Annotated in this window: 53 protein-coding genes (2 of these 53 running past the window's edge); 25 read left to right on the forward strand and 28 right to left on the reverse strand. The window is 42.2% G+C overall.

The annotated features are described in order from the left end of the window. The 3 genes from rpoB to rpsT form a co-directional block, all read right to left on the reverse strand. A protein-coding gene (gene rpoB, locus NIES1031_RS13565; protein ID WP_073549966.1) for a DNA-directed RNA polymerase subunit beta crosses the window boundary here: on the reverse strand, positions 1-1,418 show its start. The gene continues 1,882 nt to the left of window position 1, outside the view; 1,418 of the gene's 3,300 nt are visible here — the first part of the coding sequence; its start codon is at positions 1,416-1,418; the stop codon falls past the left edge of the window. Positions 1,419-2,124: 706 nt separating this feature from the next. After that, complete coding sequence (locus NIES1031_RS13570; RefSeq protein ID WP_073549968.1) at positions 2,125-2,907, reverse strand: TatD family hydrolase; 783 nt, start codon at positions 2,905-2,907, stop codon at positions 2,125-2,127. Between the two features lie 60 nt (positions 2,908-2,967). Continuing rightward, positions 2,968-3,273, reverse strand: a complete 306-nt coding sequence (gene rpsT, locus NIES1031_RS13575) for a 30S ribosomal protein S20 (protein WP_015189889.1) — start codon at positions 3,271-3,273, stop codon at positions 2,968-2,970. A gap of 210 nt (positions 3,274-3,483) precedes the next feature. On the opposite strand from rpsT, the gene hisD reads away from it, so the two are divergent. Both hisD and NIES1031_RS13585 read left to right on the forward strand, forming a co-directional pair. Next, positions 3,484-4,824 (forward strand): histidinol dehydrogenase, encoded by a 1,341-nt coding sequence (gene hisD / locus NIES1031_RS13580; protein WP_073549969.1) that lies wholly within the window; start codon positions 3,484-3,486, stop codon positions 4,822-4,824. A 29-nt stretch (positions 4,825-4,853) separates the two neighbouring features. Beyond that, on the forward strand, positions 4,854-5,282 hold the full coding sequence (locus tag NIES1031_RS13585) for a universal stress protein (protein WP_073549970.1): 429 nt from the start codon (positions 4,854-4,856) through the stop codon (positions 5,280-5,282). Positions 5,283-5,445: 163 nt separating this feature from the next. Here NIES1031_RS13585 and NIES1031_RS13590 read toward each other — a convergent pair whose 3' ends face one another. Further along, complete coding sequence (locus tag NIES1031_RS13590) at positions 5,446-5,829, reverse strand: hypothetical protein (protein WP_073549972.1); 384 nt, start codon at positions 5,827-5,829, stop codon at positions 5,446-5,448. A gap of 151 nt (positions 5,830-5,980) precedes the next feature. Between NIES1031_RS13590 and hslO the strand changes: the two genes are divergently transcribed. From hslO to NIES1031_RS13605, 3 genes are all read left to right on the forward strand, one after another. Further along, complete coding sequence (gene hslO / locus NIES1031_RS13595) at positions 5,981-6,886, forward strand: Hsp33 family molecular chaperone HslO (RefSeq protein WP_073549973.1); 906 nt, start codon at positions 5,981-5,983, stop codon at positions 6,884-6,886. 175 nt (positions 6,887-7,061) lie between these two features. Then, complete coding sequence (locus NIES1031_RS13600; RefSeq protein ID WP_073549975.1) at positions 7,062-9,083, forward strand: ATP-binding protein; 2,022 nt, start codon at positions 7,062-7,064, stop codon at positions 9,081-9,083. Between the two features lie 104 nt (positions 9,084-9,187). Next, positions 9,188-10,963, forward strand: a complete 1,776-nt coding sequence (locus tag NIES1031_RS13605; protein WP_073549976.1) for an ABC transporter ATP-binding protein — start codon at positions 9,188-9,190, stop codon at positions 10,961-10,963. Here NIES1031_RS13605 and NIES1031_RS13610 read toward each other — a convergent pair. Next, positions 10,960-11,556, reverse strand: a complete 597-nt coding sequence (locus tag NIES1031_RS13610; protein ID WP_073549977.1) for a nucleotidyltransferase family protein — start codon at positions 11,554-11,556, stop codon at positions 10,960-10,962. The genes NIES1031_RS13605 and NIES1031_RS13610 overlap by 4 nt on opposite strands. A gap of 35 nt (positions 11,557-11,591) precedes the next feature. Here NIES1031_RS13610 and NIES1031_RS13615 point away from each other — a divergent pair, with 35 nt between their 5' ends. The 3 genes from NIES1031_RS13615 (at position 11,592) to hisC (ending at position 14,828) form a co-directional block, all read left to right on the forward strand. Then, complete coding sequence (locus NIES1031_RS13615) at positions 11,592-12,311, forward strand: Uma2 family endonuclease (protein WP_073549979.1); 720 nt, start codon at positions 11,592-11,594, stop codon at positions 12,309-12,311. A 133-nt stretch (positions 12,312-12,444) separates the two neighbouring features. Then, the gene (locus tag NIES1031_RS13620) at positions 12,445-13,710 is read left to right on the forward strand and encodes a bifunctional sterol desaturase/short chain dehydrogenase (protein ID WP_073549980.1); all 1,266 of its coding nucleotides are present in this window, start codon (positions 12,445-12,447) and stop codon (positions 13,708-13,710) included. Between the two features lie 68 nt (positions 13,711-13,778). Beyond that, the gene (gene hisC / locus NIES1031_RS13625; protein WP_073549981.1) at positions 13,779-14,828 is read left to right on the forward strand and encodes a histidinol-phosphate transaminase; all 1,050 of its coding nucleotides are present in this window, start codon (positions 13,779-13,781) and stop codon (positions 14,826-14,828) included. A 100-nt stretch (positions 14,829-14,928) separates the two neighbouring features. Here hisC and NIES1031_RS13630 read toward each other — a convergent pair whose 3' ends face one another. The 7 genes from NIES1031_RS13630 to NIES1031_RS25710 form a co-directional block, all read right to left on the reverse strand. Continuing rightward, positions 14,929-15,942, reverse strand: a complete 1,014-nt coding sequence (locus tag NIES1031_RS13630) for an XdhC family protein (protein ID WP_073549982.1) — start codon at positions 15,940-15,942, stop codon at positions 14,929-14,931. Beyond that, the gene (locus NIES1031_RS13635) at positions 15,935-18,670 is read right to left on the reverse strand and encodes a molybdopterin-dependent oxidoreductase (RefSeq protein WP_073549983.1); all 2,736 of its coding nucleotides are present in this window, start codon (positions 18,668-18,670) and stop codon (positions 15,935-15,937) included. Before NIES1031_RS13635 ends, NIES1031_RS13630 begins: the two co-directional genes overlap by 8 nt. Positions 18,671-18,674: 4 nt before the next feature. Further along, positions 18,675-19,484 carry an FAD binding domain-containing protein gene (locus tag NIES1031_RS13640; protein WP_073549984.1) on the reverse strand — a complete coding sequence of 270 codons (810 nt, stop codon included), beginning with the start codon at positions 19,482-19,484 and terminating at the stop codon, positions 18,675-18,677. Positions 19,485-19,488: 4 nt separating this feature from the next. Next, positions 19,489-19,962 carry a 2-oxo-4-hydroxy-4-carboxy-5-ureidoimidazoline decarboxylase gene (gene uraD, locus NIES1031_RS13645; RefSeq protein ID WP_236738835.1) on the reverse strand — a complete coding sequence of 158 codons (474 nt, stop codon included), beginning with the start codon at positions 19,960-19,962 and terminating at the stop codon, positions 19,489-19,491. Positions 19,963-20,175: 213 nt separating this feature from the next. Beyond that, positions 20,176-20,307 carry a hypothetical protein gene (locus NIES1031_RS26060; RefSeq protein ID WP_269086014.1) on the reverse strand — a complete coding sequence of 44 codons (132 nt, stop codon included), beginning with the start codon at positions 20,305-20,307 and terminating at the stop codon, positions 20,176-20,178. Next, positions 20,276-20,518, reverse strand: a complete 243-nt coding sequence (locus NIES1031_RS25705) for a PDDEXK family nuclease (protein WP_236738836.1) — start codon at positions 20,516-20,518, stop codon at positions 20,276-20,278. The genes NIES1031_RS26060 and NIES1031_RS25705 overlap by 32 nt, the downstream gene beginning before the upstream one ends. Before the next feature lie 51 nt (positions 20,519-20,569). Continuing rightward, positions 20,570-20,800, reverse strand: a complete 231-nt coding sequence (locus tag NIES1031_RS25710; RefSeq protein ID WP_236738837.1) for a hypothetical protein — start codon at positions 20,798-20,800, stop codon at positions 20,570-20,572. A 149-nt stretch (positions 20,801-20,949) separates the two neighbouring features. Between NIES1031_RS25710 and NIES1031_RS23380 the strand changes: the two genes are divergently transcribed. Further along, positions 20,950-21,210: a hypothetical protein gene (locus NIES1031_RS23380; RefSeq protein WP_178378140.1), complete on the forward strand. Its 261-nt coding sequence runs from the start codon at positions 20,950-20,952 to the stop codon at positions 21,208-21,210. Positions 21,211-21,582: 372 nt separating this feature from the next. Here the strand turns inward: NIES1031_RS23380 and NIES1031_RS13660 are convergent, their stop codons facing one another. Together NIES1031_RS13660 and NIES1031_RS13665 are read right to left on the reverse strand one after the other, a co-directional pair. Continuing rightward, entirely contained in the window at positions 21,583-21,918 is a 336-nt protein-coding gene (locus NIES1031_RS13660) for a four-helix bundle copper-binding protein (protein ID WP_073549987.1), read from the reverse strand. Positions 21,919-22,079: 161 nt separating this feature from the next. Beyond that, positions 22,080-23,501 carry an NADP-dependent isocitrate dehydrogenase gene (locus tag NIES1031_RS13665; RefSeq protein WP_073549988.1) on the reverse strand — a complete coding sequence of 474 codons (1,422 nt, stop codon included), beginning with the start codon at positions 23,499-23,501 and terminating at the stop codon, positions 22,080-22,082. 305 nt (positions 23,502-23,806) lie between these two features. Between NIES1031_RS13665 and NIES1031_RS13670 the strand changes: the two genes are divergently transcribed. From NIES1031_RS13670 to NIES1031_RS13680, 3 genes are all read left to right on the forward strand, one after another. Then, on the forward strand, positions 23,807-24,523 hold the full coding sequence (locus NIES1031_RS13670; RefSeq protein ID WP_073549990.1) for a GUN4 domain-containing protein: 717 nt from the start codon (positions 23,807-23,809) through the stop codon (positions 24,521-24,523). 186 nt (positions 24,524-24,709) lie between these two features. After that, complete coding sequence (locus NIES1031_RS13675) at positions 24,710-26,278, forward strand: GAF domain-containing sensor histidine kinase (protein WP_084544354.1); 1,569 nt, start codon at positions 24,710-24,712, stop codon at positions 26,276-26,278. Positions 26,279-26,554: 276 nt separating this feature from the next. Beyond that, the gene (locus tag NIES1031_RS13680) at positions 26,555-27,967 is read left to right on the forward strand and encodes an IctB family putative bicarbonate transporter (RefSeq protein WP_073549993.1); all 1,413 of its coding nucleotides are present in this window, start codon (positions 26,555-26,557) and stop codon (positions 27,965-27,967) included. Positions 27,968-28,139: 172 nt separating this feature from the next. Here the strand turns inward: NIES1031_RS13680 and NIES1031_RS13685 are convergent, their stop codons facing one another. Beyond that, complete coding sequence (locus NIES1031_RS13685) at positions 28,140-28,454, reverse strand: WGxxGxxG family protein (RefSeq protein WP_073549994.1); 315 nt, start codon at positions 28,452-28,454, stop codon at positions 28,140-28,142. A 161-nt stretch (positions 28,455-28,615) separates the two neighbouring features. Further along, on the reverse strand, positions 28,616-29,080 hold the full coding sequence (smpB, locus tag NIES1031_RS13690; protein ID WP_041918683.1) for an SsrA-binding protein SmpB: 465 nt from the start codon (positions 29,078-29,080) through the stop codon (positions 28,616-28,618). Positions 29,081-29,651: 571 nt separating this feature from the next. On the opposite strand from smpB, the gene NIES1031_RS13695 reads away from it, so the two are divergent. From NIES1031_RS13695 to thiL, 3 genes are all read left to right on the forward strand, one after another. Further along, positions 29,652-31,169: an AGE family epimerase/isomerase gene (locus tag NIES1031_RS13695; protein ID WP_073549996.1), complete on the forward strand. Its 1,518-nt coding sequence runs from the start codon at positions 29,652-29,654 to the stop codon at positions 31,167-31,169. A gap of 231 nt (positions 31,170-31,400) precedes the next feature. Further along, the gene (gene ispD / locus NIES1031_RS13700) at positions 31,401-32,099 is read left to right on the forward strand and encodes a 2-C-methyl-D-erythritol 4-phosphate cytidylyltransferase (protein WP_073549998.1); all 699 of its coding nucleotides are present in this window, start codon (positions 31,401-31,403) and stop codon (positions 32,097-32,099) included. Continuing rightward, positions 32,083-33,093 (forward strand): thiamine-phosphate kinase, encoded by a 1,011-nt coding sequence (thiL, locus tag NIES1031_RS13705; RefSeq protein ID WP_073549999.1) that lies wholly within the window; start codon positions 32,083-32,085, stop codon positions 33,091-33,093. Before ispD ends, thiL begins: the two co-directional genes overlap by 17 nt. Before the next feature lie 51 nt (positions 33,094-33,144). On the opposite strand, the gene NIES1031_RS13710 is transcribed toward thiL, so the two are convergent. Beyond that, entirely contained in the window at positions 33,145-34,158 is a 1,014-nt protein-coding gene (locus tag NIES1031_RS13710; RefSeq protein ID WP_015189930.1) for a type I glyceraldehyde-3-phosphate dehydrogenase, read from the reverse strand. Positions 34,159-34,285: 127 nt separating this feature from the next. Further along, entirely contained in the window at positions 34,286-34,936 is a 651-nt protein-coding gene (gene nadD, locus NIES1031_RS13715) for a nicotinate (nicotinamide) nucleotide adenylyltransferase (RefSeq protein WP_073550001.1), read from the reverse strand. A gap of 291 nt (positions 34,937-35,227) precedes the next feature. Between nadD and murC the strand changes: the two genes are divergently transcribed. The 4 genes from murC to NIES1031_RS13735 all read left to right on the forward strand — a co-directional run bounded on the left by murC (position 35,228) and on the right by NIES1031_RS13735 (position 39,072). Continuing rightward, the gene (gene murC / locus NIES1031_RS13720; RefSeq protein ID WP_073550090.1) at positions 35,228-36,748 is read left to right on the forward strand and encodes a UDP-N-acetylmuramate--L-alanine ligase; all 1,521 of its coding nucleotides are present in this window, start codon (positions 35,228-35,230) and stop codon (positions 36,746-36,748) included. An 88-nt stretch (positions 36,749-36,836) separates the two neighbouring features. After that, positions 36,837-37,856 (forward strand): UDP-N-acetylmuramate dehydrogenase, encoded by a 1,020-nt coding sequence (gene murB, locus NIES1031_RS13725; RefSeq protein WP_084544349.1) that lies wholly within the window; start codon positions 36,837-36,839, stop codon positions 37,854-37,856. Between the two features lie 155 nt (positions 37,857-38,011). Next, on the forward strand, positions 38,012-38,362 hold the full coding sequence (locus tag NIES1031_RS13730) for a YbaB/EbfC family nucleoid-associated protein (protein WP_073550002.1): 351 nt from the start codon (positions 38,012-38,014) through the stop codon (positions 38,360-38,362). Between the two features lie 218 nt (positions 38,363-38,580). Next, a complete protein-coding gene (locus NIES1031_RS13735) occupies positions 38,581-39,072 on the forward strand; it encodes a low molecular weight protein-tyrosine-phosphatase (protein WP_073550004.1) in 492 nt (163 codons plus the stop codon). 164 nt (positions 39,073-39,236) lie between these two features. Here NIES1031_RS13735 and NIES1031_RS13740 read toward each other — a convergent pair whose 3' ends face one another. The 4 genes from NIES1031_RS13740 to NIES1031_RS13755 form a co-directional block, all read right to left on the reverse strand. Continuing rightward, positions 39,237-39,899: a response regulator transcription factor gene (locus NIES1031_RS13740; protein WP_073550005.1), complete on the reverse strand. Its 663-nt coding sequence runs from the start codon at positions 39,897-39,899 to the stop codon at positions 39,237-39,239. Positions 39,900-40,201: 302 nt separating this feature from the next. After that, on the reverse strand, positions 40,202-40,513 hold the full coding sequence (locus NIES1031_RS13745) for an urease subunit beta (protein WP_073550006.1): 312 nt from the start codon (positions 40,511-40,513) through the stop codon (positions 40,202-40,204). A 327-nt stretch (positions 40,514-40,840) separates the two neighbouring features. Continuing rightward, positions 40,841-41,143: an urease subunit gamma gene (gene ureA, locus NIES1031_RS13750; protein ID WP_073550007.1), complete on the reverse strand. Its 303-nt coding sequence runs from the start codon at positions 41,141-41,143 to the stop codon at positions 40,841-40,843. Between the two features lie 5 nt (positions 41,144-41,148). Further along, positions 41,149-42,015, reverse strand: coding sequence for an urease accessory protein UreD (locus NIES1031_RS13755; RefSeq protein WP_073550008.1), 867 nt, complete (start codon positions 42,013-42,015; stop codon positions 41,149-41,151). A 595-nt stretch (positions 42,016-42,610) separates the two neighbouring features. Between NIES1031_RS13755 and NIES1031_RS23820 the strand changes: the two genes are divergently transcribed. The 3 genes from NIES1031_RS23820 to NIES1031_RS13765 all read left to right on the forward strand — a co-directional run bounded on the left by NIES1031_RS23820 (position 42,611) and on the right by NIES1031_RS13765 (position 44,051). Beyond that, on the forward strand, positions 42,611-43,075 hold the full coding sequence (locus tag NIES1031_RS23820) for a hypothetical protein (protein WP_143167775.1): 465 nt from the start codon (positions 42,611-42,613) through the stop codon (positions 43,073-43,075). Further along, complete coding sequence (locus NIES1031_RS23825) at positions 43,018-43,437, forward strand: hypothetical protein (protein ID WP_143167776.1); 420 nt, start codon at positions 43,018-43,020, stop codon at positions 43,435-43,437. The genes NIES1031_RS23820 and NIES1031_RS23825 overlap by 58 nt, the downstream gene beginning before the upstream one ends. Positions 43,438-43,712: 275 nt before the next feature. Then, on the forward strand, positions 43,713-44,051 hold the full coding sequence (locus NIES1031_RS13765; protein ID WP_269086015.1) for an STAS domain-containing protein: 339 nt from the start codon (positions 43,713-43,715) through the stop codon (positions 44,049-44,051). A gap of 220 nt (positions 44,052-44,271) precedes the next feature. Here NIES1031_RS13765 and NIES1031_RS13770 read toward each other — a convergent pair whose 3' ends face one another. Then, entirely contained in the window at positions 44,272-45,444 is a 1,173-nt protein-coding gene (locus tag NIES1031_RS13770) for a PP2C family protein-serine/threonine phosphatase (protein ID WP_073550010.1), read from the reverse strand. A 102-nt stretch (positions 45,445-45,546) separates the two neighbouring features. Between NIES1031_RS13770 and NIES1031_RS13775 the strand changes: the two genes are divergently transcribed. Beyond that, positions 45,547-45,987 (forward strand): ATP-binding protein, encoded by a 441-nt coding sequence (locus tag NIES1031_RS13775; RefSeq protein ID WP_073550011.1) that lies wholly within the window; start codon positions 45,547-45,549, stop codon positions 45,985-45,987. Here the strand turns inward: NIES1031_RS13775 and NIES1031_RS13780 are convergent. Further along, entirely contained in the window at positions 45,967-51,585 is a 5,619-nt protein-coding gene (locus tag NIES1031_RS13780; protein ID WP_073550012.1) for a PAS domain S-box protein, read from the reverse strand. The genes NIES1031_RS13775 and NIES1031_RS13780 overlap by 21 nt on opposite strands. A gap of 333 nt (positions 51,586-51,918) precedes the next feature. On the opposite strand from NIES1031_RS13780, the gene fmdA reads away from it, so the two are divergent. Both fmdA and NIES1031_RS13790 read left to right on the forward strand, forming a co-directional pair. Continuing rightward, complete coding sequence (gene fmdA / locus NIES1031_RS13785) at positions 51,919-53,094, forward strand: formamidase (RefSeq protein ID WP_073550013.1); 1,176 nt, start codon at positions 51,919-51,921, stop codon at positions 53,092-53,094. 30 nt (positions 53,095-53,124) lie between these two features. Then, positions 53,125-53,394, forward strand: a complete 270-nt coding sequence (locus NIES1031_RS13790) for an FmdB family zinc ribbon protein (protein WP_073550015.1) — start codon at positions 53,125-53,127, stop codon at positions 53,392-53,394. Positions 53,395-53,494: 100 nt separating this feature from the next. Here NIES1031_RS13790 and NIES1031_RS13795 read toward each other — a convergent pair whose 3' ends face one another. The 4 genes from NIES1031_RS13795 to NIES1031_RS13810 form a co-directional block, all read right to left on the reverse strand. Then, positions 53,495-54,526 (reverse strand): ABC transporter ATP-binding protein, encoded by a 1,032-nt coding sequence (locus tag NIES1031_RS13795; RefSeq protein WP_073550017.1) that lies wholly within the window; start codon positions 54,524-54,526, stop codon positions 53,495-53,497. After that, positions 54,523-55,521: an iron ABC transporter permease gene (locus tag NIES1031_RS13800; protein WP_236738838.1), complete on the reverse strand. Its 999-nt coding sequence runs from the start codon at positions 55,519-55,521 to the stop codon at positions 54,523-54,525. The genes NIES1031_RS13795 and NIES1031_RS13800 overlap by 4 nt, the downstream gene beginning before the upstream one ends. An 86-nt stretch (positions 55,522-55,607) precedes the next feature. Further along, positions 55,608-56,894 carry an ABC transporter substrate-binding protein gene (locus NIES1031_RS13805; protein ID WP_084544351.1) on the reverse strand — a complete coding sequence of 429 codons (1,287 nt, stop codon included), beginning with the start codon at positions 56,892-56,894 and terminating at the stop codon, positions 55,608-55,610. Positions 56,895-57,013: 119 nt separating this feature from the next. Further along, positions 57,014-57,671: the 3' portion of a (2Fe-2S) ferredoxin domain-containing protein gene (locus NIES1031_RS13810; RefSeq protein WP_073550019.1), read on the reverse strand. It continues 224 nt past the right edge of the window; only the last 658 of its 882 coding nucleotides appear in the window; the start codon falls outside the window, past its right edge — the gene reads right to left on this strand; it ends in the stop codon at positions 57,014-57,016.

Here is a 57,671-nt window from a genome sequence, read left to right on the forward strand (position 1 = left end):
TCGTCTTCTTCGTCTGCTGTCATATAAACTGGCGATTGATCGAAGCGGACGCGTCCGTTTTCTACGGCTCGAAATGGCGTTTCTAAAAACCCGTATTGGTTAACACGGGCGTGGGTTGCCAAAGAACCAATCAAACCCGCGTTGGGACCTTCTGGGGTTTCGATCGGGCAGATTCGCCCGTAGTGCGAGGGATGAATATCGCGTACAGCAAAGCCTGCACGTTCGCGGGTTAATCCTCCAGGACCTAACGCACTCAAGCGGCGTTTATGTGTCAGTTCAGCTAACGGATTTGTCTGATCCATAAACTGACTTAATTGGCTTGAACCGAAGAATTCTTTAATTGCGGCAACGAGTGGTTTAGGGTTAACTAAAGACGCAGGCGTCAAAGCGTCGGCATCCGATACAGTCATACGCTCGCGAATAATTCGCTCTAAGCGGTTTAAACCAACGCGTACCTGATTCTGAAGTAATTCCCCAACACTGCGGACTCGGCGATTACCCAGGTGGTCAATATCATCGGTATTGCCAATGTCAAACTCTAGGTTGATCAAATAGTCAACTGCTGCGAGAATATCATTAGACGTGAGAACTCGCGTCGTTTCAGGAATACTCAAGCGGAGTTTCTTGTTGAGCTTGTAGCGTCCGACACGACCAAGGTCATACCGTTTGGGATCAAAAAAGCGCGAGTCTAATAGCTGTTGACCGCCCAGTACAGTTGGTGGTTCACCAGGACGTAGCTTGCGGTATAACTCCATTAAGGCTTCTTCTTCCGAAAACTGCCCTTCCTTTTCAATTGTCTTTTGGAAATACTCTGGATGGCGCAGCGCATCGAAAATTTCATTATCTGATAGTCCGAGTGCTTTAAGTAATACTTGTGCGGACAGCTTGCGCGTTTTGTCGATGCGTACCCAGACTAAATCATTACGGTCAGTTTCAAATTTGAGCCACGCACCTCGGTTCGGAATCAAACTCGCTGAGTAGGTACGACGACCATTTTTATCAACTTCGGATTTGTAGTAAACTCCTGGCGAGCGGACAATCTGATTGACAATGACGCGTTCCGCACCATTAATAATAAAGGTACCGCGATCCGTCATTAAGGGGAGATCGCCAATAAAGACTTCTTGTTCTTTGATTTCACCTGTTTCTTTGTTAATCAATCGGGTAGGCACGTACATTTGTACCGCGTAGGTGCTATCGCGGCGCTTTGCTTCATCTACATCGTACTTAGGTCTTTTAAGTTTGTAGTTTTGACCGATAAAATGTAGTTCTAATTTGCCTGTGTAATCTGTGATCGGAGAAAAGCTGTTAAGTTCTTCAATCAGACCGTCTTCTAAAAACCAACGGAAGCTAGAACGCTGAATTTCGATTAAGTCGGGCAATAGAAAAGTGGGTTCTATATAGGTTTCGTTCGTCATGCTTCTTATACGTACTTACTTTATGTGGTTAAGCTTGTCGATTTTGGGCAAAGATCCTCATACACTACCTGTTGTGGTCAACAGCTAAGGGACAAGCACTGTAGAAGAAATTGTGCCCTTTTGATTGCATTGTTTGTACAATAAACACAAAGGTATAAGCTTAAGCTCGGTAGCAGGGCTGCATCACTCTTGAAGCAACAAGGCTCTGATTTAGAGCTATGGTTGATATTGCCATAACAGCTTGAGGTCTCCGTTCAGTGGTTGGTTACTTACAACATCAATAGGCTTGAACATTCTAAGCCTGATCGCTAGTATTTGTTCTTAGGCATCAAGTTTTGGGTATTTCGTTTTGGTCTGTCGCATGACACTCCTTTCGTTAGGAAAGTGGGTCTTGACCCACAAAAGAAATCAATTTTCCTGATTTGCTGTATGCTTTTGAAGAGTGATGTATCAAAGTCGAACGAGTCTAACGATTAGACTCTGCCGCCATAAAGTCACACCTTAGCAGCAATTGCGTGCAACTTCAGTTAATCTTATCTTTAGATGAGCGCTCACTAAGGTATTTAAATGTCCAGACTCGTGAATAATGCGCAACTGCCTGAAAAATAAATTCATATTTGCTTCATTAAATATTATTATGGCGTTTTTCTGACAGCTTTTGCCAACTTCAACTGAAATGTGCTAGCTTTAGCCGTTGACATGAAATCTAGACAGAAAGTCCAAATAACTTGCAAGCGTTTGTTGTTGTTTGCGTAGCTATCTCTTCTAAGGTCACGCCGCGTAAACTTGCTACGGCTTCAGCTACGTAACGGACAAACGCTGGTTCATTACGCTTTTGACTTCTTTTAGGAACCGGAGATAAAAACGGGCAGTCAGTTTCGATTAACAGGCGATCACTCCAGACCATTTTTGCTGACTCTTGAATTTGCTTAGCATTTTTAAATGTGACTATACCACTGAAACTCACATACAATCCTAAATCGAGAAACCACTGTGTTTCCTCTGGGTTCCCCGTCCAGCAATGCATAACTCCTTTGATTTGACGACCCTGTTGCCGAAAATCTTGTAAGATATCGCGCATCACGTTTGCTGCGTCGCGGCAGTGGATAATTACAGGTAAGTCTAACTCGTCTGCGATCATCAACTGTTGCGCTAACACTTCTTTTTGTTGTGCTTGGTTCTCTGCTTTGTAGAAATCTAGCCCAATTTCACCAATTGCCACAACTCGACGCTCTAAACGAGCGTAGGAGGCAATTTGAGAGGCTGTGTCTGCTGTCCACTTATCCACATCGAGGGGATGTAAGCCGACCGCAAAACTCAACTCAGGAATTTTTTCTGCTAGTAATTGAATACTAGCAAATTCTGCTGGTTCTACGCATGAGTGTACCAAATGCACCACGTCAGAAGCCTGCCAGCGCGCTCGCACGGCTGGCAAGTCTGGTTCAAACACATCAAAGTTGAGATGAACGTGAGAATCTATGAGTTGCATTTTTAAAGAGACTAGGGGGTGGGGGTTAGAGAAGAGAAACTTTCTACTGTTCCCGATCGCTTAGTTCCCTGTTGCTTCTGCTTGTTCGTGCTGTCTCAACCGTTTAACCAAACGCGATTTTTTTCTAGCTCCATTGTTGGGATGTAATACGCCACGTTTTACAGCTTTATCAATCTTGCTGTAAGCTGCTGCCATATGCGAAAGCACTTCCTGCTTTGCTTCTGGAGTAGGATTGGCAGCATAGATATCGACAGCGGTTAAGTATTTTTTCATCAAAGTTCTCACCGCCGATTTGTAAGCTTTGTTACGGAGTCGGTTTCGTTCTGCAATTTTGATACGCTTGATAGCAGATTTTGTATTCGCCACAGTTAAACCCAGGAAAACAATAAAGTTATAAAGACAAAATCCTAGATGTACTAATATAGCATTCAATTTAGCAATATTGCGATTATCCGGAAAATCCAGGTTAAGCTAGAGAAACGAGTATAGCTTAGCTTTGCCTTCTAATTGGGGTTAAGCGATATAAATAATCTGTACTCGATTTGGTAATTCCTAGAAAGCCACAGTCCGAACTTCATGCTGCGAATTATTACTCAGCAAGCCGAGGTACGAGCAGAGCTACAACGCATCTGCGATCGCACCCACGATGACCAAGTGGTTCACAAAGAAGCGACGGTGCGGGAAGTGCTTCAAGCAGTGAAGCGCCAAGGCGACCGAGCCTTACTGCACTACACAGCAGAATTTGACCACCAAAACCTGAAACAAGAAGAGCTACGCGTTAGCGGTTCAGAATTAGATGCGGCTTATCAGCAAGTGTCGAAAGAACTGTTGGATGCGATTAAGCTTGCTTGTCGTCAAATCGAAGCATTTCACCGTCAACGAGTGCCCAAATCATGGGTTCATTTTGGCGATGATGATGTTGTCTTAGGCAAACGCTACACGCCTGTAGACAGAGCAGGGTTATATGTGCCTGGTGGTAGAGCCGCATACCCAAGCACGGTGCTGATGAATGCGATTCCGGCAAAAGTCGCAGGAGTGCCACGGCGAGTTATGGTGACACCACCAGGCGTAGGCAAATCAATTAATCCAGCAGTGTTGGTGGCAGCGCAAGAAGCTGGGATAGAAGAAATTTATCGCGTAGGAGGGGCGCAAGCGATCGCGGCATTAGCGTATGGCACAGAAACGATACCCAAGGTAAATATTATTACAGGACCAGGTAATATCTATGTCACGTTGGCAAAAAAACTCGTCTATGGAACTGTCGGGATTGACTCGCTAGCCGGACCTTCTGAGGTACTGGTAATTGCAGACGAAACCGCGAACGCAACTTATGTCGCCGCTGACTTGTTAGCACAAGCCGAACACGATCCACTCGCTGCGGCGATATTGTTGACGACGGATGCGGAATTAGCAAAAAAAGTACAAGCTGAAGTCGAGCGACAATTAGAAAATCATCCACGCCGAACTTTAACCGAAAAAGCGATCGCGCATTATGGCTTAATTGTGATTGTCGATTCGCTAGAGCAAGCTGCGGAACTGTCAAATGAGTTTGCGCCAGAACATTTAGAACTTGAAATCGCAGAACCTTGGGAGTTGCTAGAAAAAATTCGTCATGCTGGGGCGATTTTCTTAGGTTCCTCTACACCAGAAGCTGTAGGAGACTATTTAGCAGGACCAAACCACACGTTACCAACTTCAGGAGCCGCACGTTATGCGTCAGCTTTAGGTGTGGAGACTTTCTTAAAACACTCTAGCCTCATTCAGTATTCACCGATCGCGCTGCAAAAAGTTGCAGGAATAATCGAAGTCCTCGCAAAAGCTGAAGGATTGCCATCTCATGCTGCATCGATACGCTTAAGGACGCAGCCCAAAAGTGATACTTGGGGAATGGAAGATGGAGAAAAGCCAAAGTCTTAACCTCAGCGCAGCACAAAGGAGATGAGCCTGTGTTAAAAACAATTGTGGTCGCTCTTGATGGTTCAGACCTTTCAGAACAAGTCATTCAAACTGTACAAGAACTGCAACTGCAACCTGATAGCCAAATTATCCTTTGTCACGTGATTCCGCCACCAGTATCTGACCTCGACATGGCGGCTGACTTACCTCACGCCTATGCAGCGGAAATACCCTACCGAAACATAGAAAAGCAGATCGCAGCCTATCGAGATAAGTTACCTGGAGAAAGTCAAGTTGAGATTGTCAGCGGCGATCCGGCGGAAGAGATTGTACGGATTGCGAATATTTACCAAGCTGATTTAATTGCGATCGGCAGTCGCGGTTTACAAGGTGTGAAGCGAATTATTCAAGGCTCAGTAAGTAGTCAAGTTGTCGAAAGCGCGCATTGTTCAGTGCTAGTGGTCAAGCCAACAACCTAGAAAATACTACACTGCGAAATCTCAAGACCAGAGATTCTACATAGAATGCAAGTGCGAATAAATTCGCTACTAGACAAACCCTGTCCACCGCTACGCTAACAAAACTTAAAACTCAAAACTTGCTTTGAATAGCCCCAAAGCAAAGTCAAAAAGCATTTGCGATTCATGCTTTAGTTGCTAAAAACTGGCGTAGACTGAGTAGGCTCATAGTTTGTGCCAAATTGAGCGGTAAAACTGATACGCCTGCTAAAGACGACTGTACCCAACCTTCGCCCCAGTACCATTCGTGATATCCATCAACGCCTTGACTGAGTAAAAAGCGCAAACAAACAGGTGTCGCGACTTCTACTTGATGGCGAATGGCAATTGGTCCTGTCCAACTTGTGAAAGTCAGTCCTGAATGTAGCTGTTCGGGCATTCCTTGTGCTAGGCGCTGGAACCAAAGCCATTTTCGTAGTTGTTCTGGACGCAGTAAACTGTCGCGAATTGCACTCGCTGACGCTTCTACTTCTATTCGCAGTTGGCTTTGTTGAAAAGTACCTAGCATGATAATTGTTGCGATCGCCCAATATTCTATTTTTAGTATGACTGAACTGAGGAGCAGTTAGAGTTACTTTCCTCTTCAGTTTCCTCAAGTCGTTCGCTTTATCTCCACCTTAGAATAAAAAAGGAAGCATATGTAAAGAAATGTAAGGGTTATGGCAGATCAGTTAATTCGTGCCACAGCAGCTGAGGGCGGAATTCGGGCAGTGGGAGTCATTACCACTCGCCTCACAGAAGAAGCAAGACAGCGGCATCAGCTTTCGTACGTAGCCACAGCAGCTTTGGGACGTACTATGTCAGCCGGACTGCTTCTGGCATCAAATATGAAACGTACCGAATCGCGAGTCAATATTCGGATTAAGGGCAATGGTCCACTCGATGGAATTCTTGTCGATGCAGGGTTAGACGGTACGGTACGCGGTTATGTGGATAATCCTACTGTAGAACTACCGCCCAATTCCCGTGGAAAACTAGATGTAGGTGGTGCGGTTGGAAATGATGGCTATTTGTATGTTGTGCGCGATGTCGGCTATGGGTATCCTTACACCAGTACTGTAGAACTAGTTTCTGGTGAAATTGGTGATGACATTACTCACTACCTGGTCACTTCTGAACAGACACCATCAGCATTGGTTCTTGGTGTATTTGTAGGAAGTGAAGGCGTACAAGCCGCAGGAGGTCTGCTGATACAAGTCTTACCAAAAGCCGCAAGAGACGAAGCACTCATTCAAACTTTAGAATCTCGTGTTGCCGCCTTGTCAGGGTTTACACCGCTATTACAGGCTGGAAAAACTTTACCCGAAATCTTAGGGGAATTACTCGGAGATATGGGCTTAGAAATTTTACCAGAAACGCAGTTGGTACGTTTCCATTGTGGTTGTACATTTGATCGGATGTTAGGAGCATTAAAAATGCTCGGTGAAGCTGAACTACAAGACATGATTGAAAAAGACGACGGCGCTGAAGCAACGTGTTATTTCTGTGGAACAGTTTACCAAGCAAGCAGTGCCGAGTTGAACCAGTTAATTGCAGATTTGCAGTCTGAAGCTTCAGCTAAATAAGACAGAGGTGCAAGGGTGCAGGGGAGAAGATTTAGTCTAGGCTTGTGAATTGTTGAAGATTTTAGAAACGCTTTTAGTGCTAAAATACACGTCTTTACACATAACAAAGTGGGTTGACAAACAAGGCTAATTATAAACAGAATCAAAGCCAGGTAAAGACATTTGGGTGTAAGCAATGAGAGAGCAAGGTATTCCCGATGATTGGTCTATTGGCAAGGCTTCTAGCCGCGAAGATAGCAGCCAGTCTTTACCTCCCGTTGCAGGAATTGGCGCTCCTAAAGTAGGACAGCATACAGCTAATGAGGGCAGCAACACTCCAGGATCCTCGCAGCCAAAATCCCCAAAAAGATTATCGCCGAAGCGAAAAGTACGAGGCTGGTCGAAAAATTGGGTCTTCTGGGTGGGGTCAGGAGGCTTAGTTACAAGTGGAGTGAGTATTATCGCGCTAGCAATGCTACTGAAATCACCAGCAGCGCCAAATTGTCCGGCAATTTTTTGGCCTTTAGCTTCAGCCTCGGCGCGATTACAGTGCGCGCAGGTAGCCGCAAATAAGCAAACGGTGAAAGACTTGTTGCAGGCGATCGCGCTTGTTGAAGCTTTACCCGATGACCACCCACTGCGCCCAGAAATCAATCGTTTACTCGAACAATGGTCACTAGACATTTTGGCTTTAGCCGAGCAAGACTTTCAAGCAGGAAGATTAGAACAAGCGATCGCTACTGCGCAGCAAATTTCTAGAGATGTACCTGCGTATCAAAACGTAGAAAGTACAATTGCCAATTGGCGATCAATCTGGTCAAAAGCAGAAGGCATATACGCAGAAGTAGAAGACAACTTACGCAATCGCAATTGGCATCAAGCATTTATGGCAACGGTACAGTTACTGAGTGTCGGTAACGAATACTGGGCAACAACGAAATACGCAGAACTCAATCAAAAAATTGAAATTGCCCGTGAAGATGCGAGCAAGTTGGCAAAAGCTGAAAGTTTGGCAAAAAGAGGCGGTGCAGACAACTTAGTCGAAGCTATTAAAATCGCCGAAGCAATCGGAGTTAGTAGTTATATGTATCAAGAAGCGCGGGTACTGATTCCCGATTTGGGACAACAAATGATGGATCTCGCGCAAGCAGCCTTGGAACGTCGCGATGCTGATACAGCGATTGATATTGCTAATCGCATTCCAGTAAGTACGGGCTTGCGTGCGGAAGCACAAGATTTTACAACTTTAGCATCAGCCCAGCAAATTGCGTGGATTGGGCAAATTCCAGACATCGAAACCGCGATCGCCACCGCACAGAAGATTGCTAATGATCGACCACTCTATAGCAAGGCGCAAGAATTAATCGCGCAGTGGCAGCTGGAAATTGAAGCCGTAGCGCGTCTTGATCGGGCGCGACAACTCGCTCAAGGTGGTACTATCGGAGATTTAACCGCAGCAATTACCGAAGCACAATTAATTTCAGATACCAACCCTCGTGCTGCCGAAGTCCAAACCGAGATCAATCGCTGGCGGCGACAAGTCGAGACGATTGAGGATAGACCACTCCTTAACCGTGCAGAAGATTTAGCCGCAGGAGGAGATATCGCTTCATTGCAAGCCGCAATTAACGAGGCAAGTCAAATTCGTAGCGGACGTGCGTTGTATCGCGAGGCGCAAAGTCGAATTCGCAATTGGACAAATCGAATTCAGCGAACTGAAGATCAGCCGATTCTTGATGAGGCAAGATTTCTTGCAAGTAGCGGCAATCTGCCGGCGGCGATCGCTGCTGCGCAAAGAATCGCGCCAGGTAGGGCGCTTTCCGGAGAAGCCCAAGCCGCAATCAACGATTGGCAAGGACAAATTCGCGCGCGACAAAACTGGCAAGAAGCACGCACGACAGCGCTACAAGGTACGCCAGAGGCATTGGCACAAGCAATTCGGCTGGCTAATCGCGTCCCGCGAACTAGCCCATTGCGTGCAAATGTCAATCCTGCGATCGCGCAATGGAGTCAGCAGTTATTTAATCTAGCGTTGAGTCGCGGTCAGTATGATATTCCTGGTGGAATTGCGATCGCCAGAAGAATTCCCCCTGGAACCGATGCGTATCGCGCTGCGCAACAACAAATTATTGCCTGGGAAAAATTTTTAAATCCTGAACCTGTCGTAGTACCAACAATAACACCAACACCAACATCAACTCCGCAACTGCCGCAATAGGTTAGATACTCTGCTTAGAGTAGTTGCCCTTCTTAAGTTGCATGAATTAAGATTCACAAAGTCGCCTTATGGCTACGGCATAACCTCAAAATTGACATATTGGCATGAGAAGCCTTGGTCCACTTGTTGCACCGGAGCAAAAAGCGAGTAAACAGTTACCGACACTACGGCGTTTTTTAGGGTATGTGCAACCCTATCGTAAAGAAGTCCCTATTGCCCTCAGCTTAGTCGCAATTGGTGCAGCTTCGCAATCGCTTGGTCCTTTTTTGGTTGGTTGGTCAATTGATAATTTAATTGCCCAAGATAACTTGCAAGGCTTACTTTTGATGCTTGTATTACTTGTGGGTGTTTACGTTGGCGGAATTATGGCAATCCGCGCCCAAATTATCCGTGTCGGCTGGATCGTTCAACGCCTACTCGCGCAATTACGTAAAGATATTTTTACAAAAGTTCAAAGTTTACCGATCAGTTTCTTCGATCAAAGTGAAGCTGGAGATTTAATGAGCCGCTTGCTCAACGATGTCAGTGTCGTAAATCAGGCGTTTGGACAAACGATCGCCCAAATGTTGGGTAACTTATTCAGCTTGGTAGGAATTGTCATTGCGATGTTCCTCATTAACCTGCGACTAGGGATAGTGAGTAACTTGGTTGTCCCATTGATGCTTGTCACCACCGGCTTATTTTCGCGCTGGGCGAGGAAACGATTTCGCGTGACACGACAGACAATTGGGGAACTTTCGACTAAAATCGAGGAAGATATTAGTAGCGTGCGCGAAGCTCAAGCCTTTAATCGCGTGCGGCTAAATATTGCAGAATTTAAAGCTTTGAATGCGGCAAACCGCGACGCTAACATCGATGCAGTCGCAATTACCGCTGCTTTTTTACCATCCATTGACTTTCTCAATACACTAGCAACTGCTGGAGTTCTCGCTTATGGCGGCTATTTAGCGGTGACAGGAGCAGCAACAGTTGGAACTGTAACGGCATTTTTACTTTACGTACAGCAGTTTTTTCGTCCAATTCAGATTTTGAGTCAGTTTTATACGCAAGCTCAATCAGCGTTAGCCGCAGTTGAGCGCATTTTCCTGTTACTCGACGAACCTGCTCAACTTAATGATGCACCCGATGCGATCGCAATGCCACCTATTCGCGGAGAGGTGACATTCGAGCGAGTTTCCTTTGGTTACAAACCCAATCAGCTTGTCCTCAAAGACGTGAGCCTTCGTGCGAAACCAGGACAAACAATCGCATTAGTTGGACCTACAGGAGCAGGAAAAAGTACTATTATTAACTTAATTCTGCGATACTATGATGTCACGAGTGGAGCCATTAAAATTGATGGCATTGATATCCGTAAAGTAACGCAGGCAAGCTTACGGAAACAAATTGGATTCGTTTTGCAAGACAATATCTTATTTAGTGGCACAGTTGCCGAAAACATTGCTTTTGGTCGTCCTGATGCTACACAAGCCGAAATTGAAGCAGCGGCGCAAGTCGCTAACGTTCATGAGTTTATTACCAGTTTGCCCCAGGGATACGCAACGCTATTAGGGGCAAAAGGTGCAAACCTTAGCAAAGGACAGCGACAACTACTGAGTATTGCGCGTGCTGTTTTAGTCAACCCGCGAATTCTGATTTTAGATGAAGCGACAAGCAGCATTGATACGCGTACCGAAGCTTTAGTTCAAGAAGCGATCGACCGATTATTAAGTGAGCGTACTAGCTTTGTGATTGCTCATCGTCTCAGCACGGTTACGCAAGCAGATCAGGTATTAGTGATTCAACAAGGTCAAATTATTGAAGGTGGTACACATAGCGAGTTAATTGCGCAAGGTGGAGTTTATGCAAATCTTTACGCGCTGCAATTAGGGGCAGCTTAATCTTGGATTTGTAAAGCAGCTTGATAAGCTTCTGGCGTGTTGAGATCGAGCAAAACTTCTGGAGTGTCAAAGTTTACGCGCTGAATCTGTGTATAAAATGTTTGGACAACTTGACGTAGACCTAAGTTTGCTTCACTGATATTTTCTAGATGCGATCGCACTGACGCCGAAAATAATAATGGATGACCTAACTTGCCTTGACAGAGAGGTGCAGTAATAGGTACGCTAGGAGAAGATAGGTGTGCTTGAAGTAATCGTTGATAGATCCAACTACTTCTTGGTTGATCGACTGCTGAAATAAATAAATAATCGAATTGTTGTACGTGCTTTAATCCTGTCAAGATCGAACTGACTTTTCCAGCGCTAGGAGTATGGTTAATCGCTACGATAGTTCCTTCTGGAAGTTGCGTTTGTTTGAAATTATGCAACCCCAGTACAACAATAGGCACAATCTTGGCAAGAGATAGTTGCTCAACTTGATACGACAACAAACTTTTAGCATTTCGCCAAGGTAAGCTAGCTTTACAGGTACCCATCCGGCTGGATGCACCTGCTGCCAAAATTAATGCAAAGCAATTAAAAGTTTGTGCCATGACTCATGACGAATTAACAATTATTCAGTCATTCTATGATTCTGCAAAAACCAACAAAAAACCTCACAATCACCTGGGAACCTCTTCCAGATGACTTTGTGTTACCTGACGATCCTGTGGAGAATATTCAACAACCATCCCTTGCTGCGGCACTTACAGACGCATTAGGAGCCGCAGGATATATCCAACCAAATATGCTCATTGGCTCAAACTTTGGTTTAGTTGCGACGATAAATAAGAAAATTGTCGTCAAAGCGCCTGATTGGTTTTATGTGCCTCACGTCCAACCCGTACCACCAGAAGTAATTCGTCGCAGCTATACCCCACATCTCGAAGGCGATGCAGTGGCTGTTGTCATGGAGTTCCTCTCGCAAGAAGAAGGCGGTGAGTTATCGATACGCTCAACACCGCCCTATGGCAAGCTTTATTTCTACGAACAGGTTCTTCAAGTACCTACTTATGTCACTTATGACCCGTACGAACGAAGTTTAGAGGTACGATATCTAGAAGAAGGCAAGTACGTTTTACATCGACCTGATGCTAACGGACGCTATTGGATTCCGCAGTTAGAGTTATTTTTAGGAATATGGTACGGCGAGCGACTGTGCCAGACAACCAATTGGCTGCGCTGGTGGGATGTTGAAGGTAATCTACTGCTGTGGAGTGCTGAACAAGCCGAACAAGAACGACAGCGTGCCGAACTTTTGGCAGCTAAATTACGTGAATTAGGGGTTGATCCAGATGCATTGCACTAAGTCGAGCAAGCGATCGCACTTTGCGCGTAAATTGTAGACACCGAAAGTAAGCTGCACTCTAAGATAATGATAGTCGCTACTTTTGCCCAAGGATGCGGCGGAGATTATTGTTGAGTGTTAGCGCAATAAATTTATGGTGTATTGGATAACAGCGATTGGTTGGGGAGTAGGTTCGATTCTCTGGGCAGAAATCGTGCGAGATTTTTATCATTTACTATCGCATCGCGTGCCAGTATTGTATCGACAGCACGTATGGCATCATCGTGTTTTTCGGCGGGATTTGACGTTTGCAAGTGCGGCGATTTATCGTCAGGCACAGTGGCGCAATGATTTTCCTGAATGCATTGTGATGTTAATACTCAGCCTAGTATTGTGGTGGGTGTGTTTAGTATGGACACCTGCGTATCAATGGGTAGCTTTAGCAGGGACAATTTACACATTAGGATTTCTTGTTAGCTGTATAGCCCGTGGAAGTGGTAGTGAATGGGCGCGAGAAGTTACCGATGTCACGCATAAACCAGGACAGTTTTTATCGCCGCCTGCAACTTGGTTTGTGAATCGTCCTTATCACTGGCGGCATCATTTTGATGATGACCAAGCTTATTATTGTGGTACTTTGACTTTGATGGATAAGTTGATGGGTACAGCACTTGCGCTGAAAGGAAAGAAAATTGCAGTTACTGGCGCATCGGGAACTTTAGGAAAAGCTTTGTTACTCCACTTGCATCAAGCAGGCGCGAAGGTATTTGCGCTGAGTTCGCATTCCGAAACAATTACTTTAACAATCAACGACGAACCTTTTGGAGTAAAGACAATTACTTGGAAGGTGGGACAAGAAGCGGAACTTGCAGAATTTTTAAAGAAAATCGATATCCTTATTCTGAATCATGGCATTAATGTCCACGGTGAAAGAACTCCTGAAGCAATTTCTAAGTCTTATGAAGTTAATACTTTTTCGAGTTGGCGGTTGATGGAATTATTTTTTACCAATATCCGCACAAACGAAGACATTGCGTTAAAAGAAGTGTGGGTAAATACGTCTGAAGCCGAAGTTAGTCCAGCGTTTAGCCCTTTGTATGAACTTTCTAAACGTGCTTTAGGCGATCTAGTCACATTACGCCGTTTAGATGCGCCGTGTGTTGTCAGAAAACTGATTTTGGGACCATTTAAGAGTAATTTAAATCCAATAGGAGTTATGTCAGGCGATCGCGTCGCTCGACAAATTATTGCTTTAGCAAAGCGCGATGTCCGTAACATCATCGTTACAGTTAATCCGCTGACTTATCTCCTGTTCCCCATCAAAGAATTCTGCACATCAATGTATTTCAGATTCTTTAGTCGTGCTGAAACTGCTCATCCAGAAGTAGAAGCGCAAAATGATCTTTTTGGTAATGGGTAAGTGGTAATCGGTATGATTGCCAATGACCAATGACCAGTTACCAATTCACGTTTATTTTCACCCACTTTATGAGTTTCTTTCGTGCTGCTGTTGATGCAATGACAGGTTACATTCCTGGAGAACAACCTAAACCAGGAACACCGATTATTAAGCTCAACACTAATGAAAATCCTTATCCACCATCGCCGCAAGCAATTGAGGTACTACGCAATCTAGACAGCGAGTGGTTGCGCCGCTATCCCGATCCATTTGCAAAAGATTTCTGTCGTGCTGTCAGTGAGGCTTTGGGTGTACCTGCGGATTGGGTAATTGTAGGCAATGGTAGCGATGAGTTGCTGAATGTCATTATACGGGCGAGTGCCGAGGGAAGCGATCGCAAAGTTGTTTATCCAATGCCTACGTATGTTCTGTATCGTACGTTAGCCACAATGCAACCTGCGGAGGTTGTGGAAATCGATTATCCCGCAGATTTTCAACTACCTATTGACGAACTTGTAAAGGCTAAGGGTGCAGTGACATTTATTGCTTCGCCGAATAGTCCTTCGGGTCATTTGGTTCCGCTTGCAGACTTGCGCGAACTCGCACAACAACTGACGGGTATTTTAGTGATTGACGAGGCGTATACTGATTTTGCAGAGTACTCGGCTTTACCACTCGTGCGAGAATTTGAAAATGCAATTATTTTACGAACACTATCGAAAGGATATTCATTAGCAGGGTTGCGGATGGGTTTTGGCATTGCTCATCCGCAGTTACTTGCGGGATTATTCAAAATTAAAGATAGCTACAACATTGATGCGATCGCAACTGCTGTCGGTACGGCTGCGATGCGCGATCAGGCTTACAAAAATGCGTGTGCTGAAAAAGTGAAGAAGTCGCGCACTAAACTGATGGTAGAACTTAAAAATCTGGGATTCACGGTTCTCGATTCGCAAGCAAATTTTGTTTTGGCAACTCCACCGCAAGGAAACGCTGAACAGTTATATTTAGCATTGAAAACGCGGGGAATTTTGGTACGATATTTTAAGCAATTTGGATTAGAAGATAAGTTGCGAATTACGGTTGGGACGGATGAACAAAATCAAACTTTGATTGAGGCGTTGGTGAGTTTGATGTAGTAATTTTGAGTCAGATTTTTTTGAAACGAACCACAGAGTCGCAGAGATCGCAGAGGAAAGAGTTAAGGAGGGATTCGCATGAAGTGAGGGTGGCGTTTGTTTAAGTGAAAATGGTTGTAGTGACTGCATTGGATAAGGATTTAGCTGTACCACCACGACGCACTTTGATTAATTCGGCACAAATACTTACTGCGATTTCTTCAGGTGTCAAAGCACCGATATCTAACCCAATGGGTGCATAAAGTGATGCTAATACTTTTGGGGGATATCCTTCTTGTTGCAATTGCTGACGTACAAGGTGTACTCGCTTGCGCGAACCAATCATCCCAATATACTTTGCTGGTGTTTTTAGTAGAAACCGTAAAGCTTCTAGATCGTGTTGAATTCCCCGCGTCACTAGTGCAACATACTGTGAATTTAATGCACAAGTTAACGCCAATGTCAAGGGTTGAGCAATCACCGCATTCGCTTGGGGAAACCTTTCACGTGTAGCAAATTCAGCGCGATCGTCAACTACAGTCACCCGAAACCCAATCATCGCTGCGATCGCTGCCAAAGGAACCGCAACATGACCCGCCCCCACAATCAACAGCGTTGGTAACGGCATCAAAACCTCTCTAAAAGCTCCTCCTCTGCGTTCTCTGCGTACGCCAGTTGACACCTCCGCACGGGACTGGCTCCTCTGTGGTTCGTTATCCCCAACCTCCAAATAAGGTTGCAAATCCCCTGAAAACGGCATCACCAAAGTCTCACACCCACCACTTGACAAAACTTCAATAATTTGCTCTACTAACTTAATCGCCTCATCTCCACTCCAACGTTCCAGCCAAACTTGCATTGCCCCACCACAAACCCCCTGAGTTTTGCGCTGCGACGCCCCAGATAAATCGATTTCTACAACTTGTTTCTCACCCGTTACCAAAACTTCTAAAGCTTGGCGAATGACTTTAGCTTCCCCAGCACCACCGCCAATTGTGCCAATCGTGCGATCGCGACATACGAGCATTTTTGCCCCTACCTCACGCGGAACTGAACCAGTGACACTCACAACCGTGGCAAGAACAACTGAATCTTGTCGTAAGGCTTGCGCCATTTGTTGATAAAATTCAAGCATTCAAGGCTTTCCACACTCGTTCAGGCGTCATGGGAATCTGAGTTAGTCGCACACCTGTTGCATGAGCAACGGCATTGGCGATCGCAGCTGCGGTACAATTAGTGCCAATTTCTCCGATACCTTTTGCACCAAACGGACCATAAGGATCGGGCTGTTCAACTAAAAAGATTTCCATTTGCGGTGTATCTTTGGCAGTAGGTAGGCGATATGTTCGGAGTGCTGGATTTAGAATTTTTCCTGAATCATTAATGAGTAATTCCTCAGACAATGCATAACCTAAACCCATGACAATTCCGCCTGTCGCTTGTCCGTGACAGATTCTTGGATTAATTGCAGTACCAACATCAATGGCTTGTATGCAACGCAGAACGTTGATTCTACCTGTTTCGGTATCAACTTCGACTTCCGCCCCTTGCACTGCAAATGTCAAAGATGATTCACTCGCGGCGTGTTCGACTTCGACAACAAAAGGTTGTTGATTGCGAGTGACAAGTTCTTGTAGTGTTATTTCTTGTTGTGGGGCAAGTGCTTTGTCTGCAGTGAGTGTGATATTTTCAGGTTGAGTTTCGAGAACTTTAGCTGCAAATTCCAAGATCTGCGATCGCATTGCAACTGCGGCTTTATTCACAGCTTTACCTGATATATAAGTTGTTGCTGACGCATACGAACCCGCATCGAAGGGCGTATGATGCGTGTCACCTGCAATCATTTCAATATCTGCAACTGTGACACCCAGAACCTGCGCCGCAATTTGTCGTAATGATGTATCCGCACCCGTACCAACGTCAACCGCCCCAGTTCTTAATTCATATTTCCCATCGTTTTTTAAGGATAACTTCACTCCTGCGCTATGAATTTTTGCCAAGCCACTTCCTTGCATTGATACGGCAAATCCCACACCACGCCGCAGATGTCCATTAATATTAGGCTGCATTCCAGGAACGTAATTTAAGGCTTGCGTGACTTTACTAAAACATTCGGGTACGCCATAGCTACCAATCAAGTGAAAATGGTCGTGCGCTTCTTCGCGTCCGAGGCGAATGATATCGTGAGGTTGAATAATATTTTTCTGACGCAATTCTACTGGATCAATTCCCAGTTTCTCGGCAATTTCGTCCATTTGCAACTCAACCGCAAAGGTTCCCTGCGTTGCACCGTAGCCGCGAAACGCCCCAGCAGGCATTGTATTCGTGTAAACTGATAACCCAAGAAATCGCTGATGCGGACACCGATATAAACCTAGTGGGTAGCAACCTGTCAAGAAAACAACCGTAGGCGCGTGATTGCCATACGCCCCTGTATTAGCGATCGCTTCCATCTCTTGCGCGACTAGCGTACCATCAGCTTTGACTCCGGTTTTTACTCTAACCTGCATTGCATGACGGCTATTAGTGGCTGTAAATTCCTCTTCGCGTGTAAATTCCCATTGCACAGGCTTTCCGGTGTGCAACGTTGCTAAAACGCATAAATCTTCAGTGAGAATTTCTTGTTTATTACCAAATCCTCCACCAATTTGAGTTTTAAAAACGCGAACTTTGTCTTTTGGTAAATCAAATAGCTGCGCAAGAACTCTTTGCGTGTGAAATGGAACTTGCGTACTTGATCGCACTACTAATGTTCCGTCTTCTTCTAACCAACTTGTGCTGATGTGCGGTTCTAAATGAACGTGTTGGACAGCTGGTAAGTAGTAAGTATTTTCAACAATTAAATCAGCTTCAGCAAAGCCTTCTGCAATATCATGCTTTCCCAGTGTGACTTTAGCTGCGATGTTGCGTTGAGGATCGTAAATTTGTGATGACTCAGGTTCATCATGAATCACAATCTTGCAATTCATTGCTTTGACAGGATCGATTATATGAGGAAGAATTTCGTAATCGACTTCAATGAGGTGACACGCTTGAGTTGCGATCGCCACCGATTCTGCAACAACCACTGCAACGCGATCGCCAACAAACCGAACTTTATTATCTAATAAATAGTGATCGAGAGGATCGGGTACTGGATCGGCGTGTCCTGCTGTTGTATAAGGTTTACGGGGAACGTCTTCATAGGTAAAAACTGCATGAACGCCAGAAAGGGCTTTGGCTTTTTCGGTGTCAATTTTACGAATACGCGCGTGGGGATAGGGCGATCGCACTGCTTTAATATGTAGTAACCCAGGTGGCGACCAATCTGCTGTATAATTTGCTGTACCTTTAACAATTGCTGGTCCATCTTGTTTAGGAACACTTTGCCCTACTGAAGGGGTGAGGGGTGGAGTTGTTTCTTGTGATTTCTCCTGATTTTTTGTCTCAGCGTGCAATAAAATACTTTCAACAATTGCTTCGTATCCGGTACAGCGACACAAATTACCATCTAAAGCTTTACGTAGTTCAGCTAGGGAATTAAATTGCAACTTCGCCGCACTCATAATCATTCCTGGAGTGCAAAATCCACATTGAAAACCTTGTTTTTCGAGAAAAGCTTGCTGGATTGGTGCTAATTCATCTACTGCTAGTCCTTCAATAGTTGTGACGTCATGTCCCTCTAGCTTCATGACTGGATAGATACAGCTATGAACAGGTTTGTCATCAACCCATACCGTGCAACTTCCACAATCACCCGATTCACAAACGCGATGTACCCCTACCCAACCAAGATCGCGCAATAAAGTTAATAAGCTTGTCCCTGGAGGACAACTTTCAGTGTATGTTTTGCCATTAACTTGAAAAGTTAGTGGTTCTTGCATAAATCTAAAATTCCAAAAGCGATCTTCTCATCAAAACTTTGGTAATGTGTTGCCGATAAGCTGCACTTGCGGCATAGTCTTCAATAAAATCATTTGATAGTACTTGTGCGTTAAGAGCTTCCCCGATTTCATCTAATGTAGGAATATGGGAAAATTCCACAACGCGAGGTGTTGGCACGCAAGCACCTAAACCAAATCTTACTTGTGATGTTTGCGGATTATAGGCTGCAACTACTATTGATATTGCAATTCCTGCGGTTGCAATACAAACTCGTTGATAACTAATATGCCATGTTAGACTCTCTTGCGGAATTGAGATTCTGCGTAAAACTTCACCTGGCTGTAGAACTGTTTGCTGTACCCCAGTTTGAAAATCTTTAGCAGCAACAAAACGCGGCGCAGCTTGAGGATGCCAAATTTCATACTTTGCGTCTAGTGCTACCATTGCAGGAGCAAACGTACTTGCTGGTATTGCTAAACAAATGTTGCCTCCTACTGTTGCCATGTTGGTAACTTTAAAAGAAGCCAGTTCGTCAACTGCACGAAACAACGCTTTAACACCTGTCCAATGTTCTGGAAAATTCCACTGACGCAACTTTGTCATTATGCAAGTTGCACCAATTACTAATCCTTCAGTGGTAACTTCAATTTCAGACCAATCGAATTTTTCTAAATCTACTAATACTCTTAAATCAGGTTGTGATTGACTAAATACCCACGTTCCACCAGCTAGCCAAGACCATCCTTGTGACCAGTTTACGACTGTTTCTAAATTTTGGGGACGTAAGTAAGTCTGAATATTATGTAAGTCCATTTAACTATTTGTCATCAATAACTTCCTGTAGGCGAAACAAAGCTATTTTTTCTATTTCTGCTAAAACTGTTTGTAATTCTGTTGCCTTTGAATTTTCTAATCTTTGAGAAAAGCTAGCTAAAATGCTTTTTTTTGTGTGATTTCTAACAGCAACAATAAAAGGAAAGTTAAATTTTTCTTTATATGCTTGGTTAAGGTAGTTAAATTTATCGTACTCTTCTAGAGTAAGTTGATCTAAACCAACTTTAGCTTGCTCTTTAACTGAGGCTTCAGCCATTTTAGCTTTAGCACCTAAGTCAGGATGAGCACAAATAAGGGCAAGTTTTTCAACGTCACTCGCCTCACGAACGACATTAACCATACTTTGATGTATCATCTCTACATCAGTAAATGGTTTTTTAGCCCAAGCTTTCGCTGCAACCCAAGGAGAATCCTCGAATATCCATCCTAACGCTGCTACAAAGTCATCCTGATTCATCTGATTTAACTCAGATAGCGAAGTCATCCACATCAACCTCGATCTTTACCAATATTGTTTGAGATTCAAGATTTGACTCTACAGCAAAAGTCACGATCTATTTGGATGATTTTATACAGTTTACCAACTCAGGTTTTTGTATTAGGTAGTCATTACAAAGTTTTGAATATGGAATTTGAGGTTTGAGTCAATTCTATTCAAAATTCAAATTCATCATTCATCAGGATCGATACCTTGAGAACGCAATATTTCTGCTAGGCGTTCTGCACGTTGGCGTTCAGTTTCCGCACGTTCATCACCTGTGGCAATCAAACTACCATCGCGATCGCACCAACGAGATGCCATCCCATAGCGTTAATCCTAAACCCACTGGTTCCATCCAAGTTGTTTCTAAAGGAGTGTAACTTGTACCTCTTAACTCATGAACTCGGAGGGGGCGATCGCCTAATTGCTGCAAAGGATCGTAAACAACGTAGTAAGCCACACCAACGCAGGCATAGTCTTTCATCTTACTCCCCAGTTCGTTGCCTACTGTGTTAGAAACTATTTCAATCACAACTTCTGGTGGCTTACCAATTATTCAAGTAAAGTAAGAACGGTTCTTCTTTTATTGCCAATCTTGTGGAACTTCTACATCTAAGCTAAGTAAGACATCAGGTACTATGGCTGGTTTGTTGACTGTATGGAACAAACCAACATTTGCGGTAGCTAAAAAAGGATCACTTGGTTTCCACGAACTATATAAACAACTCGTCAACAGTCGTTGCTGTTTTTCTGCAAGCAGGTTGATAGGAGTATCGTCTTCTGTCACCAAATGCCTAATATCAGGTTCTTCCACCTACTCAGCCCATTCAGCCGATCGCCTAGAGGAACTCGAATTTGCTTGAGTTGCAGTGTCACCATATTACTGTGGGTTTTAGATAGATGTATTTTAGCGAAATTGATTAGAGTAAACTGTTTACTACAATTTTTAGAAGAGAATGAATTATGACAATTACAGATAAGATGCGACGATCACTTCCTGTACCTCCTGGAAGCTTTGGTTTACCCGTTATTGGTGAAACTCTCAGTTTTTTGCACGATCCAAATTTTATGCAGCGGCGACAGCAGCAACACAGAAATATCCACAAAACTCATGTCTTTGGTCGTCCTACTGTTGTTATGATTGGCGCAGAGGCGAATCGCTTTTTGTTTGGTAACGAGATCTGTATGTCGCGATTACGGCGGTCATCAAATTTGTATTATTAGTATTGAGCGCAGTGCAAAGAATTATTGGGAATACAAAGCGGCAATGAGTGTGGCTGGTGTAAAACAACCGATAGCAATATATAATTGTCGCGATCGCCTCAAATTACAAAATAAAAAATCTGTACAATTTAGTGATAGTGACCCTAGTTATTTGATATGTAGTTTTTTCAAAAACCATCAGTGATATTCAAGTAAATAAAGCTGTTAAGAATATCTATTTCTTTGGTGTGGCAAATACGCGCCACATAACAAAAACTGTAAAACCTATATAAAATAGTACAGTTAACCAATCTTGCCAACTACTGTAATCATTCATTTGTTTACAAAAAATTAAGTGTCAGTTTTAAAAAACTCACACTTTTTACATTCACATTATGCTGCCATTTCGTGACAAAGTTGAGCGCAGCGACGACAAGATTCAGCACAACGTTGACAGTGTTCGTCATCATGCTTTTCACATTCGCTAGCACAGCGATCGCACGCTTGGGCACAAACACCACACATTTGCTTGTGAAGTTCCGAACGACGTGACATTAAGCGGGCGCAGAGGGCGCAAGTATCAGCGCAATCGCGACATCGCTTAATACATTCAGCCATCATCTGCACCATGTCTTCACTCAAGCAAGCATCAGCACAGTATTCACAATCGCGCAGACAATCGAGACATGCTTGAATACACGCGTCAAGTTGAGATTGCGCAGTCGTCATATTCAACCTCCAATTTTACAGCGTTCTTCTTATTTCAATGTGACACACGCGCATGAAATGAGGAGGACACTGTGTTGCGGGGTTTCCCCCGTTATAGCAAGTGTCCGGTGATGAAATTATCCTAGTTGAATTCACCCTAAAAAATGACACGAGTCAGTATGTTACTGAAAATGTTTGATAATCGCTGCAGCAAACTCGGAACACTTGAGTGGTTCGACGGGTGGTTCCATTAACCGCGCTAAATCGTAGGTGACTTGACGGTTAGCGATCGCATCACTAATTCCTTGTTTGATCAAATCTGCGGCTTCTTGCCAACCCATATACTCTAACATCATCACCCCCGATAGAATAACCGAACCAGGGTTAATTCGGTCTAATCCGGCGTGTTTTGGCGCTGTACCGTGTGTGGCTTCAAAAATCGCGCATTCGTCGCCAATATTAGCTCCTGGTGCCATACCAAGCCCGCCAACGACAGCTGCTGCTGCATCCGAAACGTAGTCACCGTTAAGGTTCATTGTCGCTAATACCGAGTACTCATCAGGGCGTGTCTGGAGTTGTTGGAAAACGCTATCAGCAATGCGATCATTTACCATTACCTTATCTTTCCATTGCCCGTTACCGTGCGTAGACCAGATAGCATTAAGAACTTTTTCAATTTCTTGACAAATTACTGCTTGCTTTTCTGCTGTAAGTGCATTATATCCTGGTTCAATTAGCTGAGCATTTTCTGCGACCGAAATATCAGGGTTGGCTTCTTGATTACTCAAAATCCAAGATTCGCGTTCGGTAACGCACTCACTGCGAAACTCGGTTGTTGCTAACTCGTAGCCCCAATCGCGGAAGGCACCTTCGGTATATTTCATAATATTGCCCTTATGCACCAAAGTTACCGTTTGCTGATTTTTCGGCAAACGGAGGGCGTGTCGAATTGCCCGACGAATCAAGCGCTGAGAACCCGTTTTGCTAATTGGTTTAATCCCAATTCCCGAATCGAGTCGAATCTGTTTTTTACCATGTTCAGGGCTTGCAGGAATCAACTCATTATTGAGTAAATTGATAATTCGCTCTGCCATTTCCGTACCCTGACGCCACTCGATTCCGAGATAAATATCTTCGGTATTTTCGCGATAGATAATGACGTCAAGCTTTTCAGGGTATTTGTGCGGTGAAGGTGTGCCTTGGTAGTAGCGACAAGGACGTACACACGCGTACAAATCGTTAATTTGTCGCAGCGCAACGTTGAGTGAGCGAATTCCGCCGCCTACAGGTGTTGTTAAAGGTCCTTTGATTGCGACACCGTATTCTTTAATTGCTTGCAACGTGTCTTCAGGAAGATACTGATACGTTCCATAAACCTCACACGCTTCATCACCAGCGTATACTTTAAACCAGCTAATTTGTCGCTTTCCTTGATAGGCAGTTTGCACAGCCGCGTCAATTACCTTTTGACTCGCAGGCCAAATATCAACACCTGTACCATCACCACGAATAAAGGGAATAATGGGATTATCGGGTACTATAGGTTCACCATTCTCAAACGTAATGCGCGAACCGGTATCGGGTGGGGTAATCTTCTCGTACATGATCTCAAACTCCTAGAGGGTGGCTGTTACAGATGCTGGGTAATGAACACCGCTACAAAAAATCCTTCTTTGGAAGGCTACCAGATTTCATGTTTGATGTAACAGCATTTTTCACCAAGTTCTGACAAGCTTAAGCAATTTTGAGTTTTAGAATGAAAAACTTTAGCGCGTGTCGGGTAAAACATGAGTTTAATCATCGATGTTATAAGCGATGATTTGCGATCGCGTTCGACGATGACTACGCGTAGACACCCACTGTCAGGTTACATTAATGATCGAGCCGTAACCGCGATCCTTATAAGGGCATGACTGATCCAACTACCGCTTTCGACACAAATTTCGACGTTTCTGCTTTAGCTTTGCAGTTAACTACAGGGTCGGAAACAGTACAAGCGCAGACCGTTGAGAAACTGGCTACACTCGGCACTGTGGGTGAAGAACTGCTAATGAAATTTTTACTGCAACGCCAATCTCACCCACCTACCTGGATTGATGGTAAAGCTTACCAAGTTCTCTACAGCGCTGAATCGCCAGAAACAAAAGAGTTTCTCCAAACAAATTTCCCAACTGGGATTGTACAACTCAATTCAGAGCAAGGTATTGACTACACTTTGTTGCAAAAACTATTAGCAGACCAAGATTTTCAGGCTGCTGATCGTCTTACGTTACAAAAGCTTTGCGAATTAGCAGGACCTGCTGCGGTTCAAAGAAAATGGTTATATTTTACCGAAGTAGAAAACTTTACCAGCACTGATCTACAAACGATCAACAACTTGTGGTTAATTCACTCTGAGGGCAAATTTGGTTTTTCAGTTCAACGCGAAATTTGGCTTGGTGTCGGTAAAAACTGGGAAAAGCTTTGGCCCAAAATTGGCTGGAAATCAGGCAAAAATTGGACTCGCTATCCTAACGAGTTTACTTGGAATCTCAGCGCTCCTAGAGGTCACTTACCTTTATCCAATCAACTACGCGGCGTGCGGGCTATGGCATCGTTGCTAGCGCATCCAGCGTGGGAGCGTTGAGCATTAAGAAATAGAATGGTCTTTTAAAGTTTCTTTCAGGCTTCTTACCCCAGCGCGATCGTTCTTTTAAAGATTGTTCATCTCTAGGGCGGATTGGGAATCTTAGAAGAAGTAGAAACCCGAATCCCAGGGTTGGATCAAACACATTTATGATTTATGTTCAATATTGCGCTAGGGGTGATCACAGTGGAGCCTGAGAGAAAAATAACACAGGAGCTAGAACAGCATTTAAAAGTCTTCTCAGATTTAGGTAGCTTAGAAACTCAAACAATTCCGATTTTTGATGCAGCTACTCAAACATCTGCTGATTTTTTAGAAGTTCCGATTTGCGTTCTAGGATTTTTAAATCAGAGCAGTTTTCAGTTTAGATCAGCCGTCGGTTTGTCGCGACTAGGATTGAGAAGTAAAATTGCTCAAGAGCGTCAACTCTCAAGACAAGAAGCTTTTGTGGCGCACGTGGTCGAAAACCACAAGATTTTAGCAATCGATGACACACTCAACTTCGATCCGGTTTTTGCTAATAGTGTCTTAGTACAGCAATATGGTATCCGTGCCTATTTAGGCGCACCACTGGTAAATTTGTCAGGGCAATGCTTGGGTGCGATCGCCGTTATGGATCTCAAACCACGCAATTTTACGCTGCGAGACATGAAGTTTTTAGAACTCATGGCATGCTGGAGTATGAGTGAACTTGAACGTCACCAATTGCTTAAGGGTATTAATCCTGCTACTCCTTATCTTGCGATTTCCCCAGAACAAGCAAACACTGCTGACACAGTTCCAACTAACAGTTACGTAAATTCTCAGCCTACTGCAACACTCACTAATACTGATGACCAAATAACGCACACCCTATCTACCGAACAAGAAAACGGCGAATATCTTTCTACTAACCAAGTCAAACTTGAACTACTTTCACAGCTAACACAAGAATTACGCACACCGTTGACCTCAGTATTAGGAATGGCGAGTGTTGTCAGTCGCGAAATTTATGGTCCTTTAACGACTAAGCAAAAGGAATACTTAGAAATTATTGAGAATAGCGGACGTCACTTATTAACTTTAGTGAATGAAATTTCCGAACTAGGAACGTTAGACAGCAATTTTGCTGCACTTAATCTCACTTCTGTAGAAATAGAAATGCTATGTCAGCAAGTTATTAGTGCATTATCAGAGACAGCGAGACGGCGCGAACAACAAATTGATTTATCTTTAGAACCAGGACGCAGCCGCATCTGGATTTTAGACAAAGACAAAATCAAGCAATTGTTATATCAGCTAGTATTTTATATTACTCAAGTTGCTGCGACTGGTAGCATAATTCATATTCATGTTTCCCATAAAAGTGACGGATTGCACTTTGCTATCTGGGCGTCTCATCCTTGGCTAGAACAAGGTTTAACTCAAGCAGAACCCACAATTTGTCAGATCTTACCTTTTTGTGCTGAGCAAGGTGCCGCAGTTGATAGCATTCAGGTACAGTCATCAAATGGCGATCGCTTGTCTGTTCTCACCAATGCTGGATGTACTACTAATTTAACGGAGGCAGAAGCGGCACAATCAAACTCAATTGTGCAAAAGCACAATCCGCTAGAAGGAATTTACCACTCTAGTAACAGTTTACGTTTGCTCTTAAGTTGCGACCTGGCAAAATTACATGGCGGAAAAATAAATCTTCAAGGAACACCCGAATCAGGCTATCGTTATGTAGTTGTTCTACCTGAGCTTACGGCTTCTACAAAAAAAACTATTTAGCATTCGGCGGGGGTGTTGTGTGTAAAGAATTGATTCGCTATAATCGCAAGCTTATATTTCTAGGCAAGTTTTTAACGAATATGTCGTTACTAGTTCTTATATCATTCCGGCTAAATAACCAGAATATCGGTATCGTTACGCTGTTACTAGTGGGTAGTTACTAGTTGACCATTTTGTTAACACTACTCAACCGGATTTGATATTAGCAAGCAACATTATGCAAAGCTTGTAGGACTTAAGCATATAAGAAACTTAACACCCCTCCAGAATTTCATCATGAATACATTTTGGCAAAAATTTACCTTAACTCATGTTCCGCTGCAAGATTGGCGCAGCGGAAGTTACTTACACCAATCAGTAGTTGGGATATTACGTTCGTGGCGACAAAGTAGCTTGCTGATGCAGTGGGCAGATGAAATTGCAGCAGTACTTTTGAGCTTAGTATTTGTCTTAGCACCTTTTGTATCGAGTACGCTTGTCGGCTTACTTTTAGCTGCTTGTGGCGGTTTTTGGTTATTGATTACTCTTACCGATCTCCGCGATCAGGCTAAGTTAACTCCTGTCCACCTCATCGTTTTACTTTACTGGGGAATTGCAACTGTCGCGACTGCGTTATCACCAGTAAAAACCGCAGCTTTTGTCGGATGGACAAAGCTAACATTGTATCTCTTAATGTTCGCTCTAGCTGCAAGAGTTTTGCGCTCGTCGCGAATTCGTAGTTGGATGATTGCAATCTACTTACACGTAGCACTCATCGTCAGTGTCTACGGACTACGACAATGGTTTTTTGGCGCAACTGCACTCGCAACTTGGGTAGATCCTGAGTCACCTTTATCGAAAACAACTCGCGTTTACAGTTATCTAGGTAATCCTAATTTACTTGCAGCATATCTTTTACCCGCGATCGCCTTGAGTGCAATGGCGATTTTTGCTTGGCGCGGCTGGATTCCTAAAGCTCTAGCACTCACAATGTTTTTAGTCAATAATATTTGTTTAGTCTTAACATTTAGTCGCGGTGGCTGGATTGGCTTACTTGCGCTGGCTGTCAGTTTGTTGGTGTTGCTTGTATACTGGTTGAGCATTCAACTACCACCTTTTTGGCGCAAGTGGTCATTACCCATTTTATTGGCGGGGATGCTGAGTGTTTTAATTCTAGCGATATTATTTGTAGAGCCTGTACGCGATCGCTTCTTGAGTATTTTTGCAGGACGCGGCGACAGCAGCAACAACTTCCGTATCAACGTTTGGCTAGCTGTCATTGAGATGATTCGCGATCGCCCAATTATAGGAATTGGTCCTGGCAATAATGCTTTTAACTTAGTTTATCCACTCTACCAACAGCCTAAATATACTGCGTTGAGCGCCTACTCTGTTCCGCTAGAAATTGCGGTAGAAACTGGTTTAATTGGTTTATTCTGTTTTTTGTGGTTAATTGTTGTCCTCTTTAGTCAAGGATTAACGCAGTTGCAGCGCTTACGTCAACAAAATACGCGAGAAGGATTTTGGTTAATGGCGGCGATCACAATTATGGTAGGTATGCTAGCCCACGGAACTGTAGATACCGTTTGGTATCGACCCGAAGTTAGTACGTTATGGTGGTTGACCGTTGCTGTAATTGCGAGTTATCTTCATGCTCCCGCATCACAGCCAACACAAATTAACCCTGCAACAGTTACACAACAAACTTAATACACATCTATCAATTTATTCGATAACAAAACAAAGCCTTGGGTATATGAATTCCAAGGCTTTTTCAGATTCAACGTATCTTATCTACTTCCCTATCAGTTTTTATCGCGCTTTTGTATACGCAGAACTGTTTTGATGCACCCTAAAGATCGGAGAGTAGAAGCAAAATACCTTACGGTTCACGGTACGTAGAGGAAGTTGTGGTTCCTACGGTATCAGGTTCGCGATAACGATTCGGTTCTGATTTACGACCACCTGCTAAACCTGCTAAACCTGCTAAACCAATTAAACCTAGCCAACCCCAATCAAATCCTTCGTTTGTTTCAGTAGTCGTTGTTGTGGTCGGTGCGGTCGTAGTAGTCGTACCTGTTGTTCCTGGGGCAGTATTGGTTGTTTGTGCCGCTACAGGAAGCGTAGAAGGTAGAACTGCTAAGCTTAAACCTAGTACACTAGCACCAAATATTTTAGATAACTGAGAACGTTTCATAGCTACAAACTCCTTGTCTCATCTCTCAATCCCTACCTTAACGATTGAGTACTTGAGTAAAATCACCCTTGAGCTATAAACCTTAGTCTTTCTGATGTACTACTCAAGAAATACGTTTCTAAATACAGGTTAGTTTACTTCTATCCTAAGGTGAAATGTACCTAATAGTTCTTCATAGCTCTTTGAATGTCTCGCTGGTCTTGACGACGCTTTAAATCTTCACGTTTATCATGGAGTTTTTTCCCTCTGCCAAGCGCAATGCTAACTTTGACTAAGCCTCGTTTCAAATACATCTTCAATGGTACTAAGGTTAAGCCTTGCTGTTCCACTTTTCCGATGAGCTTGCGAATTTCTTCTTTGTGCAACAATAACTTACGTGTCCGGCGCGGCTCATGATTGAAGTATTGTCCGCTACCTGTGTAAGGCGATATATTGACATTGAGTAACCAGGCTTCACCATTACGAATTAAAGCATAGCCATCTTGTAAGTTAACTTTACCTTGCCTTACTGACTTGACTTCTGTTCCCGTCAGTTGAACGCCTGCTTCATACGTTTCTAGTATCTCGTAAAGAAAACGCGCCTGCCGATTTTCGCTAATAACTTTATATCCGTCGTTGTCACTCATTGAAGATTCCCACTGCCAACGGTAGATAAACACTACCTTCCTTTAACTGAAGTTAGCACTTTTCTACGACGCTTGGGCATACTTTAGCAAGATTATAGTTACAAACTCCGCTGATACTACTCCTTGAGCGTCAAACAAGTATGATTTATCGTTAGATGCTCTACCGTACTAAGCAAAATTCTTAAAACATATTAATTCGTAATAGTTTGACAAAATTATACATAGGCAAATAAATTTTTCTTACGAGTTGATAAAGCACTATTTCTTGCTTATATATTATTGATGTGATTGTTTCACTCCCAATTATTTTTCCTGCCTCTAAGAACAGATATTCAGTTAATTAAATAGCATTATAACCTCTATTTAGGGATGCCGAGCTTTTAGTTTTCATATTAAAAGATTATTTGATATACCATTTTACATTAAATAATTAATTAATACATAAAAACTATACTTTGTGTCGCTACTTAATTAACCAAATCTGTTGCAATAACTATTTAAAGTTATTAATAATTAATAAATCACTCTTAGTTTTTATAAACTCTAAAAAATCTTCAAAAGGAGATGAAATATGCTAAGCAGTTTATTGTTAAAAGCTTCTGCCTTTAGTCTTTGTTTCTTGTTTGGAATAGCAACTGAAGTCTTTGCTAAACAATTTGATGAATCTACTCCAGCAATCCAAACGAGTAAAAATGAATTAAAACTTGCAGCATTCAATCCAGGAGTCATCAATAATTTACCTTCTGGACAAAGATGGCTACGACACGTTAACCAAGAAATTATGCCATTTTGGACAATGCAGTCTGCCCTTGGCAACCCTGTAGGAAATTTTCCTACTTTTCGCTGTAATAATGGTTCGCTTTGGAATCCTAATAAACCTTGCCCAGAAATTTTGAACGCGTCATCTTGGATTAAAAACGATCTTAATAAAGAATATATCGTAGCTAAGGCTCGGCAAACTTATGTTTATGGTGTTGCCTATCATCTTACTGGTAATGAAAGAATGCTTCAACTCGCGAGAAACGGAGTCAACTACATTAGAAAAAATGCGTTTGAAAATAATGGAAGTGTAGCAACTTATTTAGAAAATGGCATTCCTGGTCCTGCCGAACCGCAAAGAGATACTCAACACTTAGCATATGCTGGATTAGGTTTATCATTTTACTATTATTTGACTCGCGATGAAAATGTTTTACAGGATATTATTAAGCTTAAAAATAATATCTTTAACAATTACTACGATCCTAATTTAGGAATGCTGAAGTGGAGTCAAGTATCAAATATGAAGGATCTGACAGCACAACTTGATCAGCTAAATACTTATATGGTTTTAGTAACTCCTTTATTGCCAGAACCTCTCCAATCCCAATGGAAAGCAGATATGTTAAAAATTGTACAAATTATGAATGACAATTTTTATAGCACTAAACATAATTTATATTGGCGGCGAGGAAATGTAGATGAAAGTTTTTCAAACGTAGATTTGGGGCATACCTGTAAAGCTTTTTGGTTTATCTATTTAGTAGGAAAAATGACTAGTAATACAGGTTTAATGTCGTTTTCTGAAATTCAAGCTCCTAAAGTTTTGCAAAAAGCTTATATTAAGAATACTGGTTCTTGGGCAACGCTACTAAAACCTGATGGTTCTATTGATATTAATGGTAAGAAAGTCTCGTGGATGTACAACGAAATGAATCAAATGGCAGCCACTTTGAGTTTAAGCAATCCGGCTTTAACTGAATATTTAGTCCAAACCTATAATTTTTGGTTAAACAATATGGTGGACTATCAATATTATGAAACTTATCCCGAAGTGACCGCATCAGGTGGCAAAGTCCAATATCGTCCCAAAATAGACGCGTGGAATCATGGTTATCATGCTGTGGAACAAGCATTAGTTGCTTACATAACAACTCAAGCCCTGCAAAATAAGCCTGTAGTTCTTCATTATGCTTATAAAGGACAGCCATCAACAGAAAGTATTCGTCCTTATTTTTATGCAGGACTAATTCAAAATCAGCAAATAAGTAACTTGAATACTTTTCCGAATCGTAAAAGATACAAAATTACATTTACTAATATTCAGTAAAGTACGGATTTGTGTTTATGTAAAACAGCTTGTGTTAATAATAATTGCTAAAAAAACTCTACACTTGTATACGAGTTGAATTGTATAAATTTACCACAGCTAATAACTAATTTTATCAAAGCACAAATCAGTCAAGTTAATAGCTTGAGCAAAAAGCAGTTTAATTGTTGAAGGAAAAGTGCAAAAATATGGATGTTTGAGGAAACTATAAACAAAGACAAGAGGAAAACTGTGCATTTATTGATTCCAGCCGCTGGAATAGGGCGTCGGATGGGGAGCGATCGCAATAAACTACTTTTGTCGTTGCGATCGCAGCCCTTACTTTCCTGGACACTCCTTGCCGCCGAAGCCAGTCAACAAATTAGTTGGATAGGTATTATTGCACAACCATCCGATTGGTTAGATATCAAAGAAATTTTGGCAAACGTATCGCTGACTAAACCGACGCAATTGATTGCAGGGGGAACAACACGTCAAGAATCTGTTTATAACGGCTTGCAGGCGCTGCCAGGCGACGCAAAACAAGTTTTGATTCACGATGGGGCGCGGTGTCTAGCGACTCCTGAATTACTCGATCGCTGTGCTGTGGAAATTCGCCATTGTTCGGGTTTAATCGCGGCGATTCCGGTAAAAGATACAATTAAAGTTGTTGATGCAGCGCTCAATATTCAAAGTACACCTGAAAGGCGATACCTTTGGGCAGCACAAACCCCACAAGCTTTTGATGTGGAAAAACTCAAACAATGTCACGAACAAGCACGCCGCCAAGCCTGGGAAGTGACCGATGATGCTGCGTTGTTTGAAAAATGTGGGTTAACTGTCAAAATTGTGGAAGGAGAAGAAACAAACCTCAAGCTGACAACTCCGGTAGATTTAGCGATCGCAGAATTTATTCTGCAACAAAGGCTACAAGATGTCACAACTTGTTAAAGACCTAGGCGAAAAAGCGCTGTTAGAGCGATTGCAGCAATTTTGTCTGCCAGAAGTTGTTGGCGATGATGCAGCAGTCATTGCAACGCAACCAGGAAAATCTTTGGTTGTGACAACCGATATGTTGGTCGATGGAGTTCATTTTAGCGATCGCACGACCTCTGCTGAAGATGCTGGGTGGCGGGCTGCTGCGGCTAACTTATCTGACTTAGCAGCGATGGGCGCTTCCCCTTTAGGAATTACAATTGCTTTGGGCATTCCTGGCGATACTTCGATTACTTGGATTGAGCAACTCTATCAAGGAATCACTCAATGCTTGCAAAAGTTTGCTACTGCGGTAATTGGTGGCGATGTCTGTCGTTCTTCCGTAAAAACTATCGCAATTACAGCATTTGGCGAAGTTCACTCTGAGTATACTATTCGCCGTTCTACTGCTCAAGTTGGAGATGCGATCGTCGTTACTGGTGTACATGGTGCTTCGCGTGCTGGATTAGAGCTATTGCTACAGCCAGAATCAAGGCAAAAGTTGAGTAGCAGCGCCCAAAAAAAGCTGATTCAAGCGCATCAACGCCCTCAACCTCGATTAGATGTGCTACCTGTCTTATGGGAGGTAATATGTCAAACCGCAAATACCAACGCTCATATTCATGTTGCGGGAATGGACAGTAGTGACGGCTTGGCTGATGCTGTGTTGCAAATATGTCAGATGAGTCAAGTAGGCGCAAGAGTTGAACGCAGCTTTATTCCCCTTCCCGATGAGCTGAAAAACTGGTCATTTCAGCAAGCCTTGGATTGGGCGTTGTATGGTGGTGAGGATTTCGAGTTAGTTTTATGCTTACCTCCCGATCTAGCCCAAGTGTTGGTAGAGCGCTTAGGTAACGGTGCTGCGATTGTTGGTGAGATTACAGATGATTCTGAAGTTTATCTCGTCGATTATACAGGAAAAAACCCCGATGAAGTTCTTAGCTTCAAACGGGGATTTCAACATTTTTAAGTTTTTTACTCTAGAGCGATATCAGTATCAATTCCTGACCTGTCGCACTACCTATTTCCACTTCTGGGCGACAAGTTCAGCTAAATCTAACACACGCTGACTGTAGCCCCATTCGTTGTCATACCATGCCATGACTTTTACCATGTCACCACCCATAACTAAGGTCAAACTAGCATCGACAATTGAGGAGGCATCATGACCTTGATAATCTGAGGAAACGAGTGGTAAGTCACTGTATGCCAAAATACCTTTGAGCGAGTTTTCCGCAGCATCTTGAAGTGCTTGGTTAACTTCTTCTGCAAAAGTTGCTTTCTCGACTTGAATGACAAAATCTACCATGGATACGTTGGGAGTGGGTACGCGCAACGCAACGCCATTAAGCTTACCCTTAAGATCTGGCAAGACTAGGGCAACTGCTTTAGCGGCTCCTGTCGAAGTTGGGACAATGTTCATCGCCGCTGCTCTGGCTCGGCGTACATCACGGTGACTCGCATCAAGTAAACGCTGATCTCCTGTGTAGCTGTGCGTCGTGGTCATTGTGCCTTTAATGATGCCAAATTTTTCATGGAGAACTTTGGCGATCGGCGCAAGACAGTTAGTCGTACAACTTGCGTTGCTGATGATCGTGTGTTTATCGTGGTCGTAGTCATGATGATTCACACCAACGACGAACGTACCATCATCGTTTTTTCCTGGAGCAGTAATCAGAACTTTTTTAGCGCCAGCGTTTAAATGCTTTGTTGCCCCTTCTCGGCTGGTAAAAACACCTGTTGATTCAATAATCAGGTCAATTTCCCATTCTTTCCAAGGCAAGTTTTCTGGATTGCGATCTGATGTGCATTTAACGGTCTTGCCATTAACAATGATTGAATTATCATCTGCACTGATATCAGCATTTTTTAACGTCCCCAGCATCGTGTCATACTTCAGCAAGTGAGCGTTGGTTCGTGGGTCAGAAGTATCGTTGATAGCGACGAGATCGATGTTGCTATTTTCTCGACCTACCCAACAGCGCATAAAGTTGCGCCCGATGCGTCCAAAACCGTTGATCGCGACTCTAATCACAGCGTCTTGCCCTCTGGTATCTACTAAACAATGATTACCTATTCTTGAAGCAGATCATATCGCAAAGGGTGATACATTATAACTTGCGCATGGCAAGACTATAAAAAACATTAGAATTTATCAAAAATTAACGTGAATAGAGCTTGTGTTTTTTGATGTAAAGTCGCACAGCTTCTGGCACTAGATAACGAATTGACAAGCGATCGCGGCACAATGCCCGAATTAAGCTTGATGAAATTCCAACGTATGGTAGATGCAAGATCTGCCAGTCAATGCTCAACCCTTGTGATTCTAATTTTTGCACAATTTGTTCGCAAAGTAACTGACTGTGGGTTGCGATCGCTTTAGACTGCTCTAGCTTGAGCGTTGCTGGTAGGCGGGGCGCGACTAACCATTGACATTCGGCCACAAGTTCTTGATGACGATACCAACGTGGCAAAGTCTCAAACGCATCTAAACCAACAATCCAAGACCATTGAGTATTAGGGTGAAGCGTTTTGAGGTCGATGAGTGTCTGAATCGCATAAGATTTTTCAGTACAATTTACCGTTGCGGGAGCAATTTTAAACGCCGGATTATCGGCGATCGCCATTTGCACCATTTGCCAACGATGCTCGAAGGCTGTTGCATTTTTGTAGTGTGGATAGCGTGTCGGAACCCAAATGACTTGCTTGAGATTAGCTTGGCTGACAGCGGCTTCTGCAATCAGCAAATGTCCCCAATGTACTGGATCGAAAGTGCCTCCCAAAATTCCTACTTTATGCCTTGAGTACTGCATTGAATCGCGCGGCGCATTAAGGTTCAAAAGTTAGTATCGCTAATTTTTAACTTTAGTGATTTAATACAGGGCAAATGATTCACTCAGGATATAACGACAGCTATTTGTCCGCCAGAAAAATGACTTCCTATTTCTTAAGGAGTGTACTGAAGCTGAAAAAGTAGCAATAAATATAACTCTACGTAGAGCAAGAAATCTCGAGGAAGAGAGTTCCCGAAAAAAAGAAATTCTTGATATGATATCGCCTAACATTTGTGCAGTATGCTGTGGTGTGGTGTGGAAGGAGCAAAAATGCTACTGAATTCTATTGATTTTAGCGGTAAGCCATTTCATTTTATTGGTATTGGCGGCATCGGTATGTCTGCCCTTGCGTATATTCTTGCTAAGCGGAACATACCTGTATCAGGATCAGATATTCGTTCGAGTCATATTACGCAACGATTGCAGGCATTAGGGATTAATATTTTTGACAAGCAAGAAGCGACAAATTTGACATTTTTCCTCCCACAAAATTCTCCTGATTGTCAAGAATTGCTAACGCCGAGAAGCCGAGCAAATAGTACTTCGGTACTAATAACACCTTATAACTCAGTAGAAAGTATAACTACCAATACACACACAAGTTTACCGCAAGTTATTTGTTCAACTGCTATTAATACAGCTAATTTAGAGTATCGCGCCGCCCTTGATTTGGGGTGTCCTATATTTCATCGCGCCGACCTTTTAGCAGCACTTATTAAAGATTATCAAAGTATTGCTGTTGCGGGAACGCACGGTAAAACAACGACAAGTAGCATGATTGGCTATATGCTACTGCAAGCAGGACTTGACCCGACAATTGTTGTTGGTGGCGAAGTGAATGCTTGGGAAGGAAATGCCAGACTAGGATATAGCGAATATCTTGTCGCGGAAGCGGACGAATCGGACGGTTCTCTCGTGAAACTTTCTGCGGCGATTGGTGTTGTTACTAATATTGAATTGGATCATCCTGATCACTATGGGACGTTAGAAGACGTTGTACAAACGTTCCAAGTATTTGCCGATCGCTGTCAAACGTTAGTCGGGTGCATTGATTGTGAAACTGTACGCGATCGCCTCCACCCGACGATTAGCTATAGCCTTAATCCTGATACCAACGCCGACTATACTGTTACCGATATCGAGTACAGCGCAGAGGGTACGACCGCACGCGTCTGGGAGAAAGGAGAAGTGCTAGGTGTCCTTAACCTCCGGCTGTTAGGTCAGCATAACCTCAGTAATGCGCTAGCTGCGCTCGCGGTTGGTAGATTGCTAGGGTTAGACTTTGCAACAATTTCCGCTAGTATCGCCTCGTTTACAGGCGCTCGCCGTCGCTTTGAAATGCGCGGAGAAACGAACGGTATTTTATTTATCGATGACTACGCGCATCACCCAAGCGAAATTCGTGCTACTCTAGCTGCGGCTCGTTTACAGGCAAAAGAAAACATCAAGATCGTTGCGGTGTTTCAACCACATCGTTACAGTCGCACGCTGGCGTTTTTACCAGAGTTTGCTCAATCGTTTAACCATGCTGATATTGCGGTAATTAGCGAGATTTACAGTGCTGGCGAATTTAATTTAGGGCAAATTAGTGGAGAGAAACTTGCAGCGATGGTAGCCGAACATCATCCGCAAGTGAGCTTTCAGCCTACTTTGACGGCGGTTTGTGAATACCTCACTCAAACGTTACAGCCAGGAGACATAGCCCTATTTCTTGGGGCTGGAAATTTAAATCAAGTTATTCCAGAGGTGATGAACTCGATTCGCCAATCAAGGAGAGCCGAAAAGCTGTGATCGGCAAGAAAGCTTAATTTGTTGATTGTTCGCTTTCGTGGTTTAAATTTATTCTCCTCATATCTCCACCTCGATTTATTGTGCTGTTATGAATATTTCGCAAGCAAACCTGGATTCTATCGATAGTAAGGCTTCGCCTTTAATTGTGACAAAAGTACAGCAATTAAGCGCTAGTGAGGCTAAATCTATATATTTACCTAATACTAACTGTGTTATCAAATCGCAAATTCCGCTAGCAACGCTGACCTCGTTTCGCGTCGGTGGTCCGGCACAATGGTATGTCGCACCTCGTAATCTAGCAGAATTACAAGCAAGTTTTGCGTGGGCTAACGCCGAAGGTTTAGCTGTAACACTATTAGGTGCAGGTTCTAATTTACTCGTCAGCGATCGCGGAATTTCTGGGTTAGTCATTGGGACGCGTCATTTGCGTCATACTGAATTTAACTTCATGACTGGTCAAGTCACAGTTGCTGCGGGAGAACCTTTACCACGTTTAGCATGGCAAGCGGCTGAACGCGGTTGGCAAGGCTTAGAATGGGCTGTAGGTATTCCTGGTAGTGTCGGGGGCGCGGTAGTCATGAACGCTGGCGCGCATAAAAGCTGTATCGCTGATATCTTGGTAAGCGCTCAGGTTCTTTCTCCTAACGGTGAGGTAGAAACGCTCGCGCCGGAACAATTAGAATACCGCTATCGGACATCGGTACTGCAAGCAAATATCGCTGCTGGCTTGGGTAAACCTCTACGTTTAGTAACTCAAGCCACCTTTCAACTGCAACCAGGTGCTGACCCTGAGCAAGTTCTAGCAACTACTAGCCAACACCTCGAACAACGCCGCACAAGCCAACCGTACCATTTGCCAAGTTGTGGTAGCGTGTTCCGCAATCCTTTACCGTATACTGCTGGATGGTTAATCGAGCAAACAGGTCTTAAAGGCTACAAAATCGGTGGCGCACAAATCGCTGAACGCCACGCCAACTTTATTCTTAACTGTGGCGGTGCTAAAGCCAGCGACATTTTGCAGTTAGTTAACCATATTCAAGACCAAGTACAGCAGCATTGGTCTATTTTGTTAGAGCCAGAAGTAAAAATCTTGGGTGAATTTGACTAGAAAAAGCAGGAATCAGGATGATTTTCTGACTTGTCTACACCCCTGACCTCCGACCTCTGACCTCCGACCCCTTTACAAATCCTCTCAACTCGATATCAGGGCATCTATAATTTAATGGAACTTTGTATCCAATTTGCAACGCGGTCAATCTTTATATGACACAAGGAAAAGGTTTTGGCTTCGGTATAGGGAAAATGAAAGAACTAGCCGATGCTTTTAAAAAGGCACAACAAGTACAAGAAGGTGCCAAAAGGCTGCAAGAAGAACTTGAGCAAATGCAGATCGCTGGCGAAGCTGGCGGTGGGTTAGTTAAGGTCGTCCTTAGCGGTAATCAAGAGCCTCAGAGTGTTGAAATAGCCCCAGAAGCACTCAATGAAGGCGCAGAAGTACTTTCGGATCTAGTCACCATAGCTATGAAAGATGCTTACAACAAATCTACCGCTACAATGCGCGAACGCATGGAAGAATTAACAAGCGGTTTAGAATTGCCAGGAATGGGAATGTAAACTAAGAGCTAGGGGCGAGGAGCAACGGGGGAGTGAAAGAGTAACTAGTGGAAGAGTTTTGGAAAGCGAAGAAAGATGTTAGAGGCATTTATTAAAAGAAGTGTTTTAACTTATAACTCTCTTAAACTCATCACTCTCAACGAGTAACTCATCACTCTAACTACTATCCTCTGCTTTCCATCCCCTGAACTCCGACCTCTGACCTCTAACTCCTCAAAATGCCTTACAAACTGCTATTTGTTTGTCTTGGAAATATCTGTCGTTCTCCGGCAGCGGAGAATATCATGAATCATCTACTTGATGAGGAAAACCTCAACGGAAGTATTATCTGTGACTCAGCAGGTACAGGTGGTTATCACATCGGAAGTCCACCAGATCGACGCATGGCGATCGCCGCAGCAAGTAAGTTGGGAATTAAACTCCAAGGAAATGCACGGAAGTTACAGAAGTCTGATTTGGAAGAATTTGATTTAATTCTGGCAATGGACCGCGAAAATTACCAAGATATTCTCGCACTTGATCGCACTGGTCAATATCGCGAGAAAGTACGGTTAATGTGTGACTATTGCTCGCAGCATAACATTGAAGAAGTCCCAGACCCTTATTATGGAGGCGCACAAGGCTTTAACTACGTTATTGATATTCTCCTTGATGCTTGCACTGGCTTACTTCAAGAAGTTAAAGACGTATCATCCTTGAATCATCATTAGACCTACTGCATGAATGTGATTGTGAATAAATTCGCAACTAATTAAAGCCTGTCTACTTCCGTGGACTGACTATTAAAAGTCTTGTTTAAGTGTACCTTCGGACACTTTGTTTTGTAGTCCCCAACTTCAGTTGGAAGGCATTTGTGATTCATGCAGGAAGTCTATTATTGTAATAGGCGGTATTTCATCACAAAACCAACTAATTCGGCACGATTACTCGTTGAGGTTTTCCGAAACAAGCTACTGACATATTTTTCAACTGTACGCGGACTGAGGTGCAATCGACTGCCAATTTCAGCGTTGGAAAGACCGTGCGTTAGTAAAACGGCGACTTGTTGTTCGCGTTGAGTTAGCTTGATAGGAACTTCTAGCGTTTCCCCTTCGTGTCCTACTAAAGTGTGGGAATTCACCCGTAAACCTTCTTCGTACGACAAACGTGCCTCTGATTGAATAATTTGCGATCGCTCTAGCAAATTACGAATCGCAGCACCAAGTTCATTTAATTCAAAAGGTTTAGGTAGATATAAATCAGCCCCTGATTGATAACCAGCGATTCTTTCTTCGGTTTTATTTCTTGCTGTTAAAAATATCACAGGTAACAAGCGAAACTTGGGATGCTGACGAACATGACGCACTAACTCATAGCCATTCATTCGTGGCATGACAATATCTGTCACCATTAAGTGAGGATGGTATGTTTCTACCATCGCCAACGCTTCTTGACCATCAGCGGCTGTTAGCACTGAATAGCCAGACATTTCCAAGTAGTCGCTGATCGACAAACGAGTTCCGAGATCGTCATCAACGACGAGAAGCGTCAAAGGCATGGATAATACGTAGTTAGCATTTCTAACCAAGGAACATATCGAAATTGGTGCATTCTACAACCGCAAGTACATATAAAGGTTGTTCATACATTGTATTAATAATCTTAAACTAAAGCTAATAATTCATCTTCTAACAAAGGTTAGGTTTGAAATTTAAACAAAAAATCACTCTTCACGCTGATTGTTTCCACTTATGGTTATGAGCGATACTCTAATAAAAAATTACCACTCGATAAAAATCAATATAAGAATCAAGTGGAAAGCTGATTGATGTGATTGCGATAAATTATTAAACGTGCAGTTTAGCCCTCTAACGCGCCGTTAACTCTACCATTGAAGCCATAGATGTGACGACTGCCAACTACAGGGACTAAAACCACTTCTTTCTCGTCTCCAGGTTCAAAGCGTACTGCTGTACCCGCAGGAATATCCAGCCGCATCCCGCGCGATCGCGCACGATCAAAGTCTAACGCTTGATTTACTTCATAAAAATGAAAGTGCGAACCAACTTGAATCGGGCGATCGCCGCGATTAGCAACTTTAATTCGTAGGGTTTGACGCCCCGCATTGAGTTCTATATCACCTTGTTGTACTAACAACTCTCCTGGAATCATTGCGCTTCGATTAATGTAGACGTTCTTGAATTCTACTCTTCTATTTATTTCAGGACAAACTCATAGCACTTAATTAGCTAAGAGTGAATTTTCAAACTCTAAAATTGTTCACATTTCATTATATCAGCGGATAATTTTGCTTTGTTATAACTATTCTTTTTCTGTTACTTGCAGCAATGGCTAACGTTTCAAGCATTGTAGCTTTGATAAACAAATAACCGATTTCCTATTTAATTAAATACAAAAAATCGAAATTAGAGGAAACTTCTACGCGCCACTATCGCCCTATGTCTTCGTTATTGAAAAATCAAATATGTACAGTTTAAATCAGCGAATGGGATTATGAACGGTGACGAGTTTTGTTCCATCAGGAAATGTTGCTTCAACTTGCACTTCTAGTATCATTTCCGCGACACCATCCATGACTTCTGCGCGGGTTAACAAATTTGTACCAAAACTCATCAATTCTGCAACCGTACGTCCGTCGCGCGCGCCTTCTAAAATTGCCGCAGAAATATAGGCTACCGCTTCAGGATAATTTAATTTTAAGCCTCGTTGTTTGCGTCGTTCGGCGAGTAAAGCAGCAGTAAAAATAAGTAGCTTATCTTTTTCTTGTGGTGTCAGTTGCATAAAAGTCAGTTCCTTTCGATTTGCCAAACTCGCGATTGATAGCCTGGTTTTCCTAGCGAAGATAATCGTAGCAAATGCCAAATTTCAGTAAACCATTGGCGCACCTCAGTTGTCGAGTCACCGCGATAGCGACAGAGTAAACCTGTCGTTAAGCGCGTAACACCGGCTTCGCCTTGGTTCAGCGTGGATAACATTCTCACCTTTTCTACCACGTCAGGTGATACAGGTTGTCCAATCCAAACAAAACTGCCAATGATCGATTTTCCAGCTAAACCATGAGGGCTATCGATAACTTTCGCATCTGGGCGTAACTGTTGGCGATCTATCCATAAAGGACGTTGTTGCTGCCAAACTTCGGTATGCGATCGCCAGTTTCCCTGTAAAAACTTCTCTCCCCTAGCACTGCGACCAAAGCGGGTAATTTCCCAGCCTGTCCAGGTAGCACCAGGTGCTAATTCTACACGTAAATCCTGCCGATAGATTGCACCATTAAACACAATAGTTTCTTGCGGAAACCACTCTAAGCAAGCATTACTGTCAACTTGTACCTGAATATTCTGCCCGGCTTCCCAGCCATTACTGCGATAAATCTTACTGGCAGCGGCGGTTGTAATAAGTGTGTGCGCTTTTTGTTGTAGGTGAAAATTAAGCGAAAGCTTGTCGCCACCGACAACACCACCAGCGGTGTGTAAAATGACGCTATGACAAACTTCTGCTCCTTCGGGATAAAAAGGTCTTTGGACTTTTAACGGTGCTTGCATTTGTTGGTGAGTTACTGTCGTCGCACCATCAACCCAGTTATACACCATATTTAAGCTACCGTGCCAAGAATTAGGCTCCTGAGAATTGTTGAGTTCTAGCAAGCGCGACATATTTTGATGACCTTATGCAGGTAGTGTGACACGTTAGGCACAAATCTTTTGAATTCTATAGCGTAAATTTGCTTAATTATAAAATTTGAAATCATGAACCTAGCAAGCTTTCTCAGTAAGAACTCGGTTGGATGCTTTGCTAAGTTAGCGCTAGTTTTGTTGTCATGGTGAATTATCTACAATCTGCAATTATGTCATCAGTAAATATGAAACGAAGTCATCCATTGACGGACTATGTATTTTAGTTTGCGACAATGGAGCATAATTGGCAGCTTGAGCATATGGATATTAGCAGCAACTCAATCAAACGCTGCTACTGGGAAGTTTTCCCTTTCAGTTCCCAATTCTGGGGGAGAACCTACAGAAAAACGTCTGTTCACTGGGGATAGCGGGGCAAGTCACACTCTGTCCAATATTAATTGCTGCACCTGAAAACTTCAATCCCAGCCTGCGATCGCCGCCGCCACTACCACCAAAACCTCCACAAGATTTAAGCGTACCACCTACAGTTACCGAATCAACGACAGCACCTGTTTTAGAAAGTATTCAAACTGACTTTCGCCATCAGACAGATAACTTTGGCGATCGCAATTTATTGATTGAGCCAACAATCCAGTTTCGTCTATCTAATGATGCAACTCTCACGTTCAAGACAGGATTTAATTACTTTGACGAACCGACTCTTGCATCGATTACAAATATTCCGTTTCAAGTAGGATGGGCGGGAAAAGTTGGTGAGATGACACTACAAACCGCAGTGGCGGTTGATATATTTGATCGTCTACCGCCAGCACTCAATTTTAGTGCGAAACTTGATGCTCCAATTGTCGTAAAAGTTGCACCTTCCGGTGAATTGCGATCAGGTGTTGTGTTATCAGCGGCTTTGGAACAGGGTTCGTATAAATTTAATGCGCAAACGTTAGAAAATCAAATTACAGCTTGGCGATTGGAACCAAGTTTATATTGGCAAATTGATCGCGATACCAGCTTTTTTTTTCGACATTGCGCTGGGGTAGTTACAACGATGGTAATTCAGAGTGGCAATCTTTTAGTCGGTTAGAGCGTCAATTTGGTCAATTTAGCGTTGCAGCAAATTTATTCACTTGGAATTATACAAACGACTTTGAACGCACGAGTGGTTGCTTTTCGCTACCAGATTTTTTAGTTTATAACGCTGAGGTAGCTTGGGAAGGAGACGTTTTTAATTTTTTACGTTGCCGACTTGCGGCTAATTTAGGACAACAACGCCTGCGAGGAGAAATGGACAACGCGAATAGTTATCAAGCGCGATGTACAGCAAAAATTTCTAATGATATTGAAGCAGACCTTGATTATAGCTTTAGTAACGCCCGCAATCAAGATACTGGCGGTAGTGCTTACGGTGGCAGTTCGCTAACAGGTCAAGTGCGGATTAGCTTTTAGTGTCGGTGTATTGATTCTATTTTGCGACTGGGAAGAATAAAGTTGTAAGGCGGGTCAAGTGCAATTGCAAACTTAATGAGGCTTCACTTTCATGAATTCTGATAAAGCTAATAATATGCTTTAGCATTCATTATTATTTAAGTACTGAATTGAGGTGAATGAATATCATGTTGAAGAAAACGTAAATAAGTCATTATTTATGTAAAATCCCTGTATTTATATCTTGCCGATAAATTAAATCAATGCCAAAATAGCAAAGTGAAAATAAGTTGACAATAAAACTAAAAACTATGAATTCTATCAAAATTGTGCAGCCTTTAGGTATTTTAGATGGTATTAGAGGTAATCAATTTCGGCGAGAAGTTAGTGATGTCGTTGCTGCTGGTGCTGATATTGTATTAATTGATCTGCAAAAGGTGAATTTTATTGATAGTTCTGGTTTAGGAGCTTTAGTTTCTGCAATGAAAACAGTACGTAGTGCTGGTGGGAAACTATTTGTTTGTTCAGTCAACAATCAGGTAAAAATGTTATTTGAACTAACAAAAATGGATCGCGTTTTTGAGGTTTTTGCCGATCAAGATGAATTTAATCAAAGAGTCTTAGCCAACAAGTAGTTGATTTTCTCATATTTATAGAAAATAAGATTATTTTGCTCAATTTAACTGAACAAAATAATGATTTACATTAAAATTATTCAACTTTTGGACTTTCTCAATTGTTACTTGAAATAACCAATATGTACAAAATTTTCTAAATATTTAGTAACCCAATCAGCAAGATTTTAAAGTAGTAGTGAGTAATTTCGTATAATTTCATAATTAGGTTCAAATCGAATCACTTAAAATTAATTCTTATTAAAGAAAGGTCATCATCAAAATTATTGCCATGATTTAAAGCTTGAAGCTGGTTTAGGATCTGCTTCAAATGTATGTTTTGTTGGTGTGAATCGACTATCAACCGGATGAAGGCTTTTTTTCCCCAAATCCTACCATCAGGTTGAAAAATTTCGTAAGCGCCATCACTAAAAATATATACAGTACTCTTTTCTTGTAAATATATAACGTCTTGTTCAAATTCAGTCTCAGGTAAAAAGCCGATAGGTAAACCTGATGAATCTAACTGCTTGACTTGCAGATTTGCAGTCGTACTTGCTAATAAAATAGCGGGTGGATGACCAGCACTAGCATAACTAAGTTGGCGCTGAATGCGATTATATACTCCATACCAGATTGTGAAGTATTTTTCGCCATGGTCGCTCATTTGAAAAGTGTTATTCAGCGATTTTAAAACTGCATTAGGTTGATAAAAATTGGTGTTAGGCAAAGATTGCGATCGCAACATATTTAGTACTGACACAGATAGCAATGCTGAACCTACACCGTGTCCTGAAACATCGAGTAAATAAATAACTAAATGCTGGTCATCTAACCAGTAGTAATCAAAGCAATCGCCTCCGAGTTGCGTGGAAGGAATAAATAAGCTTTCGGTTGTTACAGTTCCTTTAAGGGGTGCAGGAAGAAGCGATCGCACATAGCTACTTGCTTCGGCTAATTCGGTTTCTAAAAGTTGTTTTTGATGTTGTAAATCTTGATTGAGTTTTTCTAAAGATTGCTTTTGGGCTTGTAAATCTTGATTGAGTTGATATAAACGTAATCCTGCTCGTACTCGTGCTTTTAATTCATTGACGTCAATTGGTTTCGCTAAGAAATCATCGGCTCCCGCATCAAGCCCCATGATTCGATCTTCAACTTTTCCACGTGCAGTGAGTAGAATAAAAAAAGTCGTAGCTAGTTTTGGATTAGCTTTGATTAAACGACATACATCCAGTCCATTCAAATGAGTCATCATCCAATCACAAATAATTAGCGCTGGATGTATTTGTTGTGCTTGGCTAATTCCCGCTTCACCATCACTAACAACTATGACATCATAGCCTTGGTTTTGTAATGCTCTTTTGAGGACTACTCGAATTGTAGGATCGTCATCAATAATGAGGATTTTAAACATAAAAAAAATAAATATTCACGTGTGTAAAAACTTATTAATTTTGCTTTAGTGATTTAAATCTGCTATAGTTTATATATTATTTAAAATTTGGTTGATTGACAATTGTTTAACAAAATAAATCTCCAAGTTAATACCGATCTTTCAGTTGCATCGCAGGTTATTTCATGGTTTGAGCAATTAAATTATCCAGAGAATACTGATATAAAAATATGGTGGCAGTGTCAAACATTGCTACAAGAAGGTTTTACGAATATTGTCGAGCACGCGCATCGAGGGCTGCCTAAAGAAACTCCGATTTTATTAGAAGCAATCAGAAATACTGAGGCAATAGAAATTTATATTTGGGCATACGGTGTAGCGTTTGACATAGAGCAAAAACTCAAAGAACTTCCTGAGATTGAAAAAAATGAGGGTGAGAGAGGACGCGGTTTGAAGATTATGTCTTTACTCGCGGATGAGATCAGCTATACACGTGTAGCAGGCGATCGCTACTGCTTGTATATGAAAAAAAAACTGCATAACTTAAACATTTTGAGCGATTAAAAAACTTTGAAGACGCTTATTAAATGCTTCAATTTCTGCGGCTAACTCATTAGCACCTATCATATTTTGACTGCGCATTTTTTGTTCAAGTGTTGCAGCAGCTACGTGCATAGGTGTAGCTCCAACATTAGCGCTAGCACCTTTAAGATGATGGGCTTGTTGCTCAATTTGCTGCAAATCAGCGTTAGCAATTGCTGTTTTTAAGATTTCCAAACGTGCTTGGGTATCTTCAACAAACATCTGTAATAATTCAATTTCAAATTCTTTGCTACCTTCTGAAAGTTGATGCAGTTGTTGCCAGTCAATTAAGCGAACGACAGAATTAGTTATTGTGTCTTGCTGTACAGTTGCTGCTTGTTCTAAATGACAACTCCAACGCTCTACTACCGCAGCTAACTTTTCTTTGATGACTGGTTTGCTAAGATAATCATTCATCCCTGCATCGAGACACCTTTGTTGGTCTTCTTGCATTGCATTAGCTGTCATTGCCACAATGATTGGTTGTCGCTCATTCGCAAAACGGCTTTTTCCCCAGCGGCGAATTTCGATTGTTGCTGCGATACCATCAAGAGTTGGCATTTGGCAATCCATCAAAATTAAGTCGTAGGGATTTTTTTCAATTAGGTCTAAAACTTCCTGTCCATTTGCAGCAACATCAGCAGTATATCCCAAAGCTTGAAGTTGCTTGAGCGCGACTTTTTGATTAATTAAGTTATCTTCAGCTAGCAAAATTTTTAGTTTAGATGTATGATTTGGTGATTCAGTGGAAGCTAGTAGTTGGGGGGCGATCGCATGATTATTTGCACTACTTAAACGGTTTAGCTCAGTTTGCGCTTCTAAGCGAGTCATAATAGTATTTAGCAATTTGTAAGGAACTTTTTCTAGTAGTGCCAACACTTCTTTGCCATTTGTGGCAATATCTGCGGTGTAGCTTAAGCTGCGGAGTTGATATTTGTCGTTAACCGCAATTGTTGAAGTAGCTTGAGAATCTGAAGCGGAATTTGCTGCATCAAGGTTGAAATTAAATCGGCTTTCCAAAATATTTGTAATTGTGTTGAGTAATCGCGATGACTTTACTGGTTTCGATAAGTAGGCTGCAAATCCAATTTTTTTTGCCTGTTGTACCTCATCACGTTGATTAGTAGAAGTAAGCATAATCAGCGGTAAATCTGCCAGTTTAGGGTTCGCTTTGATTTGTACACCCAAAATTAAGCCATTAATTTCGGGCATTTGCATATCAATTAAGGCAAAATCATATGGTGTGTTCTGCTGCGAGGCATGAAGTAAGGTATTGATGGCAACCACAGCATTTTCCGCCTCATCGACGTGCATACCCCAGCGCGTCGCTTGATGGTAAATTACTTTACGATTAGTTGCATTATCGTCAACGACTAACAAGCGCAGATTGGGCAAATCTTGCAAGCCTTGTATTGGTTGAATCAAATCGATTTGTTTGGTAAACGGAATTTCAAACCAAAACTTTGAGCCTAAGCCTACTTGACTTTCAACGCCAATTTCTCCACCCATTAAAGTAACAAGTTGCCTGCAAATCGCCAGCCCTAAACCAGTACCGCCATACTTACGAGTCGTAGAAGCATCTACTTGGGTAAAAGGGGAAAAAAGATTGTGCTGATCTTCAAGACTAATGCCAATTCCTGTATCTGCAACTGTAAAGCGGATTCTTGCAGTGGTAGAAGTTTCTGATTGTAACTCGGCGCTGACTACGACCTCTCCATTACTCGTAAATTTAATCGCATTGTTAATTAAGTTAGTTAGAACTTGCCTTAGTCGTCCAGCATCTCCTTGAAGACGGGTAGGTACGTTGTGATAAATCAGTCCGGCAATTTCTACGTCTTTTGTGTGGGCTTGAGGCGCAAGTAATTCTAATATCTCGTCGATACACGTTGATAAATCAAAATTAAGTGTTTCCAACTTTATTTCCCCAGCTTCGAGTTTGGAAAGATCCAAAATCTCGTTGATCAAACTAAGTAGCGCATCTCCGCTAGTGCGAATTGTTTGGAGAAAATCTCGTTGTTCGGGTGTGAGAGGAGTATCTAAGAGTAAGCCTGTCATTCCTAACACCGCATTCATCGGCGTCCGAATTTCATGACTCATATTAGCGAGAAAGGAACTTTTTGCTTGGGACGCTAATTCGGCTTGGCGATGCACAATTTCAAGTTCTTGACGCTGGCGGGTTTCGGCTTCGAGAAGCTGGGCTTGGGCGAGGGCAATACCGACTTGATCGGCAAGTTGGCGGAGGAGATCAATTTCAAAGCGATTCCATTGTCTGAGATCCGAACATTGATGAACAATGAGCAAGCCGCATAATTCTTCTTTTAAAAGAATCGGGACAACTAAATTGGCTTTGACACCAAATTGTGCGAGGAGTTCGATGTGTTTTGACTGAACCTCGGCGATTTCAATGTCTGCAATGCTTTGTGGTTGTATTTGGCGGTATTGCTGGAGGTGATACTGTTGGAGGTATTCTTCCTGGAAGTAGGAATCAGTAAGATGTTGCCCGCGAATCGTCGGTAATTCAGGAACAACAGCTTCAGCAACAATGCTACCAACACCATCAGGTGTGACATGGTAAATTAAAACGCGGTCAGTTTGGAGAATCTTTTGAACTTCAGTAACGGTCGTTTGGAGAATGTCTTCAATTTGTAGCGACTGACGAATTTTGAGTGTGATTTCCGTGAAGAGTTGCGATCGCTGCGTTTGCAGTTGCAGTTGTTCCTCGGTTTGTTTTTGTTCGGTGATATCAATCGCCACCCCACCGAGTAATTGCTGTCCAGCGGCGTCGTTGATGGGAAATTTGAAGCATAACCAATAGCGCCACTGTCCGTCAGGAGTCGGAATATACTCGATGAACTCAACGGTTTGTCCTGTTGCAAGAACTGCCAGATCGTTTTCTCGCAACTGTTGTGCTGTTTCTTCTGGCAGCCAATTAATATCTACCGTACCTTGCATATCGGCAAGTTTTACATTAAAAGCGCGTTCTAGTGGTTCGTTGACGTAAAGATAACGTCCTTGTACATCTTTAATAAACGCGGTGACTGGGCTATTGTTCATAAAGGTTTTGAAGCGTTCTTCACTTTCGCGGAGTGCCGATAAAGCTTGTTCGCGTTCGGTAATATCGCTTGCAATTGTCATAAACCCAGTGATGTTATCTTGAGAATCGCGTAAGGGTGTGATTGACAGCAGAATAGGAAAGCGGCTGGCATCTTTGCGGATGTAAGATAATTTATATTCGTTGATCGCGCCATAACATGCCTTTGTCACAAGTTCATTAAATAGCCAACTCATGATATTCGTTGATTGAAAAGACTCGCCAATCAATTGGGCAATTTCATCAACATCGTGAAATATGATTGGTGTCGTTTGACCTATAACTTCTGCGGAAGTGTATTTTAACCATTGCTGCGCGCACTTATTGAAGGTTGTAATTGTGCCATCTAAATCTGTAGAAATAATTGCATAGTTGGCGCTGTCTAAAATTGCGTGTTGCAACGTCATTGTTTTTTGCAAAGTTTCCTCTGCCAGTTTACGCCTTATAAACTGACCGATTTGGCTACCAATTGCAGCCATCATTTGTAGCAAGTCGGCATCTGGTTCCTGAATTTTGCGGTTAAAGACAACCATCACGCCGAGTTTTTCGTTACCGTTATGAATCGGGAAACCTAAGACACTATGTAATCCTACTTTGAGCGCAATTTCTGTACGATGAAATTCTCGATCTTGGCTAATATCAGTCATCCAAATCGGTTCTCCACTATCCCAGACGCGCCCAGGTAGTCCAACTCCAGGGGTAAATTTTGTTTGTGCGATCGCCTCAAACTCTTCTACTGCTACCAGTGATGGTCGATGCCAAATATGCACGCAGTATAGTACATTCGTTTGTGAATCTATGCTCCACAGTTCGCCGAGATCCCAATCGACGCTTTCGCAGATTGCTTGCAGCAGTTTTGGAGTTGCAATGTTTAGTGTTGCTGACTCTGCCAAGACGCGTGTGACGGCGTGTTGTGCTGCTAAGCGCTGTTCGGCACGTTTGCGTTCGGTAATATCAATTCCAGTACTGACGATATATTCGATTTCATCATGAGCATCAAGTAACACGTTACTCGACCACGCAATCCAGCGGTGACGTTTATCCTTTGTTACCCAACAGCATTCATATTCATTAGGAAATTGCGCCGTCTTGATGCTGCTGAACGTTGCTTTGATAGGTTCAACGTCTTCGGGTAACAGCAGTACATTCCAAAAGTATCTACCTCGGACTTCATCGAACGAGTAACCCGTTGTTTGCTCACAGGAAGCGTTGAAGCGCACAATTTGTCCGTGCGAGTTGAGAACAATAACTAATGCACTAGCAGTGTCAACCACTGCAGAAATAAAGTTGCGTTCTGTTTCAAGTGACTCCTCAATCTGCTTGCGTTGTGTAAATTCGCAGTAGATTAAATAGTAAACATACGTAAGAATCACAAAAATGATAAAAATAGCGCTCGTCAGTGTAATTAGCGTATTGCGGACACTCGTCTGTTCAGAAGTTGATTGTTGCTGTAAGCTTGTTTTTTCCACATTTTCGATCTCGCGGATATACTCGCGAATAATATCCATCAGATCCTTTGCTTTATTCTTTGCAACTAATTTTGCAGCTGTTTCAAATCCTTGATTTTGGCGCGCATCAATTGTTGTTTTCAGTAACTTTAGTTTACTGTTAATCAGTGATTCAATTTTATAAACTTGCGCGCTTTGTTCAAATTGATTTGCCGTTAACTGCTTAAGCTTTTGAATTTTTTGCGGTATATTTTTTAGTGCCGTATGATATGGCTGTAGATAAGCGTTTTGTCCCGTAATAATATAGCCACGTTGTCCAGTTTCAGCATCCTTAGCGTAAGAAAGCAACTCTTCTAAAAGATAAATTTTTGTTTGAGTTTGCGTGACTTGATGGCTATTTTTGATCAGTCCTTTGATGCTGTAATAAGAAACAGTACCAATCAAAACTAAAATTAACGATGCTAAACTAAATCCGCTAGCGATCTTTTTAAAAAACTGCTGGCGAGTTTTCTGCAAACGAGTTTTCTCACTACGAACTAGCAATAAATCAGCTAAGTTGCGTTTAAGTTCGAGTAGCTTGAGGACTTGACGACCGAGTAGCCGCAAGGCTTCTACCTGTTTCGAACTAAGTTCGCGCGGTACTTTGTCAATTACACACAGCGATCCCAAAGCATATCCTTCAGGATTCACTAAGGGGACGCCAGCGTAAAACCGGATGCAAGGATCTGATGTAACAAAAGGATTGGTAGCAAAGCGATCATCAGCTGTGGCATCTGGTACGAGCAATACATCTTGTTCTAAAATGGTATGAGCGCAAAAGGCAATATCACGCGGAGATTGTAGCTCATCTATACCTAGTTTTGATTTAAACCACTGACGATTTGCATCAATAAGGCTAATCAACGCGATTGGAGTTCCGCATATATATGCAGCTAGGCGCGTCAGTTCATCAAAGGCAACTTCGTTTGGCGTGTCAAGAATTTTGTACTGCAACAATGCTTCAAGTCGTTGTGCTTCATTCTTAGGTAATGGTGCTTTCATGAAACCTTTACGTCCAATTCGCTCAAATTAATGCTTTTGATGCAATGAAGTACTAATGAAGTACTTATGTAGAGATGTAACTATGAGCTATGCAAATTTCACGTGGTTGCATGGCAGTCAGTGTCACAGTCGTCGGTGAAAACAAGTGCTAAGTGTATAATTCCCTCACATTGTTGATTTCTCACACCGATAGTAAAGGTGAAAAATTAAAAATTAGAGTCAACTCATAAGTCAACAGATTTCGTAGTTGGTAACTAACGCTACGGTTTACACGTGTCAATTGCTGCACGATTATCTGCAGCACGTTTTCATCGGTGTTCAGTGGAGGATGCTATGCCAGAAATTCTCTTCAAAGTTGACCTAAATAAGCCATTTATTGAGCAAGACTTAGTAGGTCATAATCGCTGGCATCCTGATATTCCGGCCGTTGCTTCAGTGAATCCAGGGTCTGTCTTTCGGATCGAGTGCAAAGACTGGACTGATGGACAAATTGAAAATAACGATAGCCCAGACGATGTGCGTGATGTTGACTTGAGTATGGTTCACGTTTTGAGTGGACCAATCTGGGTCAATGGCGCGGAACCTGGAGATATTCTGGTTGTTGACTTGCTGGATGTGGGAACGCTACCCGATTACGAATGGGGCTTTACAGGAATCTTTGCGCGAGAAAATGGCGGTGGCTTCTTGACAGAACACTTTCCCACCGCCCAAAAAGCGATTTGGGATATCCAAGGTATTTACACGCGATCGCGTCACATTCCTGATGTGAGATTTGCGGGAATTCCGCATCCTGGCTTAATCGGGTGCGCGCCTTCGACGGAATTACTAGCACAGTGGAATAAGCGCGAAGCTGATTTAGTCGCAACCAATCCGAACCGCATTCCACCTTTAGCAAATTTACCTAATCCTAAAAATGCGATTCTAGGTTCCCTCAAAGGTGCAGAATACGACCGAGTAGCCCAAGAAGCTGCAAGAACTGTACCACCCCGCGAACACGGTGGTAACTGTGATATCAAGAATTTATCAAAAGGTTCGCGAATTTATTTTCCTGTGTATGTTGAAGGCGCAAAACTCTCGATGGGAGATATTCATTTTTCGCAAGGTGATGGTGAAATTACCTTCTGTGGCGCAATTGAAATGGCGGGGTATCTCGATCTTCACGTCGATTTAATTAAAGGTGGAGTTGCTAAATACGGACTCACAAATCCTATTTTCAAACCAGGTCCAGTTGAGCCACGATATTCTGAGTACTTGGTGTTTGAAGGTATTTCTGTCGATGAATTTTCCGGCGAACAGTATTATTTAGATGCACACGTTGCCTATCGCCGCGCTTGTTTGAACGCGATCGAGTATTTTAAAAAGTTCGGCTACACTGGCGAACAAATTTATCTACTTTTAGGTTCTGCACCCGTTGAAGGACGAATTAGTGGAATTGTTGATATTCCCAACGCTTGTTGCACGATCGCAATTCCCACTGCAATCTTTGAAAGAAATGTTTTGCCGTCATAACTGTTAGCAATTAGCAAAAGAGAAGTATTCATGCCATTATACGAATTTCGTTGCGATACCTGCGGATCTTTTGAAACCTGGCGCAGTATGGCACAAGCTAGCGAACCAATGTTGTGTCCGAGTTGCGATACTCTGGCACAAAGAATCTACTCAGTCGCTGGTTTAATTCTCACACCGTCAACTTCTTTGAGTCGTCGAATCGAACAAAGTGCTGAACCAAAAGTTCAACAGCGTCAATCACAATCGCATTCACACCATCATAAGCATCATCACGGGCGACCTTGGATGATTGGTCATTAATTTAAAAATAGTAGTAGATAGGATTTTGTTTCCAGAATACGTCAACACTATATAATTAGGTTTGGCGATCGCTTAAGTGTTTCTTACCTCATATTGGCAATCATTTTGCTAGCAAATCCAAAAACTTAGTTAATTCATACAATGAATGACAGGTGAATACAGTCTTATTACTTGTGATTTGCCACAAAGTTTGTTGAGATTTGGATATCACCTCTATTAAAATTTGCGTTTGTGTAGCGTCTCCTACAGAAGAGAACTCAGGTTTAACTAGAAAACCTAATCTTTGTAAAGCACGAGTAGTCCATACAGATGCAATACCTTCACCGATTAAATGAACTTCTCCTTTAAGAGGACTATGAAGGCGAAATCCTCCAGAAAAAACATCAAACTCTACACCTTCAGTGCAAAAAGTATCAGCAAATGCACCACTTAAAACCAAATCCTCTGGTGCGCCAACGTGTAGAATACCATTAGCTGTTAATAGCCAAACTCGATCAGCAAGGCGTAAAACCAAATCTAAATCATGAGTGGTAAGGAGTATTGCTTGATTGGTTTCTCGTACTAACTGGCGCAACAATTGCATCAATTCTACCCGTCTCGGTAAATCTAGAAATGCTGCTGGCTCATCTAGTAACATCACAAGAGGTGATTGAGCCAAAGCACGCGCAATCATAATTTTTTGTCGTTCACCATCACTGAGTTCGCTAACTTGGCGTAGTGCTAAGTGTGTTGCACCGACAGCTTCTATTGCCCAATTGATGATCGCTTGATCTTGGGATGTTAACTTTCCCCACCAGTCAGTGTAAGGATATCGTCCTAAACTCACCAAAGTATAGGCTGACATCTGTGCATTAACTTTTTCTGTAAGTACCAAACTCAAACGTTTTGCTAATTCTTGTGGTGATAACTTATAAACATTTTCTCCTAAAAGCTGCACTTCACCTGCAATGGGGGGCTGCATTCCGGCAAGCGATCGCAGTAATGTAGACTTACCTGCACCGTTGGGACCTAATAAACAAACCAGTTCCCCAGCTTGCAAAGAAACAGAAATATCCGCTACTACACTCCGAACAGTTTTCTGCGTTTTGTAACCAATAGTCAAGTTATGAGTTGTTAAAATCGCGTCATTCATGTAGGAAATTTTTGGGAATTACGCCGCAGAATCACCCAAGTCACAACAGGAGTTCCAAGCAATGCAGTAATAGCATTTAAAGGTAGAACCATCTGACTTCCCCAAAATTGAGAAAACAAATCTGCAATTAATGCTAAAATTGCCCCCATGATTGCTACCCCAGGAATTAAGATTCGATGGTCTGAAGTATAAAAAATATTACGGCATAGATGGGGAATTGCCACACCTAAAAAGGCAATAGGACCACAAAAAGCAGTAATTGCTCCTGCTAATATAGATGCACTTGAAATAACAAAAAGTCTAGTGTGTTGCACTGTTGATCCTAGGCTACGTGCATAAGATTCACCTAGCAAAAGTGCATTGAGAGGTTTTGACAGTAACACTGCTACCAATAACCCCAAAAGTATCACTGGAGTTAAAATAGTTAACTGTCTCCAAGTTATACCAGCAAAACTGCCAAAAGTCCACATTAAATAATTTTGAATGCGTTCCTGGGAGCTAAATTGGAGTAAAATACTCACAATTGCACTAGTAGCATACCCAAACAATAAACCTAAAATTAATAGCGTCATTGTGTCTTGTACTCGGTGAGACACAACTAGCATTATTCCTAACACTGATGCAGCGCCAATACTTGCGGCTATAACTAAACCCAAATCTCCAATAACTCCCCATTCTACAAGTAGTGTTTGTGTTGTCGTAGTTGCTGTTAACACAACTAAAGCTACACCTAAACTTGCACCAGAACTAATTCCCAACACAAAAGGTCCAGCCAAGGGATTTTTAAATAGAGTTTGCATTTGCAAGCCACTCACACCTAAAGCTGCACCTGCTAGAGTTGCAGTTAAGGCTTTGGGTAATCTAAACTTGAGAATAATATTAGTCCATGTCATTTTTTCGGGTTCTTGTCCGAGTAAAATATTAATGACTTCATAAATAGGAATATTAATTGAGCCTAAAACTAAGTCTATTAAGAATGCGAAAATTAAACCCACAATTAAAATCGGAAAAACGAGGTTTTTTATAGTTTTATCTTTCGAGTATATTAATAATTTTTGAATCCTAGATTTATCATTGAACATTATTTTACATATGCTAAATCGAAGTTTTCTCTAGTTTCTCCTAGGAAAGGTAAATAAAGTGCAGTACTGCTTGGGATAATTTTGCGGTAATAAAATAGCTGATGATTAGGTAATACTTCTGGATGCAGTATCTTAATCAAATCAGATAGAACAATATCTGGATTACTAATTCCTCCTTCCCAGTAATCATTACCACCACTTTCATTGACACGGGCGTTATTATTGTAAAGGTTGCCTGTTTTCACAGCCTTAAAATAAGTATAGCGATTATCTTCAGCTACTAAATCTTTTACACTCTGCCATGATTGGCTAAAATTTAACCAGTAATCGGCATTAGCGGCCCGTTCCAAAACAACCTCAAAAGATAGAGGTAAACTACCAGACGATCTATTGTCCTTCCATAGATAATTTCCTCCTGCATCAGCAAGATAAGTAGCTACATAACTTTTACCTCCAGGCATATACCAAGTCCCTTTAAAATTAAATCCGACAAATACAGTCGGACGATTTTTTACAAATTTAGCTTTTTGCGCAATTTGTTCATATTTATTAGTAATCTCCTTAAATATTTCTTCTGCTTGCTTCTCTTGATTAAAAAATAAAGCAATGAATTTGATCCATTCACTTCTTCCCAATGGTGTATCTTCCATATACTCCGCATTTATAGCTACTTTCAAGCCAACTTCCGAGAGTTTTGTATAGCTATCAGTTTGAGAATTTCCTGTTCCGTAAGTTGTAATCAAGTCAGGATTTAACTCTAATAATTTCTCAACATCAAGATTAGTATTGTTCCCTACTTCTACAATACCTGCTTTGATTTTTTCTACTACTTCTGGTGTATTTACTTGTTTACTATTACTAATGCCCACAAGCTTATCAACTACACCTAACTTGGCTAAATGGGGCAAATGGGTAGTGGATAGAGCAACTATAGAATTTATTGGTATTGTAATGACCTGTGCTTGATTAAATTCTTTCGGTATAGGAGTTCCACATTGAACTAAAATATATTGAAAACCTGTCTTGGCATCCTGCCAAGGATTTTTAACAGTAACGATTTTGTAATGTTTGTGATACTCTACTGCCAATCCTGTAGCATGAGTAATTTTAATTTTATTAGGAAAGTAGTCAATGTTAGAGTCGTAGTTTTGAACACAGGTGTTATCGTTGGTAGTATTAGATGTATAAATTTCTATATTATGGCAAGCAACAATTAAAGTTGCTATTAAGCATACTTGATATAAAACTTTAATGGTTTTAGAGGCAAGTTTTTTTATCAATTTCATGCGCGAGGTTTTAAAAAGAGCAACTATAGCGATCCTATTTAAGTTGTGCGACTTTTGGGAAACGAACCGCAGAAACGCAGAGGACACAGAGAAAAGAGTTAGAGAAAGTTTCTCACAAATCATTTAGGATTGCTATATATCGATGATGGATAGCAATGTTCTGTAACTTTTTTGCCTTTCGCTAAATGTTCATTGACGATAGTTTCAGCTACATTTGGATTAACACAAGTGTACCAAGTTCTATCATCCGAGTAAAATACTACTGGTCCTTGTTGACAAACTTCTAAACAGCCAGATGTTCTTACTTCTACATCTACACCAGCTTTTTCTACTGCTGATTTTAAAGCATTAAATGTATGTTGCCATTTGCCTGAAGGAAGACAGCGAGTAGAAGTACAAACGGAGATATAAGAATGTTTCAGGGGATTTTTGGTAAACGGTATTGGTTTTTTACCTAATACATAAATATCTCTTAATTCCTGATAAAGAGCTAATTTTGTTAAATCAGGTTTACCTTCTGGTAATAAGTTTTCACCATCCACTAAAGGATTAGGTAATAAAATAGTCATCAATTGCTCATCTGCACCATTCCAAAATTGAATTCCCCAACTTCTCGGATGACCTTTTGTATTAAAACGACGATAAAAAGCAGCACGACTGACTTGACGTTGTTTTCTTAATTCTACAGGTGTCTTGCAAAGTGGTCCCCCCAAATTAGCCTCAATACACAAGTGTAAATGCCAGCCTTCAGCCGCTACCGTCAGATATCCATCATAG

The organism is Chroogloeocystis siderophila 5.2 s.c.1 (assembly GCF_001904655.1).
GTDB lineage: Bacteria > Cyanobacteriota > Cyanobacteriia > Cyanobacteriales > Chroococcidiopsidaceae > Chroogloeocystis > Chroogloeocystis siderophila.

Excerpts from the sequence above, each read along its gene's own strand:
- NIES1031_RS13795 (WP_073550017.1), bottom strand. The coding sequence starts at position 54,526 with ATGAATGACGCGATTTTAACAACTCATAACTTGACTATTGGTTACAAA.
- NIES1031_RS13755 (WP_073550008.1), bottom strand. The coding sequence starts at position 42,015 with ATGTCGCGCTTGCTAGAACTCAACAATTCTCAGGAGCCTAATTCTTGG.
- NIES1031_RS13740 (WP_073550005.1), bottom strand. The coding sequence starts at position 39,899 with ATGCCTTTGACGCTTCTCGTCGTTGATGACGATCTCGGAACTCGTTTG.
- NIES1031_RS13680 (WP_073549993.1), top strand. The coding sequence starts at position 26,555 with ATGAATACATTTTGGCAAAAATTTACCTTAACTCATGTTCCGCTGCAA.
- NIES1031_RS13730 (WP_073550002.1), top strand. The coding sequence starts at position 38,012 with ATGACACAAGGAAAAGGTTTTGGCTTCGGTATAGGGAAAATGAAAGAA.
- hslO (WP_073549973.1), top strand. The coding sequence starts at position 5,981 with ATGGCAGATCAGTTAATTCGTGCCACAGCAGCTGAGGGCGGAATTCGG.
- NIES1031_RS23380 (WP_178378140.1), top strand. The coding sequence starts at position 20,950 with ATGACAATTACAGATAAGATGCGACGATCACTTCCTGTACCTCCTGGA.
- NIES1031_RS13630 (WP_073549982.1), bottom strand. The coding sequence starts at position 15,942 with ATGCTTGAATTTTATCAACAAATGGCGCAAGCCTTACGACAAGATTCA.
- NIES1031_RS13790 (WP_073550015.1), top strand. The coding sequence starts at position 53,125 with ATGCCATTATACGAATTTCGTTGCGATACCTGCGGATCTTTTGAAACC.
- NIES1031_RS13770 (WP_073550010.1), bottom strand. The coding sequence starts at position 45,444 with ATGTTTAAAATCCTCATTATTGATGACGATCCTACAATTCGAGTAGTC.
- murC (WP_073550090.1), top strand. The coding sequence starts at position 35,228 with ATGCTACTGAATTCTATTGATTTTAGCGGTAAGCCATTTCATTTTATT.
- NIES1031_RS13635 (WP_073549983.1), bottom strand. The coding sequence starts at position 18,670 with ATGCAAGAACCACTAACTTTTCAAGTTAATGGCAAAACATACACTGAA.
- NIES1031_RS13610 (WP_073549977.1), bottom strand. The coding sequence starts at position 11,556 with ATGGCACAAACTTTTAATTGCTTTGCATTAATTTTGGCAGCAGGTGCA.
- NIES1031_RS13780 (WP_073550012.1), bottom strand. The coding sequence starts at position 51,585 with ATGAAAGCACCATTACCTAAGAATGAAGCACAACGACTTGAAGCATTG.
- NIES1031_RS26060 (WP_269086014.1), bottom strand. The coding sequence starts at position 20,307 with ATGGCATCTCGTTGGTGCGATCGCGATGGTAGTTTGATTGCCACAGGT.
- ureA (WP_073550007.1), bottom strand. The coding sequence starts at position 41,143 with ATGCAACTGACACCACAAGAAAAAGATAAGCTACTTATTTTTACTGCT.
- NIES1031_RS13640 (WP_073549984.1), bottom strand. The coding sequence starts at position 19,484 with ATGGACTTACATAATATTCAGACTTACTTACGTCCCCAAAATTTAGAA.
- uraD (WP_236738835.1), bottom strand. The coding sequence starts at position 19,962 with ATGAATCAGGATGACTTTGTAGCAGCGTTAGGATGGATATTCGAGGAT.
- murB (WP_084544349.1), top strand. The coding sequence starts at position 36,837 with ATGAATATTTCGCAAGCAAACCTGGATTCTATCGATAGTAAGGCTTCG.
- NIES1031_RS13695 (WP_073549996.1), top strand. The coding sequence starts at position 29,652 with ATGCTAAGCAGTTTATTGTTAAAAGCTTCTGCCTTTAGTCTTTGTTTC.
- smpB (WP_041918683.1), bottom strand. The coding sequence starts at position 29,080 with ATGAGTGACAACGACGGATATAAAGTTATTAGCGAAAATCGGCAGGCG.
- NIES1031_RS13620 (WP_073549980.1), top strand. The coding sequence starts at position 12,445 with ATGGTGTATTGGATAACAGCGATTGGTTGGGGAGTAGGTTCGATTCTC.
- hisD (WP_073549969.1), top strand. The coding sequence starts at position 3,484 with ATGCTGCGAATTATTACTCAGCAAGCCGAGGTACGAGCAGAGCTACAA.
- NIES1031_RS13600 (WP_073549975.1), top strand. The coding sequence starts at position 7,062 with ATGAGAGAGCAAGGTATTCCCGATGATTGGTCTATTGGCAAGGCTTCT.
- NIES1031_RS13745 (WP_073550006.1), bottom strand. The coding sequence starts at position 40,513 with ATGATTCCAGGAGAGTTGTTAGTACAACAAGGTGATATAGAACTCAAT.
- NIES1031_RS13670 (WP_073549990.1), top strand. The coding sequence starts at position 23,807 with ATGACTGATCCAACTACCGCTTTCGACACAAATTTCGACGTTTCTGCT.
- NIES1031_RS13660 (WP_073549987.1), bottom strand. The coding sequence starts at position 21,918 with ATGACGACTGCGCAATCTCAACTTGACGCGTGTATTCAAGCATGTCTC.
- NIES1031_RS13590 (WP_073549972.1), bottom strand. The coding sequence starts at position 5,829 with ATGCTAGGTACTTTTCAACAAAGCCAACTGCGAATAGAAGTAGAAGCG.
- hisC (WP_073549981.1), top strand. The coding sequence starts at position 13,779 with ATGAGTTTCTTTCGTGCTGCTGTTGATGCAATGACAGGTTACATTCCT.
- nadD (WP_073550001.1), bottom strand. The coding sequence starts at position 34,936 with ATGCAGTACTCAAGGCATAAAGTAGGAATTTTGGGAGGCACTTTCGAT.
- fmdA (WP_073550013.1), top strand. The coding sequence starts at position 51,919 with ATGCCAGAAATTCTCTTCAAAGTTGACCTAAATAAGCCATTTATTGAG.
- NIES1031_RS13735 (WP_073550004.1), top strand. The coding sequence starts at position 38,581 with ATGCCTTACAAACTGCTATTTGTTTGTCTTGGAAATATCTGTCGTTCT.
- NIES1031_RS13570 (WP_073549968.1), bottom strand. The coding sequence starts at position 2,907 with ATGCAACTCATAGATTCTCACGTTCATCTCAACTTTGATGTGTTTGAA.
- NIES1031_RS13665 (WP_073549988.1), bottom strand. The coding sequence starts at position 23,501 with ATGTACGAGAAGATTACCCCACCCGATACCGGTTCGCGCATTACGTTT.
- NIES1031_RS13805 (WP_084544351.1), bottom strand. The coding sequence starts at position 56,894 with ATGAAATTGATAAAAAAACTTGCCTCTAAAACCATTAAAGTTTTATAT.
- thiL (WP_073549999.1), top strand. The coding sequence starts at position 32,083 with ATGTCACAACTTGTTAAAGACCTAGGCGAAAAAGCGCTGTTAGAGCGA.
- NIES1031_RS13615 (WP_073549979.1), top strand. The coding sequence starts at position 11,592 with ATGATTCTGCAAAAACCAACAAAAAACCTCACAATCACCTGGGAACCT.
- NIES1031_RS13685 (WP_073549994.1), bottom strand. The coding sequence starts at position 28,454 with ATGAAACGTTCTCAGTTATCTAAAATATTTGGTGCTAGTGTACTAGGT.
- NIES1031_RS13605 (WP_073549976.1), top strand. The coding sequence starts at position 9,188 with ATGAGAAGCCTTGGTCCACTTGTTGCACCGGAGCAAAAAGCGAGTAAA.